We start from the raw sequence: 56,970 nt of genomic DNA on the forward strand, positions 1-56,970 counted from the left end.
CAGTGCGAACAGTGCGTTAGCGTCCTGTCGCGAGGTGGCGTATATTACGCTTTCCTCCTGCAGAGTCAACCTCTATTTCAGAAGTTTTTCTCCGGCGGCGCAGTCTCCTGTGCCTCTCAGCCCGTCATCCCGTTGCCGGTGTGCCGTGTCGATGGAGGCGCATTATAGGGAGTTCGCGCGGGCTGACAAGTGTTTATTGCGAAAAGATTATCGTTCGCAGTAATTTTCATCAAATCGCGCTATTTCGCAACGATTTGCCTGGTAACTGTGCAAAATCATTGGCAAAATTGCGTACCTGCTGCCAGTCCGTGTATTCCACTTCTTTCGTTGAATCTGTCTCACCACCGGTCATACGCATAATCAGCTGAATCATGACGCGATCGAACCAGCGATAGCGGGGATAATAAAGTGCGCCTGCGAACACGGCACAGCAATCGGGCTGCCACGGAGAGTTAGCCAGGAACTTCTGCGTATAGGCGTTGGTTTCAGGCAAACGCTTTTCAGGTTTACGCGCCGTCAGGTTCACCGAAAAGAAACCGCTGGTACGCTGCTGCAACGCCTGAAGGTGAAGCTTTACGAACTTATCGACGACTGGCTGGAAATGGCCGTAGCGGATCGAGGCACCAATCAGCACGCGATCATACTGTGCCCAGTCAGGCAGAGTGGCATCCTGGATGTCCAGTACATCACATGGCTGCTGCTGACGGATCACCTCAGCAATAGAAGAGGCAATCTTCTTTGTTTGTCCGTCGCGAGTGGAATAGAGAATCAGCGCTTTCATGTCAGCATCCTTATTAATTATTCACGCCAGAAAGTAGGCGTGAACAGCACCAGCAAGGTAAATACCTCGAGACGCCCGAACAACATGGTAGAAATAAGAATCCATTTTGCCACGTCATTCATTGAAGTGAAGTTATCAGCCACTACCCCCAGGCCCGGCCCGAGGTTGTTGAGCGTCGCGGCAACGGCAGCAAAAGCCGAGAAGTCATCGACGCCGGTGGCGATGATCGCCAGCATGCTGACCAGGAACACCAGTGCATAAGCCGAGAAGAATCCCCAGACGGCTTCAAGGATACGTTCCGGTAGCGCCCGATTGCCCAGCTTGATGGTATAGACCGCATTGGGATGAACCAGACGTTTAAGCTCACGGTTACCCTGCTTGCACAACAGCAGGATGCGAATCACCTTCAGGCCACCGCCGGTTGAACCGGCACAGCCGCCAATAAAGGCGGAGCACAACAGCAGTACCGGCAGGAACAATGGCCAGCGTGCGATGCTGTCGGTCGTGAATCCCGCCGTTGTCGCCATGGAAACGACCTGGAAGAAGGCCTGATTCAGCGTCTGCCAGCCACTTTCATAGACATTGTGGAACCAGAGCACCAGTGTGCAGATCAATACCAGCGTCAGCTGAACGCCAATAAACATGCGGAATTCCGGGTCGCGCCAGTACACGCGTAAATTACGTCCGCTTAACATGGCAAAGTGCAGGCCATAGTTACAGCCTGAGATCAGCAGAAACACTGCCACGATGGTATTGATAGTGCCACTATGGAAATAGCCGATGCTGGCGTCATGGGTAGAGAAGCCGCCAATGGCGATGGTTGAGAAGCTGTGACCGATAGCATCAAACGCGGGCATGCCCGCCAGCCACAGCGCCAGTGCACAGGCCACAGTCAGCAGGACGTAGATCAGCCAGAGTGTTTTGGCCGTCTCGGCGATACGTGGCCGCATCTTGTTATCTTTTAGCGGACCCGGCATCTCAGCGCGATAGAGCTGCATACCCCCGACGCCGAGAATCGGCAGTATCGCCACCGCTAACACGATGATCCCCATACCGCCCAGCCACTGCAGCATCTGCCGATAGAAGAGGATCGCCTTGGGCAGCGAGTCCAGTCCCACTAGTGTGGTGGCACCGGTCGTTGTCAGGCCAGAGAAAGATTCAAAAAACGCATCCGTTACCGAAAGATGCGGCTGCTCGGCAAAGATAAAGGGCATCGCCCCTACGCTGCCCAGCACCGTCCAGAACAGGACGACAATCAGAAACCCTTCCCGCGGTTTGAGTTCGGTTTTCTTTTTGCGATTCGGCCACCACAGCAGCGAGCCGATCACCAGCGCCATCATAAAGGTCTGGCTAAATGCCCGCCCCGCGCCATCGCGATAAATCAATGCGACCAGGCCGGGCAAAATCATCGTCACTGAAAAGAGGATCACCAGCAGACCGACTATGCGGGTAATGGCGCGAAAGTGCATTCAGCCGTTCCTTTAAATAATAGAGATGAATATCAGGGTGTGAGCGGGATCAGCGATAACGCGCCCCGACTAAAGTCTGACAGATTTTGTTTGAATCCGTCGATCTGTCCGTAAGGGACAGCCAGCGTCAATGCAATGCGATCCTGAAACTGACTGTCGGTCACCTTACCGTCGAAACGCTGAACCAGCCGTTCTATGTCGCTGAGCTGTGAATAGTCACACTGCAGTGTGAACAGCTTCATCGGCACTTTGCGCTGCCGTGGCAGCAGCTTAAGCCCCTGCTGGACCCCACCGCCATAGGCTTTCACTAAGCCGCCGGTTCCCAGCATGATGCCGCCATAATAACGCACCACCACGGCGGTAATCTCGCCAATATCTGCGCCCATCAGCTGCGCCAGCATCGGTTTGCCGGCCGTGCCCGAAGGTTCACCATCATCAGAGAAGCCAAGCTGCTGAGAATCATTCGGCGCACCCGCGACCCACGCCCAGCAGTGATGCCGGGCAGTGGGATGCTCGCTTTTAACCTGCTGGACAAACGCGCGCGCCGCTTCTGCACCCTCGGTGTGCGCCAGTAGTGTAATGAAGCGGCTCTTTTTGATCGTCTCCTCACTGCTGCTCAGGGGCACAGCGGGAATATCAAAGGCCTCCATCAGGCCAGGTGCAGATCGCGGGTCATGTTCTCAACGCGATGCGCATGGATCACCACGTTGTCTTCGATACGAATCCCGCCATAAGGCCGAAGCGCATCAATGGCCTGCCAGTTAAAGTACTGACTAAAACGGCCTGCACGCAGCGGCGCCAGTAATGAGTCAATAATATAGAAGCCCGGCTCGATGGTTAAGACCATGCCCGGTTGCAGCACGCGGGTGCAGCGAAGATAAGGATATTGCGCAGGCGCGGCCAGATGCGTGCCCTGATCATCCTGCATAAAGCCAGCCACGTCATGCACCTGCAGACCCAGCGGATGCCCCAGGCCATGAGGCATAAACGGACCGGTCAGATCTTCAGCCACCAGCGCTTCTTCGCTGATCCCCTGCACCAGCTCAAACTTCAGCAACATCTTCGCAATACGCTGGTGCATCTGAAGATGATAATCGGTGTAGCGCACGCCCGCTTTCAGCGTAGCGATCAGCGCCAGCTCTTCCGCGTTCATTGCCTCAATCATTCTGGCATAGAGCGAACCACTCTGCGCCGCATAGCTGCGGGTCAAATCGGCGGCATAGCCAAGATACTCAGCACCGGCATCAATCAAAAAGCTGTGGCGTTTCGCCGGTGGCTGATGATCCAGCCGGGTATAGTGCAACACGGCAGCGTGTTCATTCAGCGCGATGATATTGCCGTAAGGCACATCGGTGTCGCGATGACCGGTTGCGGTCAGATACGCCTGATTGATATCGAACTCGCTTAAGCCCGCTGCGAACGCCTCTTTCGCTGCGCGATGGCCAGCCACTGCCAGCTTCTGTGCCTGACGCAGACAGGCGAGTTCATAATCGGTTTTGATGCTGCGATGGAAATGCAGAAAGTCGATCACCGCTTTGGGATTGATATTGCCAGAGGCGATACCGAGCTGAGCCGCGCGCGCGTTGACCGGGCCGATATAAGCGACGTTATCGCGCTGTGCGGGCAGCAGTTGCGCAATCTCATCAGCATTTTTCAGGCCAATGACCTCAACATCCGCGGTCCAGAAACTATCCGGCAGCGGTTCGACGTTATGCCAGTAATCCACCGGAGAGTAGAACCACAGTTTCGGCTTGTTCACCCCGTCAATCCACAGCCAGCAGTTAGGCACCTGCGTCACCGGCACCCAGGCCTTGAACTGTGGATTCACCTTGAACGGATAGGTGTGATCATCCAGAAACACCGTCAATAACTCACCGGAATGGATCAGCATCGCATCCAGTTTGTTGCGTGCCAGCACCTGCTGCGCCCGTTGTTGCAACGTGGCGATATGCGCGTGATACAAGGTCTTCAGTGAATCCATTGACGTCTCTCCAGTGTCGCGAAATGGCCGCAAGTTTAGCATACCCCTTGCGCAGATGCCGATGTCAGCACTGCTGTGATCTTGTTAGCAAATAAGCAAAGAGCCGTTTGCAATTAATTAACATCGCTCCCACACTCACGATCATCTGGTATGACCAGATCACCTTTCGCGGTTTCAGGAGACGCACATGCTCTACCAAGGCGCTAACCTTACTCTTCACTGGCTGGACGATGGCATCGCCGAGCTGGTTTTTGACGCTACAGGCTCGGTCAATAAGCTCGATACGCAAACGGTCGCCAGTCTGGGCGAGGCGATTGCGGTACTGGAACAGCAGCCAGAACTGCGCGGCCTGCTGCTGAGCTCCGCTAAACCTGCTTTTATTGTGGGCGCGGATATCACCGAGTTTCTTTCTCTGTTTGATGCACCCACCGAAAAGCTGAGTCAGTGGTTGAGCTACGCCAACAGCATCTTCAACCGTTTGGAAGATTTACCGGTGCCGACTCTGGCCGCCATTGACGGCTATGCGCTGGGCGGTGGATGTGAATGCGTACTGGCAACCGATCTGCGTATTGCCACTGCGAACGCCCGTATTGGCCTGCCGGAAACAAAACTTGGCATCATGCCCGGCTTTGGGGGCAGCGTGCGACTACCGCGCCTGCTGGGCGCCGACAGTGCGCTGGAAATTATTGCGGCGGGTAAAGATGTTGATAGCAACGCCGCCCTGAAACTCGGCCTGGTCGATGCGGTGGTGTCGCGCGAGAAAATGCGCGAGGCGGGGATCGCGATGCTCAAAGCCGCCGCTACTGATGGCAGCTGGCGGGCGCGCCGGGCACCGAAACTGGCACCGCTGAAACTCAGTCCGATTGAAGCGGCGATGAGCTTCACGATTGCGAAAGCAATGGTGCTGCAGACGGCAGGTAAACACTATCCCGCCCCGCTGATGGCCGTAAAAACGATTGAAGCGGCGGCCAGTCTTGGCCGTGATGATGCGCTGAAACTTGAAACCGCGGCGTTTGTGCCGCTGGCGCAGTCTGATGAAGCCCGCGCCCTGGTCGGCATCTTCCTCAACGACCAGTACGTCAAGAGTCTGGCGAAAAAGCGCGGCAGCGAAAGCGGCGCACCGGCTCAGGCAGCCGTACTGGGCGCGGGCATCATGGGTGGCGGTATCAGCTACCAGTCTGCCTGGAAAGGCGTGCCGGTAAGAATGAAAGACATTAACCCCCAGGCGTTAACCCTGGGGATGAACGAAGCCAGCAAGCTGCTCAATAAGCTGCTGGACCGCGGCAAAATCGACGGCAGTAAACTCGCCAGTGTGATCGCCACTATTCAGCCCACCCTGGATTACGCCGGTTTTGACCAGGCCGATGTGGTGGTGGAAGCCGTAGTAGAGAACCCGCAGATCAAGGCCAAAGTGCTGGCGGAAACCGAACAGCATCTGCGTCAGGATGCGATTCTGGCCTCCAATACCTCAACCATTCCTATCACCCAGCTGGCACAGGCGCTGCAACGCCCGGAAAATTTCTGTGGCATGCACTTCTTCAATCCGGTGCCGCGTATGCCGCTGGTTGAAGTGATTCGTGGCGAGAAAACCAGTGAAGCAACACTGAGTAAAGTCGTGGCATGGGCCAGCAAAATGGGCAAAACACCCATCGTGGTGAATGACTGCCCCGGCTTCTTTGTCAATCGTGTGCTGTTCCCCTACTTCGCGGCTTTCAGCCTGCTGCTGCGCGACGGCGCTGATTTCCGTCAGATTGATAAAGTGATGGAAAAACAGTTCGGCTGGCCGATGGGGCCGTCATGGCTGCTGGATGTGGTGGGCATCGATACCGCACACCACGCGCAAAGCGTCATGGCTGATGGTTTCCCGGATCGTATGAAGCATGACTATCGCGATGCGATCGATCTGCTGTTTGATGCCGGTCGTTTTGGTCAGAAAAATGGCAAAGGCTTCTGGCGCTGGGAAGAGGATAAAAAGGGCAAGCTGAAGAAGGTGCCGGATGCGGAGGTAGATACGCTGCTGCAACAGGTTTGTCAGCCCGCGCGAGCCTTCAGCGATGAAGAGATTCTGAACCGCATGATGCTGCCGATGCTGAATGAGGTGGTGCGCTGCCTGGAAGAGAAGATTATCGCCTCGCCCGCTGAAGCGGACATGGCACTGGTCTATGGCCTCGGTTTCCCACCGTTCCGTGGTGGTGCTTTCCGCTACCTCGATACCCTGGGCAACAGCAATGTGGTCGATCAGGCCCGGCGCTACAGCGCGCTTGGTGGCCTGTATGCCCTGCCTGAGCTGCTGGTGCAGAAAGCCCATCAGCATGAAAGCTGGTATCCCGCCGCCAAACCGATTGATGAAGCCGCGCTGAAAAGCGCCTGAGGGCAAGAAGATGGAAAATGTGGTGATTGTTGATGCGGTGCGCACGCCAATGGGACGTTCAAAAGGCGGCGCCTTTCGGAACGTGCGCGCTGAAGATCTCTCTGCGCACCTGATGCGCGAAATTCTGAGCCGTAACCCGGCGGTGAACCCGACATCCCTCGACGACATTGTCTGGGGCTGCGTACAGCAGACGCTGGAACAGGGATTTAATATCGCACGTAACGCTGCGCTGCTGGCCGAAATCCCGCACTCTGTGCCGGCCACCACCGTTAACCGGCTGTGTGGTTCGTCAATGCAGGCGCTGCACGATGCGGCCCGCGCTATTATGGTCGGCGATGCGCAGTGCTGCCTGATTGGTGGCGTGGAGCATATGGGACACGTGCCGATGAATCACGGCGTGGACTTTCATCCTGGCCTGGGCCGCACCGTTGCCAAAGCCGCAGGCATAATGGGCTTAACTGCCGAGATGCTGGCGCGTATGCATCATATCAGCCGTGAGCAGCAGGATGCGTTTGCCCTGCGTTCGCACCAGCGCGCATGGCAGGCCACCCGACGTGGGGACTTCGCAACGGAGATTGTCGCCACCTGGGGTCACGACAGCGATGGCATTCTTAAGCGCTATGATTGCGATGAGGTGATCCGCGAGGAGACCAGCGCCGAAGGTCTGGCGGCGCTCAAACCCGCCTTCGATCCTGTGAATGGCACCGTCACAGCGGGTACGTCGTCGGCCCTGTCAGATGGCGCGGCCGCCATGCTGATTATGAGTGAATCACGCGCCCGTGAACTGGGGCTGACGCCACGCGCACGTATCCGCAGCATGGCAGTGGTCGGCTGTGATCCTTCGATTATGGGCTATGGACCGGTACCGGCCAGCAAACTGGCATTAAAACGGGCGGGACTGAGCGTCAGTGATATCGATGTGTTTGAGCTGAACGAAGCCTTTGCCGCGCAGACGCTGCCCTGCATCAAAGACTTAGGTTTGCTGGAACGGATGGATGAGAAGGTTAATCTGAATGGCGGCGCGATTGCGTTGGGCCATCCGCTGGGCTGTTCCGGCGCACGCATCAGCACCACATTACTGAACATCATGGAACGCCGCGATGCCCGTTTTGGCCTTGCCACCATGTGCATCGGACTGGGCCAGGGGATCGCAACCGTATTCGAGCGTCTGTAATACGTTGAGTCTTACTTTGTCAGATTTACCCGCCGTTGATCGGCGGGTTTTTTCTGTCTGCTACCAGCTATCAGATAAAGGCAAACGCATCGCCATACATCTGTGATTCCACTGCACCACGCTCGGCACAGAAACGATCGCGGGCAATCTTCGCCATCTCAAAACGTCCGGCGATATAAATCTCATGCTCGCTCAGCGTGCTGAAGTCCTGCATCACTGCGGTCAGTACCGTACCAGAACGACCCTGCCAGCCCGCTTCGGGCTGCTCGACCACCGGGATCACCTTCAGGTTCGGATGCTTGACGGCCAGCGCATCCAGCTCATCCATATCGTACAGGTGCTTAAGCTCACGTCCGCCCCAGTAAATGGCGATGTCGCGCTCTGGCTGTTCCGCCAGCGCGGTGAGCAGAATGGAACGGGCATAGGAGAAACCGGTACCGCCTGCAATCAGGATCAGCGGTTTAGTGCTCTCTTCGCGCAGCCAGGCATCGCCGTGCGGCATATCAACGGTGATCTGGCGATCGTTACGGATGCGATCCATAACGGCCATGGCATAGAGGTTCAGATCGGACGCGCCGATATGCAGCTCGATGATATCTTTTTCCATCGGCGTTGAGGCCAGTGAGAACGGACGCTTGTCGCGCTCATCCATCACTACCATCAGATACTGTCCCGCGCGAAAACTGAATTCCGCTTCAGGGATCAGGCGAACGCGATAGACCGTGTCGGTAATCGCCTCAACTGAAGTTACTTTACAGCTTAACGTTGTCATGCGTTCCCTCTGTCGGGTCGTCTTTATGGTTGTGCTCGCCATCAACGCTGTGGCGGCTGATCAAAAATACCTAGCTCATCCCAGATAGCATCAATGCGCGCGGTGACCGCCGGATCTTTAACGATGGGGGTACCCCATTCGCGCTGCGTTTCACCTGGCCACTTATTGGTCGCATCCATCCCCATTTTCGACCCCAGCCCGGAAACGGGCGAGGCGAAATCGAGATAATCGATCGGGGTATTTTCCACTAATACCGTATCACGGGCCGGATCCATACGCGTGGTAATGGCCCAGATCACGTCGTTCCAGTCACGCGCATTAACATCATCGTCACACACAATAACAAATTTGGTGTACATGAACTGCCGTAAAAACGACCACACGCCAAACATGACACGTTTGGCGTGCCCGGCGTACTGCTTTTTAATCGTTACGACCGCCAGCCGGTATGAGCAACCTTCCGGTGGCAGATAGAAGTCCACGATCTCCGGAAACTGCTTCACCAGGATTGGCACCAGCACTTCATTCAGCGCCACACCCAACACCGCAGGCTCATCCGGCGGACGGCCGGTGTAGGTGGAGTGATAGATAGGCTTATGACGCTGCGTAATATGTGTCACGGTAAACACCGGGAAGCTATCTACTTCATTGTAGTAGCCGGTGTGATCGCCGTAAGGTCCTTCTGGTGCCATATCGCCCGCTTCGATATACCCTTCCAGCACGATTTCAGCACTGGCCGGCACTTCGAGATCGTTCGACAGGCACTTCACCACTTCGGTTTTATTGCCGCGCAGCAACCCGGCAAACGCATATTCTGACAGCGTGTCAGGCACCGGCGTGACGGCACCGAGAATAGTGGCGGGATCGGCACCCAGCGCCACCGAGACCGGAAAACGCTCACCCGGGTGCGCTTTCTTCCACTCCAGATAGTCGAGCGCGCCACCACGGTGCGATAGCCAGCGCATAATCAGACGGTTTTTGCCGATCACCTGCTGTCGATAAATGCCCAGATTCTGCCGCTCTTTATGCGGGCCGCGCGTCACGGTCAGTCCCCAGGTAATCAGCGGTGCCGCATCGCCAGGCCAGCACTTCATCACCGGAATGCGGGTCAGATCGACTTCATCGCCGCTGAACACCTCTTCCTGACAGGGTGCATTGCGCAGACGTTTGGTCGGCATGTTCAGGACCTGCTTAAACTGCGGCATCTTATCGAACAGATCGCGGAAGCCTTTTGGCGGCTCCGGCTCTTTCAGGAAGGCCAGCAGTTTACCCACTTCGCGCAGTGCGCTGACCTCCTCCTGGCCCATGCCCATGGCCACGCGCTTTGGTGTGCCGAACAGATTGCACAGCACCGGCATGTCGTACCCTTTCGGGTTTTCAAACAGCAGAGCGGGGCCACCGGCACGCAGGGTGCGGTCGGCAATTTCGGTCATTTCCAGTTCAGGATCGATCGACTGGGTAATGCGCTTTAGCTCACCGCGCTGTTCGAGCAGCGCGAGAAAGTCTCTTAAATCGTGATATTTCATGCGGCTTTAGCTTTCCGGCCAGAGTGAGTCGGCCATTATAGGTCTGATTACATGGATATGCTGAGGTTTATATGGCGGCCTCATACGCACTGAAAGGGAACCAGCGGTTGTAACGCACGGGCATCGTGATACCCCTGAATCGGCTCGCCGTGGCGAAACAGTTTAAAATCTTCGTTACGCACGCTGTGATAACGCAGCTGGTTGTCATGCAGGTGCAGAAAACTGCCTTCACGCAGTGCAATGACCGACTCGGCAGGGTTAACTGCACAGAACTCCGCCAGGCGTTCATCGCGGGTTTCGCCCATATGGCCGCTGACGCTGGCATCCAGATAGTGGGGATTGATCTGCACCGGAAAGAGACCCAGGGCAGGCAACACCACGCTGCTGCGCACCGGCATATCGTTAGTGGTACGGATTGAGGGCGTTGCCACGTTGCAGCCTGCGCTCCAGCCGACATAGGGTACCTGCCGCTCCCGCACCGCGCGCTGAATCACTCCGATCAGACCCTGTTCATGCAGCATCTGATTCAGAAACCAGGTGTTGCCACCGCTGACCAAAATCAGATCTGCCTGGGCAATCGCGTCAGCTGGCGAAGCGAATGCCTGAACTCGCTCCACCTGAATTCCAAGAGAAGCACTGAGCTCGGCAGCACGCTGCTGCTGGTCGCCACGAATAATTGCGTAGGGGATCAGTACCGCCGATCGGATAGCGCGTCGGGCGATCATGGCGTGCAGCTGTGGCTGCGCATAGCCCAGCAGCGCCGCATCATCCGCCAGCTTGCCATTGCTCAACAGAAAGAGTTCCATCAGAGGATCCTTATGCAGATGTGATGGTCATCGAGTCTGATACAGAGCAATAGCAGACGTCAATTACCCATCAATGCTTTTACTGCTATCCGGCATGTTAAGAAAAGTCTCAGTTTATTTTCGCTGCGGGGCGCTTTACCCTGCCCCTGCGCTATAACTCTGGCAGCAGGTTTGCTATTCTTAGCGTCCATTCAATGGGAGCAGTTATGGAATCCTGGTACTTACTCTATTGCAAACGTGGTCAGCTATTGCGCGCGAAGGAGCATCTGGAGCGGCAGGAAGTGCATTGCCTCAGTCCAATGATCGCTCTGGAAAAGATCGTGCGCGGCAAACGCACCACGGTGAGTGAGCCACTGTTTCCAAATTATCTGTTTATCGAATTCGATCCGGAAGCGATTCACACCACGACGATTAGCAGCACACGCGGTGTCAGTCACTTTGTACGCTTCGGCACCACCCCCGCAACCGTGCCGTCAGCGGTGATCGAAGCGCTGGAAACCGACGTTCCGCAAATCCTGCTTGACCCTGAGACACCGCAAAGCGGCGATGAAGTTGTCATCACCGAAGGGACGTTTGAAGGGCTGCGCGCCATTTTTGCCGAGCCGGATGGTGAAACGCGCTCGATTCTGTTACTCAATCTGCTGAACAAGCAGGTAATGCGCAGCGTCGACAATAAGCAGTTCCGTAAGATTTAAGCCAGTCTGAATAACGCCCGCGCATTCTGATCGATGCGGGTCGCCAGCTCTTCGGTTTTCTCGCCGCGCCATGTCGCCACCTGATGCACAATATGCGGTAAAAAGCAGGGTTCGTTCCGGCGTGAGGTCGGACGCGGGCGCATGTCGCGCGGCAGCAGATAAGGCGCATCGGTTTCCAGCAGCAGGCGGTCAGCCGGGATCAGTGGCAGCAGCTCGCGCAGTTCCAGACCACGACGTTCATCGCAAACCCAGCCCGTAATCCCCACCGATAATCCCATTGCCAGACAGGCTTCCAGCTCGTCACGCGTGCCGGTAAAGCAGTGGATGACTGCACCCGGCAGTTTTGGCAACCAGGGTTCAAGTACCGCCGTGAAACGCGCATGGGCTTCACGGCAGTGCAAAAACACCGGCATATTGAGTTCTGCCGCCAGCGCCAGCTGCGCGTCAAACGCATACTCCTGCTGCCCATGAGCCGACAGGTTGCGGTTGAAATCAAGTCCGCACTCACCAATAGCCACCACTTCCGGTTTTTCAGCCAGGCGACGCAGGGTGCTGGCGATTTCCGAGGACCATTCGCTGGCATGGTGAGGGTGAACGCCTGCAGTAGACCAGCAGAAGCCGGGTTGAGCTTCAGCCAGTCGCTGAGCCTGCTGGCTCTCCAGCGCGTTAGTGCCGGTAATAAGCATGCCGGTGACGCCCGCATCACGCGCGCGTTTAACCACCTTTTGCCGGTCGGAGGCGAATTGCGTGCTGGTCAGGTTTACACCGATATCAAACATAATATTTCCCACTGTTTATAAACAAAAACCGCCCATCAGGGCGGTTTGGAGTGAACGCTTCCCGCCAGTGCGGGTAAGGCTGTCAGCATCAGGCGTCAGTGTTCTCTTCCTCATCCTGTAAGCGTCGGCCTTTACCCACGTAGTACCGGGAAAAGAATACGCCGACTTCAAACAGGCAGTACATCGGAATAGCGAGCAAAGTTTGGGAAAAAACATCCGGCGGTGTGAGCAACATCCCGACCACGAAGGCGCCCACCAGAATATAGGGGCGTTTCTTCTTCAACTCTTCCGGACTGGTGATCCCGGTCCAGCACAGCAACACAATCGCTACCGGCACTTCAAACGCCACGCCAAATGCCATAAACAGCGTCATGACAAAATCGAGGTACTTAGAGATATCCGTTGCGACGGTGACGCCAATCGGTGCGGTCTTGGTGAAAAAACCAAATGCCAGCGGGAAGACCACGAAATAGGCAAAGGCTACGCCGAAGTAGAACAGGAAGGTGCTGGAAAAGAGCAGCGGCATTACCAGCCTGCGCTCATGCCGGTAGAGCGCAGGGGCGACAAAGGCCCAGACCTGATAAAGGATCACCGGCACCGCGAGAAACACCGATACAATAATGGTCAGCTTAATCGGGGTGAAAAACGGTGAGGCCACATCGGTCGCGATCATGCTGGACCCGACCGGCATCTGACTGATCAGCGGTGCGGCGACCAGCTGGTAGATGTCGTTGGCGAAGTAAACCAGCATCAGGAAGATCGCCAGTACGGCGATGATGCAATTCAGCAGGCGCTTACGCAGCTCAATCAGATGGCTGATGAGCGGTTGGGTATCTTCAACGGCCATTATCGTTCATCACTTGCAGAAGAGGAGGGTACGGAATGACGCGCAGCATCAGTCGGTTTGGCGGCATCACCTGCGGGTGCCTGTGCCGGTGCACTCGCCGCGGTGGCGGGCGCGGCAGAGGATTGCACAGCCGGAGCTGATGAAACTGCTGACGAAACCTGTGCCGGAGACGTGGCGACTGCAGCAGGTGCAGCGGAAGGTTGCACCGCCGGGCCTGATGCTGATGACGGACTCTGTGCCGCGGCACTGGCCTGATGCGCTGCTGATGCAGGCGTCACCGAAGACTCAGCGACAGCAGGCTCAGATGCCGGCACTGCAGCAGAAGCCGCATGAGGCGCGGGCCTGTGCTGAGCCGAATGGATGGTGTTCGCTTCGTCTTCCTCTTTTTCAATGTCGATGCTCTGGCTGACCGAGCGCTTCATTGAATCCGCCGTTTTACGCAGCTCTTCCATCGACTCTTTCAGCTCAGGGGAGAGCGTGCCGCGGCCCGCTTCTTCCACCTTTTTCAGGCTCTCCTGCAATTCCTGCAGCTTGAGCTCCTGCGCCAGTTCATGTTGTACATTGGCTGCCAGCGAGCGAATCGCCCTGATCCAGCCGACCACGGTTTTCACCGCGACCGGTAAACGTTGCGGGCCGAGAACAATCAGCCCGATAACGAACACCAATACCAGTTCACTAAAACCAATATCGAACACGGTTTACACCTGCTTGTCGTTCTTGGCGTCTTCTTTGTTAGCCGAAGTTTGCTGTTTGTCCGCCAGTGTTTTGGCCGCGAAGTCAGCGTCCTGCTCTTTCGGTTGATCCTTTTTGTCATCCTCATCACTCATGGCTTTTTTGAAGCCACGAATCGAAGAACCTAAATCTGAACCCAGATTACGTAATTTGTTGGTACCGAACAGAAGAACAACAATCACGGCAATGATTAACAATTGCCAGATACTGATACCGCCCATGAGATAGCCTCTAATATTCTGTGAAAACGATAAGGTAATGCAGGACAGAGTGCCCTTTTTAACCGGGCTTTAGCCAGCGACATTACCTTTTTTTAAACAGACGTGACAATCAGTTTGTCTTACGCCAGCCGATTAACCAGGAGACGATTCCCGCTGCCATCAGTACCGCCGGGAAGAAGTCCCAGTCCGGTCGGGTGAGCAGCACCGCCGTTCCACTTAACAGCAACGTTGCACCGACACCAAACAGGTATCGCGCCTGATGGTGACGGACGCGTTGCGCATTCATGTCGCCCACTAACTTATCGACGCTGTGCCGTAAGAGTTTGTGCTGGCGCATGCTGTCGTAAAAGAGTTCTGGCAACTCAGGTAACTTTTCAGCCCAGAATGGCGCTTTCTCTTTGACCGCACGAATAATAGCGGGCAAACCGACCTGATCCTTAATCCACTCTTCCAGGAACGGCTTAGCTGTCTTCCACAGGTCGAGCTGCGGATAGAGCTGACGACCAATACCTTCCACATAGAGCAGAGTTTTTTGCAGTAATACCAGTTGCGGCTGCACTTCCATATTAAAGCGACGTGCGGTGTTAAACAGGTTCAGCAGCACATGGCCGAAGGAGATCTCAGCAAGCGGTTTTTCAAAAATCGGTTCACAAACCGTACGGATCGCAAACTCGAAATCTTCAACATTGGTATCGGGCGGCACCCAGCCTGAGTCAACGTGCAACTCTGCGACCTTACGGTAGTCACGGTTGAAGAAAGCGATGAAGTTTTCCGCCAGATAACGCTTATCTTCTTTGTTCAGCGACCCCACGATACCGCAGTCGATACCGATATATTGCGGGTCTTCAGGATGCTCATAGCTGACAAAAATGTTGCCCGGATGCATATCCGCATGGAAGAAGCTGTCGCGGAAGACCTGGGTGAAGAAGACCTGCACACCACGCTCTGCCAGCAGCTTCATGTTCACGCCATGACGCTCCAGTGTGGCAACGTCTGAAATCGGAATGCCGTAGATGCGCTCCATCACCATCATGGTTTCGCTACAGTAATCTGAATAGACTTCCGGCACATAGAGCATGCGGCTATCTTCAAAGTTCCGGCGCAGCTGAATAGCGTTAGCGGCTTCGCGTAACAGATTCAGTTCATCAAGCAGGGTTTTCTCATAATCGCGCACCACCTCGACCGGACGCAGACGACGGCCATCCGGCAGCAGACGCGGAACCCAGCGTGCCAGCCGATAGATCAGCTTCATGTCCGCTCGGATCACCGGCAAAATATCGGGGCGAATCACCTTGATGACCACTTTCTTACCGGTCGATTTCAGCGTGGCGGTGTGTACCTGCGCAATGGATGCCGATGCCAGTGGCTTGATATCAAAATCATCAAACCAGGTTTCAATCGGCGCGCCCATTGAGGCTTCAATCTGCGCTTTGGCTTTGACGCCATCGAACGGCGCAACGCGGTCCTGCAGGATCGCCAGTTGATCGGCGATCAGCGGCGGGAAAAGATCACGACGCGTCGACAGCATCTGGCCAAACTTGATCCAGACCGGCCCAAGTTGCTCCATCGCCATGCGCATACGTGCACCGATCAGTTCCTGCTGATGCAGATTCGGGATCCAGAAAACCGAACGACGCCACAGGCGAAACAGGAAAGTGAGGCGTGTCTGAGGAATCAGTTCATCAAGGCCATAGGTCAGAAAGACCTTCATGATCAGATATAAACGGCGGATCTCTCCAAAACTCATTTTGCCTCCAGCTGCGCCAGACGCGCATCAAGCGCCTCAAGCGAACGTTCCATCGCGTCGACCTCCTCAGAAAACCAGGCTAACTCCAGCGAGCCAGGCGCAACACGCCACTCTTCGGTAATGGCCTGTCCGAGATAATCCTGGCGACGCTGCACTTCACCTTTGAAAAAGCGAAATGCCTGTTGTGAGCGCTGACTGATACCCTGAGCGGCGATATCACCGACCCAGGGAGCCAGATATTCTGCCGGATCCAGCTCAGCCAGATCCATTAGCGCAGAGAACTGCTGCACCACCTGCAGGTCACCTTCAACCTGCAGCTCACCGCTGCGGATGAGCGGCGTCAGCTGCTGACGATCGCGCAGCTTTGGCAGCGTTTTCAGCGAAGTAATCACCGTGCAGTCACTGCGATCCTGCCAGTCCGCGAGTACGTCCAGTCGCTGCTCACTGAAAACAAGCACCAGCGGATGCGAAAACTCACTCAGGCGCAGCGTCAGCACTTTGCCATTCAGGCGTTGCCGCGCCGCTTTCAGGCCACGATCGCGATAGAGAATACGGTTCAGCGCCGTTTCCAGTCCTGCGGTAATCAAGGGCGTCAGGTTCATTACCATCTCACTCAGAACTTAAATCCACGATGCAACGCAACAATGCCGCCGGTCATATTGGAGTAAGTGGTATTTTCAAAACCGACATCGTTCATCATCGCTTTCAGGGTCTCCTGATCGGGATGCATGCGGATTGATTCGGCCAGATAGCGATAGCTCTCTGCATCCTGCGCCACCAGCTGTCCGATGCGCGGCAGAATGTGGAACGAGTAGGCGTCATACGCTTTGCTCAGCGGATCCAGAACAGGCTTAGAGAACTCCAGCACCAGCAGGCGTCCGCCCGGCTTAAGGACACGGAACATGGAGGCCAGCGCCTTCTCTTTTTCCGTAACGTTGCGCAGACCAAAGGAGATAGTGATGCAGTCGAAATAGTTATCAGGGAAAGGCAGAGCTTCTGCGTTGGCCTGGACGTAACTTACGTTGCCCACCACGCCCTGATTGCGCAGTTTCTCGCGGCCCATCTTCAGCATGGAGCTGTTGATATCCGCCAGGACAACCTGACCGGTTTCGCCCACCAGGCGAGAGAATTTGGCGGTGAGATCGCCGGTACCCCCCGCCAGATCTAACACGCGCTGACCGCGACGTACGCCGCTGCTGTCAATGGTAAAACGCTTCCAGATACGATGGACGCCAAACGACATCAAATCGTTCATCAGGTCATATTTTGCTGCTACGGAGTGAAATACATCCGCGACTTTGTCAGCTTTTTCGCTTTTGGCGACCGTCTGAAAGCCAAAATGGGTAGTTTCCTGCTGTGATTCATCTGCCATCGGTTTTACCTGCTCCACAAACAATACTTCCCGAAGTGTATCAGAGTCACGGAAGTCAGGCACGCTGCGCCCATACTATTCGTGGAGGCGCCTCACACGCCTCTCACTCTCATCCGCATCCCTGTCGTCATCTGCATCGTCAGCGGCCCGGTTTTCCGGCATGGCCCGTTCGGCCAGCTGAGGATTAATGGGTCGTTTGATCTCAACGCCCAGCGCACGAAATCCTTCCGTCTGCGCAATCAGGTTGCCGCGCCCTTCTGCCAGCTTTTTCATCGCCTCGCGATAGCTGTTCTGCGCCTTATCCAGGCTGTGACCAATGCCGCTCATGTCATCGACAAACAGTCGCATCTTGTCATAGAGGCGCGTAGCCCGGTCAGCAATACGCTGCGCATTACGGCTCTGATGCTCATAGCGCCAGAGATTGTTAATGGTACGCAGCGCCACCAGCAGCGTGGTGGGACTGACCAGCATAATGTTCTGCTGCAGCGCCTCGCCAATCAGCTCAGGCTGGCGGTCAATCGCCAGCAAAAAGGCCGGCTCGACCGGAATGAACATCAACACATAATCCAGCGACCGTAAACCGGGCAATTGTTGATAATCTTTTCGTCCCAGCAGGCGAATGTGCGCCCGCATGGCGCTGACATGCTCCTGGATCGCCTGCTCACGTTCGATCTCATCATCCGCATTGAAGTAGCGTTCATAGGCCACCAGCGTCATTTTGGCGTCCACCACGACATCTTTGCCCTGCGGCAGACGCACAATGACATCCGGTTGCATCCGGCCCTGCTGTTCTGACTGGATGCTGACCTGAGTTTCATATTCGTAGCCTTCACGCAGCCCGGAGGCCTCCAGTACACGGCTCAGCACCACTTCACCCCAGTTACCCTGGATTTTATTGTCGCCCTTGAGCGCTTTGGTCAGGTTAAGCGCCTCCTGTGCCATCTGCGCATTCAGCTGCTGTAACTGCCGGATTTCATGAGTCAGGGTGTGCCGTTCACGCGCTTCTGCCCCAAAGCTTTCATGCACCTGACGGCGAAAGCCATCCAGCTGTTCACGCAGCGGGCCAATCAGCCCGTCCAGACTCTGACGGTTCTGTTCATCGACACGACGGCCGCTGTTTTCGAAAATACGGTTGGCGAGGTTTTCAAACTGGGCGCTGAGGCGTTGTTCGCTGTTGGTCAGCAGGCGCTGTTTCTCTTCAGCCGCGAAACGTGTCTCTTCAAGGCGGATGGTCACTTCGCGCAGCTCCGCTTCCTGTGCGCTGTTAACCTCCAGCTGATTGCGCAGTTCACGATTAAGCTGTTCGCTTTCATTGCGCCAGTAATCGAGCTGTTGCAGACGCTCATTGGCCCCGCTCAGCGCGCCATGAAGCTGACGCAGTTCCTGCTCACGCTGCTGCGTCTGCTGCTGAAGCTGTTCGATCTGCTGCTGCTGGCGCTGTTGCGCCTCTTCCTGCAGACGGCGCTCGGTCTGAAAACTGGCGACCTGATGGCCGGCACGTAACTGTGCCAGCATCCAGCCAATCCCCAACCCGGCAAGCGCCAGACAGGCGCTGATAATGATGTGCTGATCCATGATTTCCCCGCGACTCAGGCTGCTGAGGAAAAAGGTAGAGTCGCACTGTATGAATGTCCAGATAAATTTACCGGCATTCAGCGCCTTACAGGGCCGCTACCGTCAGCTTTCCAGCCTGCCACTCATCAATCAGGAAGAATGGCATCGGCAAAAGCCACTCGCCGTTTTTGACCTGCGCCAGATAATGCCAGGTTGTCTCGCCAGAAGTGATCGCGACGCGCTGTCTGCTCCCTTCAGGAGCGCTGGATTTACCGGTCATACTGGCAAAGCCGGCATTGCTGCCTACGTGGAAATGCGGCGTCTGCCAGCGCACGGGCGCATGATCAGGCCACGCCTGGGCCTGATGAAAGTTGAACAGTTCATCATGGCTCAGGAGGCTTTCACGCACTGTGGGCCATAACGCCACTTTGAGGAAATATTGATCGGTGAAGCGCTGGCTGCCCTGATACTGTGCAATGAAATCACGCATCGCCTGCTCCACATTCCGGAAAACACCGTGACAGCCGCCCCACATCCCTGCCAGCAGCAGTTCGGTATGGGAGAAGTAGTCACGCATATGGTGGAACCAGTAAGGCGATGCCAGCCAGGCGTTAACCGCCGCCGCTTCGCGCTCTGAAAGCAGCGAGTCGGCATCGCGCACGATAAAACGCTTCACGTCAGGATCGTCGAGCACCAGAAAGCGCCACAGGGTCGGAAACAGCGTTTTTTCGTGAGACATATCGACCAGTTGCACATGTGGCTGGTCCAGGCGCTGCCAGACATGCTGCGGCACGCTGTCATCAAGGTAGATGCGGCAAACCCAGCCGGGATAGAACTCAGGCGCCACCTCAACATTTTTAATCAGCGTTTCGCAATAGCGTGGCTGATCGCCATACAGGCAGAAGGCGATGACATTCTGATGTGGCTGGCTGAGATCGACAGGCTCAGGTTGCGGAGCAGGAAACGCGGCACGCTGTCCCTGACTGAAACGCGCATCAGAGCGCATTAGCGATGTCAGACCAAAACGTGCCACCTCTTCCTTTTTACCCAGCCAGCCGCACACTTCGGTTAAGCCATCCAGCCAGGTTTCAGAGGCGGTAGCCTGCACAGCGGGCGGTGACTGATAAATCTTCTGGTAGATTTTGTACGATTTATTGTACTGACCCAGACGCAGCAGGCAGAGCGCGTAGTCGCTCAGCACCTGCATCTGATTGGGCATGGAGCGCAGGACTTCTTCGCAGCACTGAGCAGCCAGCGCGTGGTTACCCTGCTGCATGGCGGCGCGAAAACGTTCGGCGCTGCGTTCCAGACGGGCATTGATTGCCGCAGGATTAGCGCCAGGGACAGGACGTCGGACAGGAATCGTATTGCGCATAAACACTCTCAGGTTTCACTGATGTTACGCGCCGTTAACTACCGGCAACAGGTTTTGAGTCTGGACAAAAAACCTGTTGCCCGACGCGGTCATTATAATAAACGACGCGCCGCTTCGACCACAATCTTCACTGCGTCACTTTCTGTCTGCTTCATGGTGACCGCATCCGGAATCTCTTTCTGAGTACGGTTCACAATCACGCCCGCGACCATGCCGGCCCGCAGACCCTGGCTGGCGCACATGGTTAACAGCGTTGCAGATTCCATCTCATAGTTAAGCACGCCCATCTCCTGCCACTCTTTCATCGATCCTTTGAAACGACTGACGACACGGCCTGAAACAGTGTCGTAGCGCTCCTGGCCCGGATAGAAGGTGTCAGAAGAGGCGGTGATGCCAATGTGGGTTTTCGCGCCACAGGCTTCAGCGGCGGCAACCAGTGCGGTGGTGCAGGCGAAGTCAGCGACAGCCGGGAATTCCATCGGGGCAAAATGCAGGCTTGCTCCGTCCAGGCGAACGGACGCGGTGGTCACCAGCACATCGCCGACGTTAATGTGTGGCTGGATAGCACCTGTGGTACCGACTCGCAGGAAGGTACGCACGCCAAGCTGCGCCAGCTCTTCGACCGCAATCGATGTAGAAGGACCGCCGATGCCCGTTGAGCAGACAATGACCGGCTTGCCATCAAGTTTAGCCAGCCAGGAGGTAAATTCACGGTGTGAGGCGAGATGCGTGGCATCTTCCATCAGTCCGGCAATTTTCTTCACACGCTCCGGGTCACCCGGCACAATCGCCAGGGTCGCGCCCTGCAGATCGGCTTTTGTCAGGCCAAGATGGAAAACGTCAGACTGTGTCATTTTCAGACTCCTGTTAAGGGAAGGTAGCGCGCCACTCTACGCCAGCACGCCCGATAAATATGTGACAAAATTCACTTAAGAAAATGAAAGTTACATTTCCCGGAACATAAAATGTGATTTTAATCACATAATTACGTCTTATTCATCCGGATAGCCCTCAGCGAGGCTGTGTCAGGGTCGGCGCAATGTTAAAGAGGTGGATGATTTTATTCGCTGTTGATTGTGTTAACCGACACCTGGACGCAGACGCTTTACGGCCAGGCTATAGTTACGTGATTGCGTAAATGCTTGCACGGAGAGAATAATGAAACCCAGTGACAATATGGCACAAAAACCGGCGACGGGCGGCTTTGCCCCTGCCGTGCAGCCCACCGCCTCTACCACCATTATTACCGAAAGCCCGGCCATTCACTCAGGTGAAACCTCAGTGCCCAGCCAGGGCGAAAACATGCCGGCATTTTTTGCAAAACCGCACTCAGCGGAAGGCCCATTGCCTGTGGTGCTGGTGGTGCAGGAGATCTTTGGTGTCCATGAGCACATCCGGGACATCTGCCGCCGTCTGGCGCTGGAAGGCTATCTGGCGATTGCGCCTGAGCTCTATTTCCGCGAAGGCGACCCGACTGAGTATAACGATATCCCGACGCTGTTCAGCGAGCTGGTCAGCAAAGTGCCTGACACCCAGGTGCTGGCCGATCTCGATCATGCCGCTAACTGGGCGGCACGCAACGGCGGCGATATCCGTCGCATGGGCATCACCGGTTTTTGCTGGGGTGGCCGCATCAGTTGGCTCTACGCCGCGCATAACCCACAGCTACGCGCCGCGGTTGCCTGGTATGGGCGACTGACCGGCGAGCGCACGCTGAAGCAGCAGAAGCATCCTATTGATATTGCGATCGACCTGAATGCGCCAGTATTAGGTTTGTATGGTGGCCAGGATGAGGGTATCCCGCTGGAGAGCGTCGAGCAGATGCGTCAGGCACTCCATGCCGCCAATGCAACCGCCGAGATCATCGTCTATCCCGAAGCGGGCCATGCCTTTAATGCTGACTATCGTGCAAGCTATCATGCTGAATCAGCCAATGATGGCTGGCAGCGGATGCTGGCCTGGTTCAGGCAGTATGGCGTGGCATCAAAATAAATAAACAGGGGCGCTTCGGCGCCCCTGTTTATTGCCATCCGGTCCCATTCCTACGCCGTCTCACCACGCAATTTCTTTGCCGCCGTCACCATATTGGCCAGCGCCTGACGTGTTTCCGTCCAGCCACGCGTTTTCAGACCGCAGTCCGGGTTTACCCATAGACGCGCTTCCGGAATCCGTTTCGCCGCCTTCAGCAACAGCGCCTCTATCCACGCCACGCTGGGGACATTAGGCGAGTGAATGTCATAGACGCCGGGGCCGATTTCATTCGGGTAGTCGAAGTGTTCGAACGACTCCAGTAAGTCCATGTCAGACCGTGAGGTTTCAATCGTGATCACATCAGCATCCAGTGCAGCGATGGCGTCCATGATGTCGTTGAACTCGCAGTAACACATATGCGTATGAATCTGGGTTTCATCCCGCGCCACCGCCGCATTCAGCCGGAACGCCTCCACTGCCCAGTTCAGATAGTCTGCCCACTCAGACTGATGCAGTGGCAGACCTTCACGCAGTGCAGGCTCATCGATCTGAATAATACCAATGCCTGCTTTCTCCAGGTCTTCCACTTCGTCACGCAGCGCCAGCGCGATCTGCTTTGCGATAGTTTCCCGTGGCACATCTTCACGCGGGAATGACCAGCAGAGAATCGTCACCGGGCCGGTCAGCATTCCTTTTACCGGCTTGTCAGTCAGCGACTGAGCATATCGGGCCCACTCGACGGTAATCGCCTCTGGGCGACTGACATCGCCGATGATCACAGGCGGTTTCACACAGCGGGAACCGTAACTCTGTACCCAGCCATTCTGGGTAAAGACAAATCCCTCCAGATGCTCGCCGAAGTACTCAACCATGTCGTTACGTTCTGCTTCACCGTGAACCAGCACATCCAGTCCCAGCCGCTCCTGTTCGATGATCGCCTGTTTAATATGCTCCGCGATGCCGGTGCGGTAATGATTACTGTCGAGACGGCCCTGCTTAAAATCGAGGCGCAGGCCGCGAATTTCAGTGGTCTGTGGAAAAGAACCGATCGTCGTGGTGGGCCAGGCGGGCAGATTGAAACGCTGACGCTGCAGAAGTGCCCGCACCGGGTAGGCGCTCAGACGTTCACTGTGCTGTGGCGTAATGGCCTGAAGACGCTGGCCTACCGCGGCATTATGCACACGGCGGGAATAAGCACGGGCGCGCACCGGTGCGCTCCAGGCCTCCAGCGAGGCGGGATCATTCGTGTTGAGTGCCTGACTCAGCAGCGAGAGCTCTGTACATTTTTGCAGCGCAAAGGCGAACCAGCTTTTGACTTCATCATCCAGCCGGGTCTCGACGCCGAGATCGATCGGACTGTGCAGCAGCGAGCAGGAGGAGCCAATCCACACCTGTTCACGCGCTCTGGTCAGCGGTTGCAGGCGACTGAACCAGCGGCTCAGATCGGCACGCCAGACGTTACGTCCGTTGATCACGCCAAGCGACAGCAGCCAGCTGGCGGGCAGTTGCTGATTCAGCTGCTCAATATCATCGCGGCCATGAACCAGATCGATATGCAGGCCCTGCACCGGCAGCGCACGAATCACATCAATGTTCTGTCCGATGCTGTCAAAATAGGTGGTCAGCAGCAGCTTACTGTTACCCTGCAGCGCGTCATACGTCGGCTGGAAGGCTTCGCGCCACGTCTGCGGCAGTTCCAGTGCCAGGGCGGGTTCATCAATCTGTACCCATTCGATGCCGCGCTTCGCCAGTTCTGCCAGCACCTGCTGGTAAACCGGCAGAATCCTTTCCAGCAGCGACAGACGTTCAAAGGGCTCACCTTTAACTTTACCCAGCCACAGATACGTCACCGGTCCCAGCAGCACCGGTTTGATGTTGTGGCCCAGCGCCAGCGCCTCATCCACCTCATCCAGCAGCTGAGTCCAGGTAAGTTTAAAGGTCTGGTCCTGAGTAAATTCCGGCACCATGTAGTGATAGTTGGTGTTAAACCATTTCGTCATTTCTGCCGCCGCCGCAGGCTCGCCAGTCGGCGCACGACCGCGCCCCAGACGAAACAGCGTGTCGAGATCAACGGTCCCCTCTTTGTTCTGATGACGCGTGGGTATGTTGCCCAGCAGCAGGCTGGTAGTCAGCACATGATCATACCAGGCAAAATCGCCGACCGGCAGCAGATCGACGCCCGCCTCTTTCTGCTGTTGCCAGTGTCGCGCACGCAGCTCGCGGCCCGTCTCCAGTAAGGCCTGCTGCGTGCTGTCGCCTGCCCAGTAACGCTCCAGTGCTTTTTTCAGTTCACGGCGCAGGCCAATTCGGGGAAAGCCGAGGGTATGGTTGAGGATAGTCATGTGCTGTTCTCCAGATAATCTTTCACTTTGGCTTAAATGGGCAGCCAAAGATGTTTAGCCGTCCAGATGTTTACACTGCTATACTCTGCGGGTACTGTATGTTGCTCAAGCGCAATATGTTCATTTTCGATGTGAAGGACTCTCATGATCGAACTCAAGCACCTGCGGACGCTTCAGGCTCTGCGCAATACGGGATCGCTGGCGGCGGCGGCAGCCCAGCTTCATCAGACGCAGTCGGCGTTGTCTCACCAGTTCAGCGATCTGGAGCAGCGGCTGGGATTCCGCCTGTTCGTCCGTAAAAGTCAGCCACTGCGCTTTACGCCGCAGGGCGATATTCTGCTGCAGCTGGCAGAGCAGGTGCTGCCGCAGATTCAGCAGGCGTTGCAGGCCTGCCATGAGCCGCATCAGACCACGCTGCGGGTGGCGATTGAGTGTCACAGCTGCATTCAGTGGCTGACCCCGGCGCTGGATAAATTCCGTCAGAGCTGGCCGCAGGTGGTGATGGATTTTAAATCGGGCGTGACCTTTGATCCGCAGCCTGCTCTGCAGCAGGGTGAGCTGGATGTGGTGCTGACCTCCGACATTCTGGCGCGCTCGGGCCTGTTCTACTCACCGATGTTTGATTATGAAGTACGGCTGGTACTGGCGACGGATCACCCGCTGGCCCAGGTTGAGCAGATTTCGCCGGAAGATTTAGCCGATGAAGTGCTGATGATCTATCCGGTGCAGCGTCAGCGTCTGGATATCTGGCGTCACTTCCTGCAGCCCGCTGGCGTCAGCCCGGCCCTGAAAAGTGTGGATAATACCCTGCTGATGATTCAGATGGTGTCGGCACGGATGGGGATTGCCGCACTGCCGCACTGGGTGGTAGAGAGTTTTGAGAAGCAGGGTCTGGTCGTCACGCGCACACTAGGTGATGGACTTTGGAGCCGTCTTTATGCAGCCGTACGCGAAGGAGAACAGCGTCAGCCGGTGCTGGAAGCCTTTATCCGCTTTGCCCGACAGCACGCCTGTGAGCATCTGCCGTTTGTGCGTGACGCCGCGCGGCCTGGTGCCGTGTTACAGCGGTAATCCGACGGACACAAACCTGCGCGAACGCGGGCAAAATCCCCTATAATGCGCAGCCTGTCGACTGACCATGAGAAGATCTCACCATGACTAACAATGATATTCTGCGCAGCGTGCGCTACATGCTCAACCTGAGCGATGCCAAAATGGTGGAGATTTTTGCGCTGGCACAATGTGACGTGCCGCTGGCGGATATTCAGGCGTGGCTGAAAAAAGATGACGATGCTGCGTTCCGTCCCTGCCCCGATGTGCTGATGGGTTATTTCCTGAATGGCCTGATCTTCTACCGTCGCGGCAAAAGTGAAGATGCGCCCGCGCCGTCGATTGAGCGCAAGATGACCAATAACATCTTCATGAGAAAGCTGCGTATCGCTTTTGATCTGAAAACCACCGACATTCCTGATGTACTGAAGCGCGTGAATTTTACCGTTTCACAGGCTGAGATTGGTGCGATTTTCCGCAAACCTGATCATAAGAACTACCGCGAATGCGGCGATCAGATTCTGCGTAACTTCCTGAAAGGGCTGGCGATGATTCAGCGCCCTAAGAGTGAGAAGCCTGCTTAACGTCTGTGGCTGATCGCTTCGGGTACCTGCGTGGTCAGAAGTGGCGCATCTGATCGCAAAGAAAGCCTGCATCCATGCAGCACGGCCTCGCCATCCCTGGCTCGGACGCTTTGCTCCTCAGTTGCGCCACCTCTTCCCTCAAGCTTCTTCATGGCTTTTTAATCAGCAACACCAGGCCAGCTCTGGGGAGTGAAAGCGGGTCATCGGTGGAGCGTTCGTCGCAGGGGGAAAAAGCGCCGGGGGCATTTCTGAACCATCCTGTAAGATTCCTTCGCGATCGCATACGCCAGCTCCATCGCGAATGCTCTACGTTTCAGCGACCCATCCCCTCCTTCATATTCGCTCTGAGCCCCTGGTTCTACTGCGATGATGCTGTTAAGTCTCCAGGGCTGGCGCGTCTGAAGAGCGAAGCGTCCGGGCCAGGAATGGCCCGGCCGATCCACAGGGATGTGAGATTCCTTCGCGATCGGACGCGCCAGCCCGGGAGGCCGCACCCATGCAACAGGCCTGTTTATGACAGGTCACCGCGCCCCACCACCCAGCGCTTATGCACCCACAGCGAGGCAAGAATCACCAGCGCGCCCGCAATAAAGCTCGGCCAGTGCGGTTTTTCCTGCCAGATAGCCAGATTCACCAGCAGCCCGGCAGGCACGTGCATGTTATTCATAATGCCCAGCGTACCGGCATCAACCTGCGTCGCACCGTAGTTCCACATAAAATAGCCGAGACCGGAAGCCGCAACGCCCAGCCAGACCAGAATGCCCCACTGCAATGAGGTGGTCGGCAATTTCTGCGGATTGCCCCAGGCACACCAGGCGATCACCGCAATCAACACCGCCCCCAGGTAGAACCATGAGAAGGCCGTATGCTGTGGCATGGGACGGGTCTCCTGCAGACGTTTATAGCCCACCATGCCAGCCGCGAAGCAGATGTTTGCCAGTTGCACTAACAGCAGACCGAACCAGAAATGATCGCTGACTTTGTCATAGCGAATAATGGCCGCGCCAGCCACCGCCAGCAGCGCACTGAAGATATAGCCTATGCGCAGTGGACGACGGCTGATCAGATCGTAAATCAGCGTCACATAAAGCGGCGTCATCACCGTAAACAGCAGGAATTCTGACACGCTAAGGTAGAGATAGGCTTCGAAGCTCAGCAGATACATCACCCCCAGTTGCAGCATCCCCACCAGCATATAAAGCAGCAGCGTTGAAAGGCGATGACCACGCCAGCGCAGGAAAGGCAAAAACACCAGCGCAGCCAGCGCCAGCCGCATCAGCACAGAGAACCAGCTATCCACCTGGCCAGCGAGATATTCGCCAATCAGGCTGAACGAAAATGCCCACAGAATGGTGGTAATAATCAATAAAAACACGGCGACGACCCCGAAATTAACAGGCCGTCAGTGTAAACAATGTGCCGCCGTCAGGCTGTGAAATCTGGTTGACATCTGATTATAAACCAGGCAATTAAAAAGCCTCCCGGACAGCCTGCTTACACTTCCTGACATAAAAGTCGAAAGAATAGGTTTTCAGCCACATAAAATGCGCGAAATGATCCATCAGATGATCGCTTCCGCTCCTCATTGTAATAAAACTGTAACAAATGTGTCATTCATCACAGTAACGTTGCGCAACTAACACTATTCTTTGCGCGAAATGGAACATTATGCATCCATTTTGTTCTGCACTTTCCTGCTCCAACCTGCCGGGAATTAAAAACCATAATGTGCCCTGGAGGGCCTCACTGATGCTGAGCATTTTTAAACCTGCACCACGTCAGCCTCAGGTGGCGGAGGATCACGTTGATCCGCTCTACCGTCGTCTGCGCTGGCAAATTTTCATCGGGATCTTCTTTGGTTACGCCGCCTACTATCTGGTCAGAAAAAACTTCGCACTCGCCATGCCCTATCTGGTGGAGCAGGGTTTTTCACGTGGCGATCTCGGTTTTGCCCTGTCCGGCATCTCCATTGCCTACGGCTTTTCAAAATTCATCATGGGATCGGTCTCTGACCGCTCAAACCCGCGCGTCTTCTTACCGGCAGGCCTGATTCTGGCCGCAGCTGTGATGCTGATCATGGGATTCGTCCCCTGGGCGACCTCCAGCATCATGGTGATGTTTGTGCTGCTGTTTATCTGCGGCTGGTTCCAGGGCATGGGCTGGCCTCCGTGTGGACGAACCATGGTTCACTGGTGGTCGCAGAAGGAGCGAGGAAGGATTGTCTCGGTCTGGAACTGTGCGCATAACGTGGGCGGCGGTATTCCGCCTCTGCTGTTCCTGCTCGGTATGGCGTGGTTCAACGACTGGAAAGCGGCACTTTACATGCCCGCGTTTGGCGCGATTGCCATTGCGATTCTGGCCTTTGCGCTAATGCGCGACACGCCGCAATCCTGTGGTCTGCCACCGATTGAAGAGTACAAAAACGACTATCCGCCCGACTACGATGCCAGTCACGAAGAGGAGCTGACGGCAAAACAGATCTTCATGAAGTATGTGCTGCCGAACAAGCTGCTGTGGTACATCGCGCTGGCCAACGTGTTTGTCTATCTGCTGCGCTACGGCATCCTCGACTGGTCACCAACCTATCTGCGCGAAGTCAAACACTTCACGCTGGATAAGTCGTCGTGGGCCTACTTCCTCTATGAATATGCGGGGATTCCGGGAACGCTGCTGTGTGGCTGGATGTCGGACAAAGTGTTTCGCGGTAATCGCGGTGCGACCGGGGTGTTCTTTATGACGCTGGTGACCATCGCGACCGTGATCTACTGGCTCAACCCCGCGGGCAATCCTGGCGTCGACATGGCCTGCATGATCGTGATTGGCTTCCTGATCTACGGTCCGGTGATGCTGATTGGTCTGCATGCGCTGGAACTGGCACCGAAAAAAGCGGCGGGGACAGCGGCGGGCTTCACCGGCCTGTTCGGCTACCTCGGCGGTTCGGTCGCGGCCAGCGCCATTGTCGGTTACACCGTCGATTACTTCGGCTGGGATGGCGGCTTCATGGTGATGATTGCGGGCTGTGTGCTGGCGGTTATTCTGCTGTTACTGACTATGGTCAGCGAACACAATCACAAAAAGACCCCTGCCTGACGGCAATAAAAAAGGGCCGGATACCGGCCCTTTTTACGCTAACGGCTTAAGCCAGATAGAGCGTGCGCAACGTCTGCGGCACCGCATCATCAGCATTTGAACCGATCACATCCAGCTCCGGCAGCGTATCTTTCAACCGTTGATGGGCGTTCTGCATGATATAGCCCTTACCTGCCATGCTCAGCATCTCCACATCATTCATACCGTCGCCGAAGGCAATGCAGCTTTCCAGTGAATGGCCCAGCGTTTTCGCAACCGCTTCCAGCGCATGGCCTTTCGACACGCCGCCCGCCATGACTTCCAGACAGGTTGGCAGCGAGAAACTGACGTTAACCCGATCGCCCCAGCGCGCTTCAATTGCCTGCTCCATGGGGATCAGATGCTCAGGGTTTTCGCAGGTGAAAAAGACCTTGCTGATGTTGCTGGTTGGCAGCAGACCTGGCTCGTAGACCTGATAGTTGAACACGGACTCGCGGAAATAGTCCTGCTCAGCCGGACTTGAACGGCTGACAAACCACTCATCGTCGCGGTAAACGTGGGTCAGAATATCGCTGTGATGATATTGCAGGCCAAACAGGTCGCTGGCGATATCCTCATCCAGATTATGACTGAACACCAGCTCGCCCTCTGCATTGTGCACGCGCGCACCGTTTGAGGTAATCATATAGGCCGGAATCGCCAGGCTGTCGCGCATCTGTCCGACATCGATATGATGACGACCGGTGGCGAAGACAAAGTGAATATCCTTAGCGACCAGCTGCTGCAGCGTTTCACGTGCAAAAGGGGTCAGGCGATGTTCGGGAGAAAGCAGCGTGCCATCCAGATCGGATGCAACGATGTGATACATGAAAACCTCGGGTATCTGGTTCTGCCGGTTTTTACCGGTCGGATAAATAACGTCAGTGATGCGATGAAAAAAAGTCGACCACTGCATTGAGTGCTTCGGCACGCATCTCATCTTTTTCAAACAGGATCTCGTGACGCGCGCCGTCGATCACCCGTGGTTTATTACCTTCACACGGATAACCCGCAGCAGCCATCGCGGCACAAAACAGGTCCTGCGAACGATTGTCGACCACCCGATCATCGCTGGCCTGTAACAACAGCAGCGGCGTCGTGATCTTATCAGCCTGACTGATGATGTTGCGCCCCGCATGGATGCCTTCACGTACCCAATGGTAGGTCGGCCCACCCACACGAATCGCCGGATCGTCCGCATAAAAACGCAGGTTACGCCGGTAACGCTCGGCGCTATGGGTCAGCCGGTTAATGCCAAACGGATGCGCGCGCCAGCGTCCGGTGCCGAGCGCATAGCCATCGCGTAAGGCTGGACGTTTCTCCGCCCAGTCCAGGATCCGATGGGCCAGAAAAGAGGGCAGCGGTAAGGCGATGCCAAACATGGGTGCCACCAGCGCCACTGCATGAAATGCCTGCGGCTGACGCGCCAGAAACAGCGTTAAAATTGCGCCACCCATTGAGTGAGCCAGCGCATATCGCTGCTGGTAGTGACCGCTGACAATCTCTTTCAGATAGAGCGTTTCAAGATCGTCCACGTAATGCGTAAATTCCGCCACGTGACCACGGTGTGAATCTTCCAGCAGGCGATCGGAACGCCCCTGACCGCGATGATCGAGGATCACCACATCAAATCCGCAGTGAAACAGATCGTACGCCAGCTCAGGATATTTTATGTAACTCTCGATGCGTCCCGGCACAATCAGGATCACACGCTTATGTTGCGGCGATGTGAAGCGGACATAGCGCAGTGTCAGATTACCCACGCCGGTAAACTCTAGCTCCTCACGACTGTGCCAGAAATCGAGCAGCGGCCCGGTGGCGAAGGCAGCAAAGGCTTTTTCTCGTCGCAGCCAACTGGCTTTGTGTTGATTCATTCGCCCTCCTGATGACCGGGTACAGAGTCCTGAATGCCCTGCGCATGCCATAGCGCCGCGCTTATTTCTGGCGTATTGTGTCACAAATCCGCGACTAAAGAGAGCCTGACCCATGACCATCGAATGGTGGCTGACCTACCTGCTTACCACCACAATTCTCAGCCTGTCGCCCGGTTCCGGCGCAATCAATACCATGAGTACCGGTATCAGCCATGGCTATCGCGGCACGGTAGCCTCGATCACGGGTTTGCAGGTTGGCCTGGCGCTGCACATCGTGCTGGTCGGCATCGGACTGGGTGCGCTGTTTTCTCAGTCGCTGCTGGCGTTTGAAATCCTGAAGTGGGCCGGTGCGGCCTATCTGGTCTGGCTGGGTATTCAGCAGTGGCGCTCAGCAGGTGGCATCGATCTTGATGCGGTCGCCAAAGCGATGCCGCGTCGTCGCCTGTTCAAACGCGCCGTGCTGGTTAACCTGACCAACCCGAAAAGCATCGTCTTTCTGGCTGCCCTGTTCCCGCAGTTTATCCAGCCACATCAGCCGCTGTTTATGCAGTATCTGGTGCTGGGTGTGACCACGGTGGTGGTCGATATCATCGTAATGATTGGCTACGCAACGCTGGCCACACACATTGCTGGCTGGATTAAAGGGCCAAAGCAGATGAAGTTAATGAACCGCATTTTTGGTGGACTGTTTATGGCGGTGGGCGCACTGCTGGCCAGCGCCAGAAAAATCGCTTAACACTTTTCGCGCCGACACACTGAGGTCGGCGCGAACACTCCCTGTTTAACCCCTTCTTCCCGGGCACCATTAAGGCGCAGTCAGCGGCACCGCACGTAATACAATGATGCCCGACTTCGACTGCATATATTCCCTGAACGGCACATCGACAACTTTGCGATTAGCGGCCAGTGATGAAGCGTTCCTGAACCACCATTTCCCATCATGCCGGACGGCAATCCCGGCATGCGAGACATCCAGCCCCTGAGCGGGCGTGTAAACCCCAATGTAATCGCCAGTCTGGATCTGCTTCAGCACCTTTGGTGTGATTGCCCGGGCCGGAATATAGGTAATGCGGCGAGGAATCACACCCAGACCGGGCAGCCTTTCTTTTCCGCTGGCCTGACCATTCAGTTGCTTCACTACCGTTACCGCATTCGGACTAAGGGTGCTGGTTACGTCATCGGCATTGCGTGGGCTAACGGCAGACCAGTCGGTAAAAAAGTGGCGACGCTGCAGGTAGCTGACCTCACCGCCAGCGTAGCGGGTCCGAATCAGGCTGGCCTCAAAGCTGGCGCGGTCGTGGCTGCGGCTTAGCGCCTGGACGTAATCAAGCAGTGTAAAGCAATCCACACCGTTGAAATTGATCACCAGCGCTTCCGGCGTATCGGGCGATCCGATCAGCGTATCGGCCTGGTAGGGCGTACCGAGAAACGCGGCGGAAATCTGGCTAATCCTCTCGCCCTGCGGCTGCTCTGACGCCGGAGGTATCTGCGCCAGAATAGCCGGGACACTCTCTACTTTCGCCGGGTCAGGGGCACGGTAATGGGCAGCATCAGGCGAGGCGCAGGCGCTGATACAGGCGGTGATGAAAAACAGCAACAGGGGTTTTACTCGCATTATCATCTCCATGAAAAAATAGTCCGTTGGCACGACCATACCGGAGGTGATGGTTTCATTAATTAACGAATGGTGACTATTTATCTGCAGTTGCAACAGAGAGGCATCATCGGGTGCAGATTGAGAGGGAGCGGCAGGAGGTGAAATGACTGCCGGATGCGCAGCGCGCCCTCCGGCATAAGGGCTTAACGCGAAATAATCAGGTGGATACCAAAACCGGCGAACAGCACGCCAGCCATACCATCCACCCACTTCGCCAGCCGCTGATACTTCGCGCGGATCCATGGCAGCGCAAAGATAGCCGCCACCAGGGTAAACCAGGCAAAGGTTTCACCGACAATCAGCAGGAACAGACCCCAGCGCTCTGCTGAGCCGACATCATCACCCACAAATAGCGAGAAGACGCTGCCGAAGTAGATAATCGCTTTAGGATTCGACAGGTTGGTCAGCAGGCCCTTGAGAAAGCTCATGCCGCGTTTCGGCAGCTCTACCACCGGCTCATCCTGCTGCGGCTGCCTATGACGCTGACGCGCCGAGCGCATCAGTTGCCAGCCCATCCAGAGCAGATAGAGGCCACCGCCAACCATAATAATCTGATGCAGCCACGCCATTTTTTCCAGGATCAGATGCAGGCCCATCAGCGCCACGCCTGCCCAGACCACAATACCCAGGGTAATGCCCAGCACACCCATCATCGCCTCCTTGCGCGATCGGCTGGCGGCGGTCTGTGAGACAAAAAAGAAGTCGGGGCCGGGGCTCATCAGCGCCACCAGATGTACCAGCGTCACGGTTGCGAATAACATCAGCATGATTAGTGTCCTTTACTCTTCATCATCAAGATGCTCTTTGATCATCACCAGGAAGGGTTTGCCAAAGCGCTCCAGTTTGCGGTGACCCACGCCGTTAACGCTAAGCATCTCGGACGCGCTGACCGGCATCTGTTCTGCCATCTCTATCAGTGTGGCGTCATTGAACACCACGTAAGGCGGAATATTCTCTTCATCTGCGATTGCTTTTCGCAGCTTACGCAGTTTGGCGAACAGTTTGCGATCGTAGTTACCACCGTGAAACTTCGCCGGACCGCTGCTCTTTGTTTTCGCGGTAATTAAACGCGGCACCGCCAGCATCAGTGGCACTTCACCGCGCAGCACCGGTCGTGCTGCTTCGGTCAGTTGCAAAGCCGAATGCATAGCGATGTTCTGCGTTACCAGCCCCAGATGGATTAACTGACGTAACACGCTGACCCAGTGTTCGTGGCTCTGATCTTTGCCCAGTCCATAGACCGGCAGCTTGTCATGGCCCTGCTCACGGATACGCTGGTTGTTGGACCCGCGTAGCACCTCAACGATATAGCCCATGCCGAACCGCTGGCCCACGCGATAGATGCCGGAAAGCGCTTTTTGCGCTTCAACCAGGCCGTCATACCGTTTTGGCGGATCAAGGCAGATATCGCAGTTGTCACACGGCTGCTGGCGACCCTCGCCAAAGTAATTCAGCAGCACCAGGCGGCGGCAGGTCTGCGCTTCAGCAAACGCGCCCATCGCGTTGAGCTTGTGGCGCTCAATATCCTGCAGCGGCCCGGGCACTTTTTCTTCCAGGCATTTACGCAGCCAGGCCATATCGGCCGGGTCGTAAAGCATCATCGCTTCGGCGGGCAGACCATCACGTCCGGCTCGTCCGGTTTCCTGATAATAGGATTCGATGTTGCGCGGAATATCAAAGTGGACCACAAAACGGACGTTGGGCTTGTTGATGCCCATGCCAAAAGCCACAGTTGCCACTACGATTTGCAGATCGTCACGCTGGAACGCTTCCTGCACGCGGGCACGCTGTTCGCTGTCGATTCCGGCATGATACGCCCCGACGCTGAATCCACGGCTTTGCAGTCGCGCGGCGGTGTCTTCCACCTTCGCCCGACTGTTGCAGTAGATAATGCCGCATTTGCCGCGCTGATCCTGAACGTAGCGCAGCAGCTGATCGGTGGGTTTGAATTTTTCCACCAGCGTGTAGCGAATATTGGGGCGGTCAAAGCTGCTGATCTGAATCAGCGGATCCTGCATGTGCAGCAGATTAACGATGTCGTTGCGGGTGGTTTCGTCCGCCGTCGCCGTCAATGCCATGACCGGTAATTCCGGGAAGCGCTGACGCATCTTCCCGAGTGCACCATATTCCGGACGGAAATCGTGGCCCCACTGTGAAATACAGTGCGCCTCATCCACCGCCAGCATCGCCGGTTGCCAGTGCGCCAGACTGTCCAGGAAGTTATCCATCATCAGGCGTTCAGGGGCGATGTAGAGCAGCTTAACCCGGCCGGTACGACAGTCAGCCATCACCGTCTGCTGCTGCTCGCGCGTCATGGTGGAGTTGAGATAGGCTGCCGCCACGCCGTTCGCCAGCAACTGATCGACCTGATCTTTCATCAGCGAGATCAGCGGCGACACCACCAGTGTCAGCCCTTCGCGCACCAGCGCCGGAATCTGATAACAGAGCGATTTACCGCCGCCAGTGGGCATCACCACCAGACAGTCGCGCCCGCTCAGCGCCTGATTAATGATCGTCTGCTGACCGGGACGAAACTGCTGGTAGCCGAAGGTGTCCTGCAATACCTGCTGCGCCAGCGTTTCCTGATTAAGAACTGCCGAGGTTGCCACGCGATTCCTGTCTTACGTTAGGGATTAGAACAAGTCGTTAAGCGTTACACCCACACCCAGACGTGTCTGGCGATGGTTGTAATCGATCAGTGATTCACCGTAGCCGCTAAACACCTGAGTATAGAAGCGGACGTGTTCACTGATAGGGTAGCTCCAGCCCATTGTCGCGCCGCCATAACCGCTGTTCCAGTTATAGTTGCCCTCTACGCTGAAGATACTGTCGCCGAACTTATAGCCCAGCCGGGTGCGGTAGTAACCCATATATTTGGTGATGTCGGGATTATCATCGCTGCTCGCCCCTTCAGGGATACGATACCAGGGTTTGATTTCCGCCAGGAAGTTACCGTTCTCCGCCATCAGACGCGCATAGACACGGTTCCAGCTGCGTGAAGTCGGGTCACTTCGTCCATTAGATTGGTGATTCAGACCCAGTTCGACATCACGCAGCGTCCAGCCACCCAGCGAGTAGTCGGTCGCCCAGCCCAGAAAAATCTGCGGCTCATAGTTGGTCTCACGGAAAGGTGATGACTCAGCACTATTTGACAGCTGCCACCAGGAACGCTGGGTGTAAGAGGCTGCCAGCACCGAGTTGTCGCCCAGAATACCGCGCCACAGCGGAAACGCCAGGCTGAGCTGGAATTTCACTTCATCTTTGCGAGCGTTTTCACCCCAGTTATAGGAGGAGATCGCCTCTTTATTGAGGTCGCTGGTATAGGTGTAGAGCAGATAGTTGTTCTCGTAAGGATAGAGAACAAACGGGTTATCATGCTTCTCCAGCAGGTTAGCAATAATGCTGCCCTGAACCTGTGGCGCGTCATGAACCTCTTTAATCCGGGCTTCATCCGCCTGCGCCAGCGCAGGAAATATCAACATTGCCGCCAGCAAGGCGCGATGCTTACGCATAAAATTCTCCGGTGAACAGCTGCGTATCAGAATAACTGAAAGGGTGTTGTAAAAAGCAGGCCATTCTACACGCAAATGGCAGCGAGCATGAGTGCTGTTTTCTTAAACTGGAAACACCCTCGCAGGCGGCATAGAATACACAACTCATTCATGTTCCGCGCCCCTCTGGCCCGATTTTTTCAGGACACATCATCATGTCATCACCCGTGCTGACACCGCAGGACGCTCGCCAGCTGGTCGGCGAAATTTTTGTTTATCACATGCCATTTAATCAGGCGTTAGGCCTGGAGCTGATGCGCCTTGACGCAGACTACGCAGAGATCAGCTTCAATAACAAAACCATGCTGGTGGGCAACCAGGCCCAGCAGATTCTGCATGGTGGTGTTATTGCGTCGGTACTCGATGTGGCAGCGGGGATGGTCTGCGTCAGCAATGCGTTAACCCGTCAGGAGAGCATCAGCGAAGCGGATCTGCGCCAGCGTTTGTCACGTATGGGCACCATCGATATGCGCGTTGACTATCTGCGTCCCGGACGCGGCGAACGCTTCACCGCCACCAGCAGCCTGCTGCGTGCCGGTAACAAAGTCGCCGTGGCACGCGTGGAACTGCATAATCAACAGGGCGATTACATCGCCACGGCTACCGCCACCTATCTTATCGGCTAACTATGCCACTGAATGGATCGCATATGGATACGCAACAAACCCGCCAGGGCATTGGCTTTGCACTGGGCGCCTACTTTATCTGGGGCATTGCGCCCGCCTATTTCAAGCTGGTCAAACAGGTTCCCGCCACAGAAATCATGACGCACCGGGTAATCTGGTCGGCACTTTTTATGGTGTTGCTGATTACCCTGAGCCGAAGCTGGCCCGGCGTGCGCGGCGTGCTGCGTCAGCCTAAAAAAGTGTTGCTGCTGGCGCTGACGGCCGTGACTATCGGCGGCAACTGGCTGCTGTTTATCTGGGCAGTCAACAATCAGCATATGCTGGAAGCCAGCCTGGGCTACTTTATTAACCCGCTGATCAACGTGGTCTTCGGCATGCTGTTTTTGCGCGAACGGTTTCGCCGCCTGCAATGGCTCGCCGTGCTGCTGGCCACCGTCGGCGTGCTGGTGCAGCTGTGGCAGTTTGGATCGTTGCCAGTTATCGCGCTGGGGCTGGCCCTGAGCTTTGCCGTTTATGGTCTGATGCGCAAAAAGATCCAGGTCGATGCACAGAGCGGCATGCTGATTGAGACCCTGTGGCTGTTTCCGCTGGCAGCCATTTATCTGTTTGGCTTTGCCGACAGCGCCACCAGTCATTTATCGGCGAACCCGCTGAGTCTCAACCTGAAGCTGATCGCAGCGGGCATTGTGACCACCATTCCACTGATGCTGTTTGCGGCGGCCTGCAGCCGGCTGCGCCTCTCTACGGTCGGTTTCTTTCAGTATCTCGGCCCGACGCTGATGTTTGTGCTGGCGGTGGTGTTTTACGGTGAAACCATCACGCCAGACAAGATGGTAACCTTCGGCTTTATCTGGCTGGCGCTGCTGGTGTTTGTCTGCGATGCGGTAGCGTTTTCATTCCGTTCGCGCGCGCGCATAGCGTGAAATAAAGCGCGCTAAAGCCGGGCCGGTCAACAGGATGGTAAAGAGACGCAACGTCTGCATCGCCATCACAAATGCCATGTTGACCTGGGTTCCCGCAGCAATAATCGCCACTGTGTCCAGCCCGCCTGGACTGGTGGCGAGATAGGCCGTCATCAGATCGATATCCAGCATGCGCGTCAATATCCACGCCAGCCCGCCACACAACAGCATCAGCCCGAAGATTGAGGCCAGCATCTGCGGCAGCGTGCGCAGTGCCAGCAGAAAGATCGGGCGAGTGAAACGCAATCCCACGCTCCAGCCAATCAGCGCATAGGCCACGGCCAGTAGCCACTCCGGCACCTGTAACACTGCGATATGGCTGCTGTTCAGTACCGCCCCCGCCAGCGCGGGCAGCAGCAGCGCGCCAGAAGGAATGCGCAGTCGTGTCCCCAGCCACGCGCCGGCCAGCATCACCATCAGCGTAATCGCAAAGCCATAATTCAGCACGGGAAACCAGAGCAGCGAAACGCTGTGCGCTTCATCGCCCAGCCCGATGCGCGCGACCAGCGCGGCCGCCGAGGCGACAAACAGTACCCGCAGATACTGCATAAACGCCACCAGTCTCACGTCAGCGCCAAAGTCCCCCGCCATTGCTACCATTGCCGAAGCACCGCCCGGTGACGAGCCCCATGCGCCGGTCGGGCCAGGCAGATGACTGAAGCGAACCAGCAGAAAACCCGACAGGCCGCTGGCGGCCAGCGTCAGCAGCAGCACCGCCAGCACGATTGGCCACTCCTGAACCAGCGGTGTCAGAATCGAAGGCGACAGGCTCTGCGCAATCATGCAACCCAGCACCGCCTGAGCAAGCAGGAAGAATCGTTTATCAATTCGCAGTGTGGCTCCTGACAGGCCCATCACCACACCTACAATCATCGGTCCCAGTAGCAGCGCGGCGGGTACATGAAAATAATGCAGCACCGCGCCCAGTAGTACCGAGATCAGCAGCAGTAGCGTCCACTGCGCGCGCAACGAAAAAGCGTCCATAAAAAGTTAATAATTTGTAAAAACAGGAGGGTAAGATTACGCAGAAATGGGGACAGGAGCCAGCAGAACGGGCCATCTCAGATGGCCCGTTCTTATTTTAAAGCCAGTTTTTACGTTTGAAATAGAGATAAGGCGCCAGTCCGGCCAGAATCATCAGGCCGATCGCGGCCGGATAACCAAAGCTCCACTTCAGTTCCGGCATAAACTCAAAGTTCATCCCATAGCTGGAGGCCACCAGCGTCGGCGGCAGAAACACCACGGAAACCACTGAGAAGATCTTGATGATGCGGTTCTGCTCAATGTTGATAAAGCCCATGGCCGCCTGCATCAGGAAGTTGACCTTCTGGAACAGCGATTCGTTATGCGGCAGCAGCGATTCGATATCGCGCAGAATTTCCCGCGCCTGCTCCAGCTGATTACCCGGAAGACGCGCTTTACGCACCAGGAAATTCAGGGCGCGCTGGGTATCCATCAGACAGAGACGCACCTTCCAGCCGATATCTTCCAGTTCGGCGAGCCGCGACAGCGCCTGATCGTACTCTTCGCCCTGCTGACCTTCCATGATCACCCGGCTCAGTTTCTCCAGTGCGCTATAGATGTTCTCGATTTCATCCGCCAGCTGTTCGATTTTGGTTTCAAACAGGTCGAGCAGCAGCTCAAAGGCATTGCCATCGATCAGGGTCTGGTTACGGGCGCGCATACGATAGAGGCGGAAAGCGGGCAGTTCACGTTCGCGCAGCGTGTAGAGTCGGCCTTCACGAATGGTGAACGCCACGGTAGAGTTACCGGCATGATCGTCAGCATCTTCATAGAAGAAGAAGGAGTGGATATGCAGACCATCTTCATCTTCGAAGAAGCGTGCCGAGGCCTCGATATCTTCCAGCTCTGGCCGTGTTGCCAGGCTCTGGCCCAGCTCCGTTTGCACCCGGTCACGCTCGCCCTCTTCCGGCTCGATCAGATCGACCCAGACAGAGTTGGTCAGTTTGTCGGTTTCGTCTTCCAGCTCCAGTCGCGTCAGGCGGCTGTGATCCAGTTTAAATGCGCTCAGCATAGCAATACTCCCCATTGCAGACTAAATGGGACAAAGCGGTCCGCCGTTCCTTTAAAGGGAACAGGCAGCCTGAACACGGAAACAGAGTTTCAAAGATAAATCAGTGCTGACTCGCGCGACGGAATCAAAAAGGGAGGTCGCTGATAACCGCTAAGGCTACCCGCGTAAAGAGGTAGCCTTAGATGTTATGCCTGATATCCAGGTCATTGAGCCAGCATCGACTGGGCGTGTCCAAGGCATTGTCCTCTCATGATAATAGTGGGCGCATGTTACGCTGAGACGAAAAAGCCGTCAACCGCGTGCTAAAGCGTTTCCAGCTTCGCGTAAGCCGCCACCAGCCACTTGATTCCCTGACCCTGAAACGCCACCTGCAGGCGACTGTGCTCACCGCTGCCTTCCAGATTAATGATGGTGCCTTCGCCAAATTTTGCGTGATGAACACGCTGGCCCAGCGCGAATCCACTGTCATTTTTGGTCACCGGGGCACCCATACGCTGATGGTTGACCGGACGGCTGACGCTGGCGCGCAGACGCACTTCTTCGATGCAGGTCTCGGGCAGTTCGCCGATAAAACGGGAAGGCCGGTGATACACTTCCTTACCATAGAGTCGGCGGGTTTCAGCGTAGGTCAGCGTCAGCTTGAGCATCGCGCGGGTCACACCGACATACGCCAGACGACGCTCCTCTTCCAGCCGCCCGCCTTCATCCAGCGACATCTGGCTTGGGAACATGCCCTCTTCCATGCCGACGATAAAGACCTGGCTGAACTCCAGCCCTTTTGCTGAGTGCAACGTCATCAGCTGAACCGCATCCTGCCATTTATCTGCCTGACCTTCGCCCGCTTCCAGCGCCGCGTGGGATAAGAAGGCCTGCAGCGGCATCAGATCTTCATCTTCATCCTGATAGCTGAACTGACGGGTTGCCGTCACCAGCTCCTCAAGGTTTTCGATACGCGCCTGACCCTTTTCGCCTTTTTCCTGCTCATACATCAGCCACAGGCCAGAGTCTTTGATAACCCGGTCGGTCTGAACATGCAGCGGTAATTCGGCAGTTTCGGTAGCCAGTGAATCGACCAGCTCACAGAAGCGTTGCAGTGCAGACGCGGCGCGGCCAGCCAGTGCGCGACTTTGTAGCAGTTCGCGCGTAGCCTGCCACAGCGTCATCTGACGTTCACGCGCCGTCTGACGCACCACGTCGAGCGTGCGATCGCCCACGCCGCGCGTCGGGGTATTCACCACGCGCTCAAAGGCGGCGTCGTCATTGCGGTTCGCCATCAGACGCAGATAGGAGAGCGCATCTTTGATCTCCTGGCGTTCAAAGAAGCGCATGCCGCCATAAATACGGTACGGCATGCTGCTCTGCAGCAGCGCCTCTTCCAGCACACGCGACTGGGCGTTGCTGCGATAGAGAATGGCGCAGTCGTTGAGCGCACCGCCGTTCTCCATCCAGACCTTGATGCGGTTGACCACGAAGCGTGCTTCATCCAGCTCATTAAAAGCGCAGTAGATAGAGATCGGTTCGCCATCGCTGCCTTCGGTCCAGAGCTCTTTACCCAGACGGCCATTGTTGTTGGCGATCAGGGCGTTGGCCGCTTTCAGGATATTATTGGTTGAGCGATAGTTCTGCTCCAGACGGATCGTTTCCGCGCCAGGAAAATCCTGCAGAAAGCGCTGAATATTCTCAACCTGCGCACCGCGCCAGCCGTAGATCGACTGATCATCATCCCCCACGATGATCACACGGCCGCTGTCACCCGCCAGCATCCGAATCCAGGCATACTGAATGTTGTTGGTATCCTGAAACTCATCCACCAGCACGTTGGTAAAGCGTTCGCGGTAGTGATTCAGGATATGCGGCTTGTTGAGCCAGAGCTCATGAGCGCGCAGCAGCAGCTCGGCGAAGTCGACCAAACCGGCGCGGTCACAGGCTTCCTGATAAGCCTGATAAATGCGCAGCCAGGTCTGCTCAATCGGATTGCCATAACTTTCAATGTGCTTTGGCCGCAGGCCTTCATCTTTTTTGCCGTTGATGTACCACATGCCCTGGCGCGCAGGCCACTGCTTGTCATCAAGGTTCATCGATTTGATCAGGCGCTTGAGCAGACGCAGCTGGTCTTCACTGTCGAGGATCTGAAAATCCTGCGGCAGACCGGCGTCAAGATGGTGGGCACGCAGTAAGCGATGCGCCAGACCGTGGAAAGTCCCGATCCACATCCCGCCCTGACTGGTGCCGATCAGATGTTCGATACGGTGACGCATCTCTGCTGCCGCTTTGTTGGTAAAGGTCACCGCCATGATCGAATAAGGTGAGCAGTTCTCGACTGACATCAGCCAGGCAATGCGATGCACCAGCACCCGCGTTTTACCACTGCCCGCGCCTGCCAGCACCAGCAGGTTACTGCGCGGAGCCGCAACGGCCGCGCGCTGATTGTCATTCAAACCGTCGAGCAGTTCAGAAACGTCCATAAGCACCGTTTACCAGAGAAAAACGCCGTCGCCGCGCTGTTTACTGCGCCTGCCGTAAGGCATTGTCGCGGCCAGTCAGGCTGCGCCACGGACGCCGGATAAAGCACAGCGGCCTGGCAGAAAAAAGGGAGACGACTGGATAAATTTACAGCCATTATAGCAGTGAGGTGAGTGATGCCAACCGCGAAATTTCGACATGCGGCAACAGGCGCGCATCCGGGATATGCATCAGGTTGCCCTGCCGCAGGTTAACCCAGCAGGCCTGCATGCCGCAGCGCAGTGAGCCGGCGACATCGGTAGTCAGGTCGTCGCCCACATGCAGAATGTGTTGTGGCGCAATATCAAGGCGTTGCGCGGCAAGCTGATACATATCCTGCCACGGCTTAGCGCGCCCGTCAGGTCCGGCCCGCAACGTGAAGCGGAAATATTCAGCGATGCCCATTTTTTCCGGGCTGGCGTTGCCATTGGTTACCGCCACCAGCGGGATTTTTTCCGCCAGCGCCTTCAGCGTTTGATGCGTCTCGTCCGGCATCTCGACCTGACTCCGCCACTGATGGAACACCGCCATGACCTCTGCCGCGCCCGCGGTCGCTTCCGCAGCAGAGAGGCCGATATTCAGCATCGCCAGCTCTACCGAACGGCGTCGCCACTCTGAAACGTCATGATAGATCTCAGGCTCGCGCTGCAGCAGTTGATCGCGCAACTGCTGATAATCCTGCGGCGTGAAGTCACGCAGCGCCGGATGAAAAGCCTGCAAAGCAGCGTGAGACTCCAGCGTGGTGCGACGGATTACTGGATAGTTATCGTAGAGCGTGTCATCAAGATCGAAGGTCATGGCTTTTATGGCCGACAGCGGACGATAAAACTTCATTCGTTCTTTCCTCGTTTGGCGCGGGGATGCGCAGCGTCATACACCGAAGCCAGATGCTGGAAGTCGAGATGGGTGTAGATCTGGGTAGTCGAGAGGTTCGCATGACCCAGTAACTCCTGCACGGCACGCAGGTCGCCGCTGGACTCCAGCAGATGCGTGGCAAAAGAGTGTCGCAGCTTATGCGGATGGATATGGCTCGCCACACCCTGTCTGATGCCCCATTCGGCAAAGCGTTTCTGCACGTTGCGGGGCGAGATGCGGTTGCCTCGCGTCGACAGAAACAGTGCATCATCCTGGCCGCCAAAGGTTTCACGCAGCGGCAGCCAGTGCTGGATCCAGGTGACCGCCGTGCGGCCAATCGGCACCCGGCGCTCTTTACTGCCCTTACCCACGACCCACACTTCGCCGGAATCGAGGTCGACGTGGCGGCAATCCATATTCACCAGCTCGGAGAGACGCAGCCCGCCGCCATACATCACTTCCAGCATTGCGCGGTCGCGCACCGCCAGCGGATCGTTAAGGTCGATCTCCAGCAGCTGGTTCACTTCATCCACATCAATATTCTTAGGCAGATGGCGCGCTTTACGTGGCGTCATCACCCCTTTGGCCGGATTAGCGGAGAGCAACCCCTGGCTCACCTGCCAGTCGAGAAAACTGCGCAGGGCGGAGAGACGCAACGCGAGGCTGCTGGCAGAGAGTCCGGCGCGACGACTGCGCGCCGCCATGCTGCGCACCTGCGCAGGTTCCAGTTGCGCCCAGCTGCCGAGCTTCATCTCATCAGCAATTGCAACCAGCGCGGTCAGCTGGCGCGCATAGCTGCTCTGGGTTAACGGACTCAGCTGGCGCTCCACTTTCAGGTAGCGCAGAAATCCGTCGACCGCCTCCTGCAGCGCGCTGCTCATGCGCGCTCTACCCAACGGGAAAGCAGGCCAGGCATCATCTGTGAAAGATGCTGTAACAGCAGCGTTCCCATGCCCGACTGATAGTGCTGGCTGTCACGGCTGCTGAATACCAGCACGCCGAGATCGCCCTCTTCGCCCATCAGCGACATCGCAACCGAGCCAATTGCTTTGGCCTGCGGCAGCAGCAGCAGGAGTTCCGGCCCATTGATATTACCGAGATAATGATGCTGGTTGCCGAAGCGCTGAATACGCAGCGGTTCAAACGCCTGACGCGACAGGCTCAGTTGGAAGAAATCGGAGGGCGCGCCCAGCAGCCATTTATCACTGAACAGCCGCACATTGGCGCCCGCCAGGCCTAACTCTCGCGCCCAGCGATGCAGACGGTTGAGCATATCCTGCAGCGAATCTGCCGCGGCCAGATGACTTTCCAGCGACAGCAGACGATCAAACAGCTCATGGTTAGCGCTGGCCTGCTCCATCAGCAGGGTGATCTCTTCTTCCAGCCGCTGGATGTGGTTGCGTTGCCGCGCCATGTGCCACTCGACCAGTGACACGCTGCCGCGCACCGGATGCGGCACCGCCATCTGTTCAACTTCGCGGGCATTACGGATAAAGAAATCGGGATTCTGCCGCAGATAATCACTGACGGCCTGATCGTCCAGCAGAACCGAACTGTCAGCCTGCTCTTCGATATTTTTCATAGATGAATAAACCCATCGTAGACGTGTGTCGCAGGCCCGGTCATGTAGAGCGGCTGACCGGCACCTTTCCAGGAGATATGCAGCGTCCCGCCAGGCAGATCGACACGCACTTTCGGTGCCAGAATGCCCTGCTGAATGCCGCATGCAACGGCAGCACAGGCGCCGCTGCCGCACGCCTGCGTTTCACCCGCTCCACGTTCGTAGACGCGCAGCCGGATATGTTCGGGATTAATGATCTCCATAAAACCGACATTGACGCGATCCGGGAAACGCTCGTGGCTCTCGAGAATCGGGCCCAGCAGTTCAACCTGCGCGGTTTTAACGCTTTCCACCTGAATGACGCAGTGGGGATTCCCCATCGACACTGCACCCAGCATCACCGTCTGTTCGGCCACGCGCAGCAGATAGAGATTCTCGGCTTTATTGGCGCGGAACGGCACCTGCTGAGGCTCAAAGTTGGGCTCACCCATGTTCACGCGCACGTGATCGTCAGGCGTCACGGTTAACACCATGCGGCCATTCTGGGTACTGACCCGGATGTCGCTTTTGTTGGTCAGCCCTTTCAGCTGAACAAAGCGGGCAAAACAGCGTGCACCGTTGCCGCACTGCGCCACTTCACTGCCGTCAGCGTTGAAAATTCGATAATGAAAATCGAGATCGGGATCGTAAGGCGGTTCAACAATCAGCAGCTGATCAAAACCGATCCCCAGATGACGATCGGCCAGCCGGCGGATCAATTCCGGCGAGAAGAAGACGTTTTGTGTCACTGCATCCACAACCATAAAATCGTTGCCGAGACCGTGCATTTTGGAGAACTGCATTTTTTGCTCCGCCGGATAAGCCATCAGATTAGTTCGCTTTTACGCCTGAATTGCCGGTCACCAGCCCGCCGACATCGGCTTTAGAGGCATCCGCTTTCTGGCGGTCGGTTGGGGCTTGTTGTTTCTTCGGCTGGTCCTTCGGCGGGAAGTAGAGCGGTCCTTTCAGACCACAACCTGCAAGGCTGATTACTGCCAGTGTCATGGCCAACAGGCTTATTACTTTCTTCATTCTTTATGCTCTTTATGTCCTTTACCTGGATGCTTATCATCGCAGTTGAAGGTGGAAAAGCAACAGGAAATCCCCGCAAATAGCGTGAACCGGGTGACAGGCCAGGAAGATAGCGGCCACCTGCAGAGCGCAGGCAGCCCGTCAGCATCAATGCACCTGATAGCGCGGTTGATAGTCGCTGTTGTCGTTGTCAGGCTGCGTCGTACAGAGCTGCGTCAGCGTCTGACTCCGGAATGGAATCACCTGGAATCGATCACCGGTGTTCACAATCTGGTAGAACTGCGGCAGGTTGAAGTTGATAAAGCTCGACCCATAGGTGAAGCGATCGTGCGATGAGGAGTAGAAGCGGCTGACGTCGCGCACCAGCTCCTCTTTGCTGCCTTCACAGTGATGATAGACCTCAACCCGATTGGTCTCATCAAGGATATAGATGTTGAAGCCGCGCTCATCCGTGGTGTTTTCAAAGAAGAACTGAATGATGCCTTCGCTGGCATAGCCGTTCACTACCGGTGGCAGCGGCGTCTGATTCGTTTCGACTTTGATCGACAACCCATGCAGCTTGTTGTTGGAGATCGCGCCATAAAATTCCACGGCGTTTTCAAGCTTCTGCACCGAGACACTCATGCGTTCAAAGAACAGTCCCCAGGTCTCGCCTGCCATGCGCAGCGCTTTGAAGCGGCCCGGCTCCTGACGTGTGCTGGAGAGGCGCAGCTCAATGCATTCAGAGACCAACTGTTGCACGCGCGTGCGAATCAGACCGCGCAGATGCTGGCTGTAGCAGAACACTTCCACCGTATCCGGGGGTGCGGCATCCTGATGCATCTTGCCGAGAATGGTTTTCAGCCCTTCGATCATCGCCTGTTCACCGCTAAAGTGCAGCGTGCGCACTTCATTCCAGGAGTTGCGATAGAGCAGATCGATGCTGCCAATCAGGCACTGCTGCTGCTGACCAAAGCTAAAGACATCCAGCTTGCGGAAGTCGAAGTGCACCACCTGATTGCGGAAGGCCGCCGTCGGATCGTGCTCAAGGTTAACAATAATCGCGAGGTGCCGGATTTCGCACGGGCTGTAGAGCGCTTTTGGCGTCGGCGAAGGCAGACGCAGCGGGAAGTGGCTGGAAACATCGTTAACCAGCTCCTGCAGGCGCGCCAGGTCGCAAATCTCATTGCCTTTAATATGCAGCCGGGTTTTACGGGTCAGCAGACCATTGAACCACGCCCAGGCCACCAGCTTGTTCAGGTAGCGGTTATATTCCAGCGGCTGATGGCTGATGATCGAATCCATGTCCGGTGCCTGGTTATAAAGATACCAGCCGGAACGGTTGGCGCGGCCAGGCGGCACATGAATAAAGGTCAGATTCGGTTCAGAGAGATCGGGCGAAATCTGTGGATTCACCAGCGTCACTTTGCCCGGCAGCGCTTCAAACGCGGCATACAGTTTACGGGTCAATACACCGATATCCTGCGGACTGGCGCTGACGCTTAAGTTGTTGCGACGGGCAAAGCGGATCAGGTTGCGATAACTCTGCATCATCGCATCCAGTAATTCGTTATGGGCTTCGCGCACCCGCTCGATTTTCCACCCGGCACGGTTGTCCAGAATGGCGATCTTCTCTTCGTTCCAGCCCCACTCTTTAACCAGCTGCGATAAAATCTCGCGACGCCAGCCAGTGCGTTGCTGATGATCTTCGGTGCTGAGCTTTTCACATACTTTGAGATAGAAGCAGCGACGCACCAGATCAAGGCGCGGCTGATCGTCCACGCTGGTCAGGTAGTGCGTCACGCGCTCAAGCATCATGCAGTAAGGATCGAGGCCAAAGCAGATGATTTCGCCGTCGTGCAGGCGCTGTTTGATATCCATTGCCAGCAGTTGTGTGTTCGGGTATTCCCAGCTGTAGGCTTCCAGCAGCAGCGTTTTCAGTACAGCTTTATAAGGCGAGTCGATACTTTTATAGAGCTGCCACAGGCTGGCACCGAAATACTCTTCCGCCGACAGCGTGCCGAGGCCGCCCAGATCGAGCCACTCATTGGGGGTCAGCACGCCTTTGGCGTACAGCGACATCACGTAGTCATCGTAATGGTGCTCTTCTTCGCCCGGCACCATATTCCACAGGAGGCGTTTGCCCGCCATACGAACCGCGGTACGGTAAAACTCATCCAGCAGTAAAATGTGTTGTGTGGAGCCGCAGTCTTCACCGCCCAGGCTGCCGCTTTCGTTATGACGGAAGCGGTTCTCGTCAATCAGGAAGAAACTCACTTCCACGCCCATCGAGACACACCACTTCTGCAGCAGCGTACATTTACGCTGCAGATTCAGCCGCTCTTCATTATCAAGCCAGGATTGATGGCACACCCAGATATCGAGATCCGAGACGCTGTTCTGGCCGACCGAGGAGGTACTGCCCATAGAGTAGATCGCGGTGATCGGCATTTCGCCTTTCGGCGCATCGGCATGGCGCAGGTCGCTGTCGCCGGTGAGATCGGCCAGCAGCTGTCGCTGATTTTCATCAGGCGTGTAGAAGCTGATGCCATGTGGAACGCTACCTTCAAGGTAACCCGGCATCTGCGGATGTTGATAATGTAATAAGGTTGGCAGCAGACTGTAGACGCGCTGGAAAGCGGGTCCCATGGCAGCCAGCGCACGATCAACGCGCAGCTGGTTAATTGCATCCAGTCTCTGTTTCAGTGTCTCAATGTAGAGGTACAAGACGTTTCGCCTGATTGTCCCAGTGTTTAAGCACCCTGTTTCCACGCTCTGCCGCTTATAAAAGTAAAAAAGTGGGCAGATAATTGCTGGAAACGTGATCAATCTATCACTCGGCAGATTGACCGTAAAGAAAGTTGCGCTACTTAACAGTTTAGCACGTTCTTACCAGCTTCCCGCCTTTTCGGCACTGGTTGCCACGCTATGGCTTGATAAACCGGGCCTGAAACCGCGCACAGGCCGTTTTCAATCCGTTGAAACTGACAGTATTCACCCAGAGATGATAGGATATTCAGTGAACGATAAAAATGGTTAACAGCATGTTAGACAAAATTTTCAGAATTGCTACAAGACAAAGCCCGCTCGCATTATGGCAGGCACATTATGTACAGCAACGACTCATGAGTGCCCATCCAGGACTGCGCGTTGAGCTGGTGCCTATGGTCACCAAAGGTGACATTATCCTTGATACGCCGCTGGCAAAAGTCGGTGGTAAAGGGCTGTTTGTCAAAGAGCTTGAGCTGGCAATGCAGGATGGCCGTGCCGACATGGCAGTGCACTCTATGAAGGATGTGCCGGTCAGTTTCCCTGAAGGTCTGGGCCTGGTAACCATCTGCGAGCGCGACGATCCGCGTGATGCGTTCGTTTCTCATCACTATGACTCCATTGATGCGCTGCCACAGGGTGCCGTTGTAGGTACCTCCAGCCTGCGTCGTCAGTGCCAGATTAGCGCGCGCCGTCCGGATCTGGTGATCCGCTCGCTGCGCGGCAATGTGGGTACCCGACTCGGCAAGCTCGATGCCGGCGAGTATGACGCGATTATTCTTGCCGTCGCCGGACTGAAGCGTCTGGGGCTGGAAGATCGCATTCGCCAGGCAATGCCTGCCGAAGTCTCCCTGCCCGCCGTGGGTCAGGGTGCAGTCGGCATTGAATGCCGTCTGGATGATAGCGTCCTGATTGACCTGTTACGGGCACTGAACCACGCTGACACCGAAGTCTGTGTCAGAGCGGAACGCGCCATGAATACCCGCTTAGAGGGTGGCTGCCAGGTCCCCATTGGCAGTTTCGCGGTGCTGGAAGGCGATAAGCTCTGGCTGCGCGGCATGGTCGGTGCACCGGATGGCCGGGTGATGGTCAGCGGCGAACGCCGTGGTCCCCGCGCTCAGGCTGAAGAGATGGGCATCTCACTTGCCGATGAACTGCTGAACGGCGGCGCGCGTGAAATCCTGAAAGAGGTCTATCAGGGGCAGCCGCCGGCATGACCATCCTGGTGACGCGCCCGGAACCCGCAGCGGCAGAGCTGGTGTCACGCCTGCATGCCCTTGGCAAACAGGCGTGGAGCCTGCCGTTGATCGAGTTTGCGCCAGGCGCTGATCTCGATTCCCTGCCTCACAGGCTCGCCGGACTTCGTGCCGGTGATCTCGTCTTTATTCTTTCTCAGCAGGTGATTCACTACGCACAGCACGCGATCAAAGCATGGCCCACGGAGCTGGACTATTATGCAATTGGTCGCAGCACCGCGCTGGCGTTTCACACCGTCAGCGGACAGCAGGTGACCTGGCCTCATGCGCATGAAACCAGTGAGGAATTGATCCAGATAAACACGCTTCAGCAGGTTGCCGGTAAACGTGCGCTGATCCTGCGTGGCGATCCCGGACGCGAATTGCTGGCAGAAACATTAACCCGGCGAGGTGCTGAGGTAACGTTTGCTGCCTGCTACCAGCGCTGCCAGAAGCATTATGACGGACCGGTTGAAGGCCGCCGCTGGCGCGATCGCGGCGTCTCTGTGCTGGTGGTGACCAGTGGTGAAATGTTACAACAGCTTTTTTCGCTGTTCCCCGCGGTTGATCGCGAGGAATGGCTGCTCAACTGCCGACTGATAGTCGTCAGTGAACGTTTGGCTACCCTGGCCGCAGGATTGGGTTGGCAGGATATTCAGGTAGCCGATGGTGCCGATAACGATGCGCTGCTGCGCGCGTTACGCTGAACTTTAACAATGGGATGTGCCACATATGACGGAACAAAAAGACTCCTCCGCCATGGTTGAAGAAACCACCCCAGCGGTTGACCGCTCTCCTTCCAGCAACAGCACACCACCGCGTAATGCGAAAAAGGGTGGCATGGTGTTGGGTGCAGTTGCGATTGTCATCGCGCTGGCGATGGGTGCAGGTTTATACCTTAACGGGAAACATCAGGCTGATTTACAGGCACAAACCAATCAGAAGCTGAGCGACCAGTTAAGCGCATTGCAGCAGCAGGCCAGCAGCGATAAACAGCAGCTGACACAGCAACTGAGTGGCGCTGAAACTGCCCTGCAGAGGGCACAGCAACAGCAGGCTGCGTCAGCAAAAGCGCTGGAAACGCTGCGTGAAAAAGTGGCCGTGATTTCTGGCAACGACGTGCGTAGCTGGCTGCTGGCACAGGCGGACTATCTGGTGAAACTGGCTGGCCGCAAACTCTGGAGCGATCAGGATGTCACTACCGCAGCTGCATTGCTGAAAAGCGCCGATGCCAGTCTGGCTGACATGAACGATCCCAGCGTCATGAATGTGCGTCGCGCCCTGACTCAGGATATCAGTAACCTCTCTTCTGTTACGCAGGTCGACTACGACGGCGTGATCCTCAAGCTGAATCAACTGTCGAATAACGTTGATAATCTGCGTCTGGCCGATAATGACAGCGATGATACGCCGATGGACAGTGACGGCGGCGAACTCTCAGGTTCGGTACGTGAATGGCGTCAGAATCTGGTGAAAAGCTGGCATAACTTTATGGATGACTTTATTACTATCCGCCGCCGCGATAATACCGCACAGCCGCTGCTGGCCCCGAATCAGGATGTTTACCTGCGTGAGAATATCCGCTCGCGTCTGCTGATTGCTGCGCAGGCCGTACCACGTCATCAGGATGAGATTTATAAACAATCTATCGATACCGTGTCCGCCTGGGTTCGCGCCTGGTATGACACTAATGATGCTGCCACCAAAGCCTTCCTTGCCCAACTGGATGAGCTGAGCCAGCAGAACATCAATATGGATCTGCCGGATAACCTGGAAAGTCAGCCGTTGCTGGAACAGCTTATGCAGACCCGCGTGCGGAACCTGTTGGCGCAACCGTCTGCTGCTGCTAATCAGCAGGGAGGCTAAGCATGCTTAAGGTATTTATCCTCTTTATCCTGCTGATAGCGGGCGTGGTGCTGGGACCGATGATTGCCGGTCATCAGGGCTACGTGCTGATTCAGACCGATAACTGGAATATCGAAACCAGCGTTACCGGCCTGGTGATTATCCTTATCATCAGCCTGCTGGTGATTCTGGCGGTGGAATGGCTGCTGCGCCGTGTGCTGCACACCGGGGCGCGTACCCGCGGCTGGTTTACCGGACGCAAACGCCGTCGCGCGCAGCGTCATACCCAGTCTGCGCTGATGAAGCTGGCAGAAGGCGATCACCGCCAGGTAGAAAAATTACTGTCTAAAGATGCCGATCACGCCGACGTACCGGTAGCGAACTACCTGCTGGCCGCGGAAGCCGCCCAGCAGCGTGGCGATGAAATTCGTGCCAATCAGCATCTTGAACGTGCTGCTGAGCTGTCTGAAAGCAATACCATTCCGGTGGAAATTGCCCGTGCTCGTATTCAGCTGGCCCGTAACGAAGATCATGCGGCTCGTCACAGCATTGATCGCCTGCTGGAAGTGGCACCGCGTCACCCTGAAGTGCTGCGCCTGGCCGAACAGGCGTACGTCCGTACGGGCGCCTGGAGTGCATTGCTGGATATTCTGCCTGCTATGCAGAAAGCGCAGGTCGGTGATGACCTGCATCGTGATGCGTTACAGCAGCAGGCCTGGCTGGGTCTGATGAATCAGGCAATGGCCGACCAGGGCAGCGATGGCCTGAAGCGCTGGTGGGGCACGCTGAGCCGCAAAACCCGTCAGGATACGACCCTGCAGGTGGCAATGGCGGATCATCTGATTGAGTGCAACGATCACGACACCGCACAGTCGATCGTGCTGGAGGGCCTCAAGCGTCATTATGACGATCGGCTGGTGCTATTGATGCCTCGCATCAAAAGCGGTAATCCGGAAGCGCTGGAAAAGGCATTACGCCAGCAGATTAAACAGCATGGCGCAACGCCGTTGCTGCACAGTACGCTGGGACAGTTGCTGATGCGTCATGGCGAATGGCAGCAGGCAGCAGACGCGCTGCAGCAGGCGCTGGCGCAGCGTCCGGATGCGTTTGATTATGCATGGCTGGCAGATGTCTATGATCGTCTGCATCGTCCGGAAGAGGCCGCAAAGATGCGTCGTGAAGGATTGTTGCTGACGCTGAAGAATAATCCCAACGTCTGATGCGGTTGTCAGACAGGTTAAAGCCGGGCTCGCCCGGCTTTTTTGTGCCTGCAATCTGCCAGTCGCATTGCGCAGGCAAAAAAAAACACCTGCCAGGGGCAGGTGCAAGATCAGGTCGGTAAGACAACCGGGAGGTACCTGACTCAACGTGGTGTCTGTTAACCCTGTAAGGCTTACGCGATACAGGCAGGCAGACAACAGGTACCTAAAATTGGCTCTGCATCATTCCCAGGTTTATGTAGCATCAGCAGACATAAGAGGTGGAATGAGCATCTACAGCAAAAGTGTTGCACAAGCCGTGCCAGGTTAAGATTTATTTTTAAATTTTATATCAATCAATATCTTAAGAAGTTGGCTAAGCCTTTCCTGAGCGAGGTACGGCAGGATGTGTCGGGATGAAGCGACAGCCATAAATTTCTCTGTCTCTGAATAGAGACAACCAGGTCATTCTCTCTTAGAAATTAACAATAACAATGACTTATCTGTCGGCAATTCACGACGCTATTGTTCCTGCTTATATTGCTAGTGGAATCAAAGCAGAGTAACTCTGACAGCAATGAATATGCTCAACGCGCAGGGAACACGGCCAGAGGAGGGAAGCGTCCCACCGCCCGGCTAAAACGCCGGGAGCGTTTCTGAACAACGCAAAGCGTTGGCCCGGATACGGGCGCACCTCATGAATGAGGTGCGTAATCGCGTGGGTCGGGCGGCCATGGATGGCATTAGCGACTTTCCGATCTGACCGTGTTCCCTTCGCAGGCTCGCGCTCACCGCTGTGCGGGCTTCAGGGAGCATACGCCTTTCGCAAAGACGCAAAAGACGCCATCCATGGCAGGCTCAGCGCGGCCCATCCCTGGCCCGCGATGCTTTGCTACAGGCATATGCTCCCTTCGCTTCACGTATGGCAGACGTATTAAGTACTTCATAAGCTTCAGAGGGTTTACAGCAATGAAGAAGCCCAACGCGCAGGGAACACGGTCAGAGGAGGAAAGCGTCCCACCGCCCGGCTAAAACGCCGGGAGCGTTTCTGAACAACGCAAAGCGTTGGCCCGTTTGCGGGCGCACCTCAGGGATGAGGTGCGTAGCAGAAATTCAAATCCACTTTTTTACAGACGAAAAAAAACCTGTCTTTTCAGACAGGTTTCTAAATATGGTCGGCGAGAGAGGATTACTCTGCTCTGCGAGCAGCGCCCTGCGGGCCGTTGCTGAAGCAACGTTGTCTCGCTACGCTCGGCTCAAACCTCCTCTGTCGGTCCTCATCCTCTTTCCTACAGACGAAAAAAAACCTGTCTTTTCAGACAGGTTTCTAAAAATGGTCGGCGAGAGAGGATTCGAACCTCCGACCCACTGGTCCCAAACCAGTTGCGCTACCAAGCTGCGCTACTCGCCGATTTTTTTAACTGTTTTGCCTGGTGCGAAGAGAGGGACTTGAACCCTCACGTCCGTTAGGACACTAACACCTGAAGCTAGCGCGTCTACCAATTCCGCCACCTTCGCGTTTCCCAGCAAAATCTGGGGTGGCTAATGGGACTCGAACCCACGACAACTGGAATCACAATCCAGGGCTCTACCAACTGAGCTATAGCCACCACTATTCTTAATGTTACAGGTTTAAAGCCTGCAGCATTTAAATCTCTACTGCCAACCGCGGTAAATCAACCACCGAAGCTCATGCGCACAAACGATATGGCGCGCCCGACAGGATTCGAACCTGAGACCTCTGCCTCCGGAGGGCAGCGCTCTATCCAGCTGAGCTACGGGCGCGTAGCGCCGTTGCGGATGTGCATACTAGAGATAAGCGCCCATCGTGTCTAGTGCTTTTTAAATAAAAAGACGCGTTTGATTACGCTTTGTGCATTTCGTCGACAAATAGTACATTTCCACTCTCGTGATGCCTGAAAATGCGGCATTTATCAGCAATATCAGAGATCGCCGCGCCAGTGATAGCGCAAATATTTAAGCAGTTTTAATTGCCTGCGCAGGCGGCTCGGCTGCCGAATCAGACGATAGAGCCACTCCAGCCCCAGTCGCTGCCAGATCTCAGGGGCGCGCTTCACATGACCGGTGAAAACATCGTACGTTCCACCCACGCCCATATAAAGGGCATCAGGCCAGTACGCACGGCACGCCAGCATCAGCAACTCCTGACGTGGCGATCCCAGCGCGACGGTCACCAGCTTCGCGCCGCTGGCCGCAATCCGGGCAAACAGCGCATCCTGATCGGCTGGCGCAAAATAGCCATCCTGCGCGCCAACAATATTCACATTCCACTGACGACGTAGCTTATCGCAGGTTTCATCCAGCACCTGCTGACGACCGCCGATAAGAAATACAGGCGTCCCTTCCCGCCCGGCGCGTTCCATCAGCGCTTCCCATAAATCTGCCCCCGCAATGCGCTGCACCGACGCCTGCGGATATTTTTTACGAATCGAACGCACAATGCTGATGCCATCGGCATACGCATATTCCGCTTGCGCTAACAGCGTGCGTAATCCCTCATCCCGCTCAGCGGTCAGGATCTTCTCTGCATTAATCGCCACTAAAATACCGCTGCGAACGCTCTGCGGCGGCATCAGAAAATTCACCGCCGACGGCATGTTTTCGAAGCCATACAAATCAACGCCGCGAATACGGTACTGCGGCGTCTCATTTAACGTTGTCATATCTTCCGTTAATCCCAGAGGTTAATCAGAGCGGGCTGTGCAACACCCGCCTGCTGCGGTCGCGAATTAAACCTGCGCGATCCAGTAACCAGAAAAGTAATTTAGCCATGCCCAGACAGGCAGCAAAAATGAGGCAGAAAAACACCACACGTGAGCCGAACGCATCGAGGCCCTCGCGTGCCAGTACGATCATGTTAAACACCGCGCCAAAACAGAAGCTTTGCAGGATGGCACCGGTGTACCGGTTGGCCTCAAGGCAGCCACGCTGATAGATCGCATCAAAGGCTTTAATAATCATCCCTACCACTACCGCACCGATCGGAATCGCCCAGACGCCGCCCATCACGACCAGAGAGCCAATCAGTGTGGGTGAAATCGCCAGGCCAGAATGGTTGTTCAGCACTTCCCAGGTGAAGTAGTTGGCACTGTTCAACACCGCCAGCGGGCGATCGGGCCAGAGCCAGGTCGGAATAAACACGTAGAAATCACGCCACAGTGGTGCCAGCCCCTGAAACTCAATTTTGTCGTAGTTATCCAGCAGCCGGGCAAGATTCTCCCACGGCGAGAAGGTATCACGCGTCAGATACAGGAAGGTATAGAACGCTTCATCGCCCATCACGTCGAGGTTATAGCGGCGCAGCGCCAGCCAGAACATCCCCCCAATTGCCATCACACCCGCCGTTGCCAGCATCCACAGAGTGATCCAGCCACGGGTAATGCCGATAAACAGGAACAGGGCAAACGCAATAATGATATTGGCGCGTGTTCCGCCCACCAGTGCATACGTCAGTAAACCAAAGGCCACCGTCACGACCAAAAACAGCAGCCAGTTGCGGCGGGTCGGCCGTAAAAAGTAGGGGATCAGCATCGCCGGAATAAAGAAATAGAAGAAGCGCTTAAGCGCCACGCCCGATACTTCGCTGGAGAAAATCTGGTTATAAGCGGTCAGGCGGAACAGCAGAAAACCGTTGTGAATGAAGAACACCGTCACGGTACCCAGCGCGACCAGCGCCAGAATCACACAGGTCAGGTGGGTTTCAACCCGATTCATCTGCAGCCAGGGCTTAGCCGGAGGCGCGCTGGCCGGTTTCAGCCGCACTTTATAGCTGACGTAATAAATGGCGTAAAACGCTGTGGCCGACAGCAGCGCCTCCAGCAGATTCTCAACCGGCATCACGTCCACGTTAAAGCGAAACACCAGCACGGAGGTCAGCGGGAAGCCGAAGTAAAAGGTCAGCAGAAACAGCAGCGTAAAGAACAGATGGAAGTTAAAACGGACGCGCTTAAACTCCCGCCAGGTCAGCGTCA

At 56.1% G+C, this 56,970-nt stretch carries 51 protein-coding genes, 4 tRNA genes and 1 other RNA gene (1 of these 56 only partly in view); 14 read left to right on the forward strand and 42 right to left on the reverse strand.

The features are described 5' to 3' along the window. Positions 1-229 precede the first annotated feature (229 nt). The 4 genes from hemG to pepQ are packed head-to-tail and all read right to left on the reverse strand — an operon-like array spanning position 230 to position 4,231. Entirely contained in the window at positions 230-781 is a 552-nt protein-coding gene (hemG, locus tag ACTJKZ_RS20270; protein WP_440829991.1) for a menaquinone-dependent protoporphyrinogen IX dehydrogenase, read from the reverse strand. Positions 782-798: 17 nt separating this feature from the next. Beyond that, positions 799-2,250 (reverse strand): Trk system potassium transporter TrkH, encoded by a 1,452-nt coding sequence (gene trkH, locus ACTJKZ_RS20275; protein WP_161733953.1) that lies wholly within the window; start codon positions 2,248-2,250, stop codon positions 799-801. Between the two features lie 32 nt (positions 2,251-2,282). Continuing rightward, entirely contained in the window at positions 2,283-2,900 is a 618-nt protein-coding gene (locus tag ACTJKZ_RS20280) for an IMPACT family protein (RefSeq protein ID WP_161733951.1), read from the reverse strand. Next, positions 2,900-4,231 carry a Xaa-Pro dipeptidase gene (gene pepQ / locus ACTJKZ_RS20285; protein ID WP_161733949.1) on the reverse strand — a complete coding sequence of 444 codons (1,332 nt, stop codon included), beginning with the start codon at positions 4,229-4,231 and terminating at the stop codon, positions 2,900-2,902. The genes ACTJKZ_RS20280 and pepQ overlap by 1 nt, the downstream gene beginning before the upstream one ends. Positions 4,232-4,418: 187 nt before the next feature. Between pepQ and fadB the strand changes: the two genes are divergently transcribed. Beyond that, positions 4,419-6,602 carry a fatty acid oxidation complex subunit alpha FadB gene (gene fadB, locus ACTJKZ_RS20290; protein ID WP_440829992.1) on the forward strand — a complete coding sequence of 728 codons (2,184 nt, stop codon included), beginning with the start codon at positions 4,419-4,421 and terminating at the stop codon, positions 6,600-6,602. A gap of 10 nt (positions 6,603-6,612) precedes the next feature. After that, entirely contained in the window at positions 6,613-7,776 is a 1,164-nt protein-coding gene (gene fadA / locus ACTJKZ_RS20295) for an acetyl-CoA C-acyltransferase FadA (RefSeq protein ID WP_253420701.1), read from the forward strand. 70 nt (positions 7,777-7,846) lie between these two features. On the opposite strand, the gene fre is transcribed toward fadA, so the two are convergent. From fre to pepE, 3 genes are all read right to left on the reverse strand, one after another. Continuing rightward, positions 7,847-8,548 (reverse strand): NAD(P)H-flavin reductase, encoded by a 702-nt coding sequence (gene fre / locus ACTJKZ_RS20300; RefSeq protein WP_008926461.1) that lies wholly within the window; start codon positions 8,546-8,548, stop codon positions 7,847-7,849. A 41-nt stretch (positions 8,549-8,589) separates the two neighbouring features. After that, positions 8,590-10,074 carry a 4-hydroxy-3-polyprenylbenzoate decarboxylase gene (gene ubiD / locus ACTJKZ_RS20305; protein ID WP_161733943.1) on the reverse strand — a complete coding sequence of 495 codons (1,485 nt, stop codon included), beginning with the start codon at positions 10,072-10,074 and terminating at the stop codon, positions 8,590-8,592. An 80-nt stretch (positions 10,075-10,154) separates the two neighbouring features. Then, a complete protein-coding gene (gene pepE / locus ACTJKZ_RS20310; protein WP_222924741.1) occupies positions 10,155-10,880 on the reverse strand; it encodes a dipeptidase PepE in 726 nt (241 codons plus the stop codon). 206 nt (positions 10,881-11,086) lie between these two features. Here pepE and rfaH point away from each other — a divergent pair, with 206 nt between their 5' ends. After that, entirely contained in the window at positions 11,087-11,575 is a 489-nt protein-coding gene (gene rfaH, locus ACTJKZ_RS20315) for a transcription/translation regulatory transformer protein RfaH (protein WP_033734838.1), read from the forward strand. On the opposite strand, the gene tatD is transcribed toward rfaH, so the two are convergent. From tatD to udp, 10 genes are all read right to left on the reverse strand, one after another. After that, entirely contained in the window at positions 11,572-12,354 is a 783-nt protein-coding gene (tatD, locus tag ACTJKZ_RS20320; protein WP_161733939.1) for a 3'-5' ssDNA/RNA exonuclease TatD, read from the reverse strand. The genes rfaH and tatD overlap by 4 nt on opposite strands. Positions 12,355-12,442: 88 nt before the next feature. Then, positions 12,443-13,201, reverse strand: a complete 759-nt coding sequence (gene tatC / locus ACTJKZ_RS20325; protein ID WP_161733937.1) for a Sec-independent protein translocase subunit TatC — start codon at positions 13,199-13,201, stop codon at positions 12,443-12,445. After that, positions 13,201-13,896, reverse strand: a complete 696-nt coding sequence (gene tatB, locus ACTJKZ_RS20330; RefSeq protein ID WP_285086757.1) for a Sec-independent protein translocase protein TatB — start codon at positions 13,894-13,896, stop codon at positions 13,201-13,203. The genes tatC and tatB overlap by 1 nt, the downstream gene beginning before the upstream one ends. Positions 13,897-13,899: 3 nt before the next feature. Next, positions 13,900-14,154 (reverse strand): Sec-independent protein translocase subunit TatA, encoded by a 255-nt coding sequence (gene tatA, locus ACTJKZ_RS20335; RefSeq protein ID WP_150013208.1) that lies wholly within the window; start codon positions 14,152-14,154, stop codon positions 13,900-13,902. 109 nt (positions 14,155-14,263) lie between these two features. Further along, positions 14,264-15,901, reverse strand: coding sequence for a ubiquinone biosynthesis regulatory protein kinase UbiB (gene ubiB, locus ACTJKZ_RS20340; protein WP_150013210.1), 1,638 nt, complete (start codon positions 15,899-15,901; stop codon positions 14,264-14,266). Beyond that, positions 15,898-16,503 (reverse strand): ubiquinone biosynthesis protein UbiJ, encoded by a 606-nt coding sequence (ubiJ, locus tag ACTJKZ_RS20345; RefSeq protein WP_253420692.1) that lies wholly within the window; start codon positions 16,501-16,503, stop codon positions 15,898-15,900. Before ubiJ ends, ubiB begins: the two co-directional genes overlap by 4 nt. A gap of 11 nt (positions 16,504-16,514) precedes the next feature. Continuing rightward, entirely contained in the window at positions 16,515-17,273 is a 759-nt protein-coding gene (ubiE, locus tag ACTJKZ_RS20350) for a bifunctional demethylmenaquinone methyltransferase/2-methoxy-6-polyprenyl-1,4-benzoquinol methylase UbiE (protein WP_008926452.1), read from the reverse strand. 75 nt (positions 17,274-17,348) lie between these two features. Continuing rightward, the gene (gene rmuC, locus ACTJKZ_RS20355; protein WP_222924745.1) at positions 17,349-18,848 is read right to left on the reverse strand and encodes a DNA recombination protein RmuC; all 1,500 of its coding nucleotides are present in this window, start codon (positions 18,846-18,848) and stop codon (positions 17,349-17,351) included. 85 nt (positions 18,849-18,933) lie between these two features. Continuing rightward, a complete protein-coding gene (locus ACTJKZ_RS20360; RefSeq protein ID WP_222924746.1) occupies positions 18,934-20,202 on the reverse strand; it encodes a tetratricopeptide repeat protein in 1,269 nt (422 codons plus the stop codon). Between the two features lie 92 nt (positions 20,203-20,294). Continuing rightward, positions 20,295-21,056, reverse strand: a complete 762-nt coding sequence (gene udp / locus ACTJKZ_RS20365) for a uridine phosphorylase (RefSeq protein ID WP_161733927.1) — start codon at positions 21,054-21,056, stop codon at positions 20,295-20,297. Between the two features lie 304 nt (positions 21,057-21,360). Between udp and ACTJKZ_RS20370 the strand changes: the two genes are divergently transcribed. After that, positions 21,361-22,194, forward strand: a complete 834-nt coding sequence (locus tag ACTJKZ_RS20370; protein WP_161733925.1) for a dienelactone hydrolase family protein — start codon at positions 21,361-21,363, stop codon at positions 22,192-22,194. Between the two features lie 50 nt (positions 22,195-22,244). Here ACTJKZ_RS20370 and metE read toward each other — a convergent pair whose 3' ends face one another. Further along, the gene (gene metE, locus ACTJKZ_RS20375) at positions 22,245-24,515 is read right to left on the reverse strand and encodes a 5-methyltetrahydropteroyltriglutamate--homocysteine S-methyltransferase (protein WP_161733923.1); all 2,271 of its coding nucleotides are present in this window, start codon (positions 24,513-24,515) and stop codon (positions 22,245-22,247) included. 144 nt (positions 24,516-24,659) lie between these two features. Between metE and metR the strand changes: the two genes are divergently transcribed. Both metR and ACTJKZ_RS20385 read left to right on the forward strand, forming a co-directional pair. Beyond that, positions 24,660-25,586, forward strand: a complete 927-nt coding sequence (gene metR / locus ACTJKZ_RS20380; RefSeq protein WP_161733921.1) for an HTH-type transcriptional regulator MetR — start codon at positions 24,660-24,662, stop codon at positions 25,584-25,586. Positions 25,587-25,669: 83 nt separating this feature from the next. Beyond that, on the forward strand, positions 25,670-26,149 hold the full coding sequence (locus ACTJKZ_RS20385; RefSeq protein ID WP_010257278.1) for a DUF1456 family protein: 480 nt from the start codon (positions 25,670-25,672) through the stop codon (positions 26,147-26,149). A 511-nt stretch (positions 26,150-26,660) separates the two neighbouring features. Here ACTJKZ_RS20385 and ACTJKZ_RS20390 read toward each other — a convergent pair. After that, the gene (locus tag ACTJKZ_RS20390; RefSeq protein ID WP_222924749.1) at positions 26,661-27,524 is read right to left on the reverse strand and encodes a carboxylate/amino acid/amine transporter; all 864 of its coding nucleotides are present in this window, start codon (positions 27,522-27,524) and stop codon (positions 26,661-26,663) included. Between the two features lie 374 nt (positions 27,525-27,898). On the opposite strand from ACTJKZ_RS20390, the gene glpT reads away from it, so the two are divergent. Next, positions 27,899-29,239: a glycerol-3-phosphate transporter gene (glpT, locus tag ACTJKZ_RS20395; RefSeq protein WP_161733917.1), complete on the forward strand. Its 1,341-nt coding sequence runs from the start codon at positions 27,899-27,901 to the stop codon at positions 29,237-29,239. 46 nt (positions 29,240-29,285) lie between these two features. On the opposite strand, the gene yigL is transcribed toward glpT, so the two are convergent. Continuing rightward, positions 29,286-30,086: a sugar/pyridoxal phosphate phosphatase YigL gene (yigL, locus tag ACTJKZ_RS20400; protein WP_033784698.1), complete on the reverse strand. Its 801-nt coding sequence runs from the start codon at positions 30,084-30,086 to the stop codon at positions 29,286-29,288. A 52-nt stretch (positions 30,087-30,138) separates the two neighbouring features. Beyond that, entirely contained in the window at positions 30,139-31,131 is a 993-nt protein-coding gene (pldB, locus tag ACTJKZ_RS20405; RefSeq protein WP_440829993.1) for a lysophospholipase L2, read from the reverse strand. A gap of 112 nt (positions 31,132-31,243) precedes the next feature. On the opposite strand from pldB, the gene rhtB reads away from it, so the two are divergent. Beyond that, positions 31,244-31,867, forward strand: a complete 624-nt coding sequence (rhtB, locus tag ACTJKZ_RS20410) for a homoserine/homoserine lactone efflux protein (protein ID WP_161733913.1) — start codon at positions 31,244-31,246, stop codon at positions 31,865-31,867. Between the two features lie 69 nt (positions 31,868-31,936). Here the strand turns inward: rhtB and ACTJKZ_RS20415 are convergent, their stop codons facing one another. From ACTJKZ_RS20415 to pldA, 4 genes are all read right to left on the reverse strand, one after another. Beyond that, positions 31,937-32,746: a DUF1460 domain-containing protein gene (locus ACTJKZ_RS20415; RefSeq protein ID WP_440829994.1), complete on the reverse strand. Its 810-nt coding sequence runs from the start codon at positions 32,744-32,746 to the stop codon at positions 31,937-31,939. A 185-nt stretch (positions 32,747-32,931) separates the two neighbouring features. Continuing rightward, complete coding sequence (gene rhtC / locus ACTJKZ_RS20420; RefSeq protein WP_440829995.1) at positions 32,932-33,555, reverse strand: threonine export protein RhtC; 624 nt, start codon at positions 33,553-33,555, stop codon at positions 32,932-32,934. 12 nt (positions 33,556-33,567) lie between these two features. Then, entirely contained in the window at positions 33,568-35,397 is a 1,830-nt protein-coding gene (gene recQ / locus ACTJKZ_RS20425) for an ATP-dependent DNA helicase RecQ (RefSeq protein WP_161733911.1), read from the reverse strand. Positions 35,398-35,421: 24 nt separating this feature from the next. Further along, positions 35,422-36,300 carry a phospholipase A gene (gene pldA / locus ACTJKZ_RS20430; protein WP_061061281.1) on the reverse strand — a complete coding sequence of 293 codons (879 nt, stop codon included), beginning with the start codon at positions 36,298-36,300 and terminating at the stop codon, positions 35,422-35,424. A gap of 194 nt (positions 36,301-36,494) precedes the next feature. Here pldA and ACTJKZ_RS20435 point away from each other — a divergent pair, with 194 nt between their 5' ends. Both ACTJKZ_RS20435 and rarD read left to right on the forward strand, forming a co-directional pair. Next, entirely contained in the window at positions 36,495-36,965 is a 471-nt protein-coding gene (locus ACTJKZ_RS20435) for a thioesterase family protein (protein WP_013359695.1), read from the forward strand. Positions 36,966-36,988: 23 nt separating this feature from the next. Next, a complete protein-coding gene (gene rarD / locus ACTJKZ_RS20440) occupies positions 36,989-37,888 on the forward strand; it encodes an EamA family transporter RarD (RefSeq protein ID WP_222924753.1) in 900 nt (299 codons plus the stop codon). Here rarD and ACTJKZ_RS20445 read toward each other — a convergent pair. The 10 genes from ACTJKZ_RS20445 to ACTJKZ_RS20490 form a co-directional block, all read right to left on the reverse strand. Continuing rightward, positions 37,859-38,911, reverse strand: coding sequence for an AbrB family transcriptional regulator (locus ACTJKZ_RS20445; RefSeq protein WP_260060168.1), 1,053 nt, complete (start codon positions 38,909-38,911; stop codon positions 37,859-37,861). The two genes, rarD and ACTJKZ_RS20445, sit on opposite strands and share 30 nt — an antisense overlap. 97 nt (positions 38,912-39,008) lie before the next feature. Beyond that, positions 39,009-39,962 (reverse strand): magnesium/cobalt transporter CorA, encoded by a 954-nt coding sequence (gene corA, locus ACTJKZ_RS20450; protein WP_161733905.1) that lies wholly within the window; start codon positions 39,960-39,962, stop codon positions 39,009-39,011. Positions 39,963-40,140: 178 nt separating this feature from the next. Beyond that, positions 40,141-40,197: a YsgD/CorL family protein gene (gene ysgD / locus ACTJKZ_RS20455; RefSeq protein WP_352230973.1), complete on the reverse strand. Its 57-nt coding sequence runs from the start codon at positions 40,195-40,197 to the stop codon at positions 40,141-40,143. Positions 40,198-40,264: 67 nt separating this feature from the next. Next, positions 40,265-42,427, reverse strand: coding sequence for a DNA helicase II (uvrD, locus tag ACTJKZ_RS20460; RefSeq protein WP_033734817.1), 2,163 nt, complete (start codon positions 42,425-42,427; stop codon positions 40,265-40,267). A gap of 154 nt (positions 42,428-42,581) precedes the next feature. After that, positions 42,582-43,298 carry a 5-amino-6-(5-phospho-D-ribitylamino)uracil phosphatase YigB gene (yigB, locus tag ACTJKZ_RS20465; RefSeq protein ID WP_161733903.1) on the reverse strand — a complete coding sequence of 239 codons (717 nt, stop codon included), beginning with the start codon at positions 43,296-43,298 and terminating at the stop codon, positions 42,582-42,584. Beyond that, positions 43,295-44,200 (reverse strand): tyrosine recombinase XerC, encoded by a 906-nt coding sequence (gene xerC / locus ACTJKZ_RS20470; RefSeq protein ID WP_161733901.1) that lies wholly within the window; start codon positions 44,198-44,200, stop codon positions 43,295-43,297. The genes yigB and xerC overlap by 4 nt, the downstream gene beginning before the upstream one ends. Further along, a complete protein-coding gene (locus ACTJKZ_RS20475; RefSeq protein ID WP_013359688.1) occupies positions 44,197-44,901 on the reverse strand; it encodes a DUF484 domain-containing protein in 705 nt (234 codons plus the stop codon). Before ACTJKZ_RS20475 ends, xerC begins: the two co-directional genes overlap by 4 nt. After that, entirely contained in the window at positions 44,898-45,722 is an 825-nt protein-coding gene (gene dapF / locus ACTJKZ_RS20480; RefSeq protein WP_033734938.1) for a diaminopimelate epimerase, read from the reverse strand. The genes ACTJKZ_RS20475 and dapF overlap by 4 nt, the downstream gene beginning before the upstream one ends. A gap of 28 nt (positions 45,723-45,750) precedes the next feature. Then, positions 45,751-45,951: an LPS translocon maturation chaperone LptM gene (lptM, locus tag ACTJKZ_RS20485; protein ID WP_010257328.1), complete on the reverse strand. Its 201-nt coding sequence runs from the start codon at positions 45,949-45,951 to the stop codon at positions 45,751-45,753. Positions 45,952-46,098: 147 nt separating this feature from the next. Continuing rightward, complete coding sequence (locus tag ACTJKZ_RS20490) at positions 46,099-48,657, reverse strand: class I adenylate cyclase (RefSeq protein ID WP_161733899.1); 2,559 nt, start codon at positions 48,655-48,657, stop codon at positions 46,099-46,101. A gap of 317 nt (positions 48,658-48,974) precedes the next feature. Here ACTJKZ_RS20490 and hemC point away from each other — a divergent pair, with 317 nt between their 5' ends. Genes hemC through hemY form a run of 4 tightly spaced genes read left to right on the forward strand, consistent with a single transcriptional unit; the run spans position 48,975 to position 52,999 of the window. Further along, entirely contained in the window at positions 48,975-49,916 is a 942-nt protein-coding gene (gene hemC / locus ACTJKZ_RS20495) for a hydroxymethylbilane synthase (RefSeq protein WP_222924755.1), read from the forward strand. Further along, positions 49,913-50,641: a uroporphyrinogen-III synthase gene (gene hemD, locus ACTJKZ_RS20500; RefSeq protein ID WP_150013259.1), complete on the forward strand. Its 729-nt coding sequence runs from the start codon at positions 49,913-49,915 to the stop codon at positions 50,639-50,641. The genes hemC and hemD overlap by 4 nt, the downstream gene beginning before the upstream one ends. 25 nt (positions 50,642-50,666) lie before the next feature. Continuing rightward, positions 50,667-51,800, forward strand: coding sequence for a uroporphyrinogen-III C-methyltransferase (gene hemX, locus ACTJKZ_RS20505; protein ID WP_161733894.1), 1,134 nt, complete (start codon positions 50,667-50,669; stop codon positions 51,798-51,800). 2 nt (positions 51,801-51,802) lie between these two features. Continuing rightward, positions 51,803-52,999 (forward strand): protoheme IX biogenesis protein HemY, encoded by a 1,197-nt coding sequence (gene hemY, locus ACTJKZ_RS20510; RefSeq protein ID WP_161733892.1) that lies wholly within the window; start codon positions 51,803-51,805, stop codon positions 52,997-52,999. A 1,151-nt stretch (positions 53,000-54,150) separates the two neighbouring features. Here hemY and ACTJKZ_RS20515 read toward each other — a convergent pair. From ACTJKZ_RS20515 to wzyE, 7 genes are all read right to left on the reverse strand, one after another. Next, a non-coding RNA gene (locus ACTJKZ_RS20515) (RtT sRNA) lies at positions 54,151-54,280 on the reverse strand. 32 nt (positions 54,281-54,312) lie between these two features. Then, positions 54,313-54,389 (reverse strand) — tRNA-Pro (locus ACTJKZ_RS20520). 20 nt (positions 54,390-54,409) lie between these two features. Next, positions 54,410-54,496, reverse strand: a tRNA-Leu gene (locus ACTJKZ_RS20525). Between the two features lie 16 nt (positions 54,497-54,512). Continuing rightward, positions 54,513-54,588, reverse strand: a tRNA-His gene (locus ACTJKZ_RS20530). Positions 54,589-54,686: 98 nt separating this feature from the next. Further along, positions 54,687-54,763: transfer RNA gene (locus ACTJKZ_RS20535), tRNA-Arg, on the reverse strand. A 158-nt stretch (positions 54,764-54,921) separates the two neighbouring features. Beyond that, on the reverse strand, positions 54,922-55,662 hold the full coding sequence (gene wecG / locus ACTJKZ_RS20540; RefSeq protein ID WP_440829996.1) for a lipopolysaccharide N-acetylmannosaminouronosyltransferase: 741 nt from the start codon (positions 55,660-55,662) through the stop codon (positions 54,922-54,924). A gap of 25 nt (positions 55,663-55,687) precedes the next feature. Beyond that, positions 55,688-56,970, reverse strand: the 3' portion of a protein-coding gene (gene wzyE / locus ACTJKZ_RS20545) for an ECA oligosaccharide polymerase (RefSeq protein ID WP_161733888.1). 61 nt of this gene lie beyond the right edge of the window; only the last 1,283 of its 1,344 coding nucleotides appear in the window; its start codon lies beyond the right edge, outside the window; its stop codon occupies positions 55,688-55,690.

It is taken from the genome of Pantoea sp. 22096 (genome assembly GCF_052045955.1).
In the GTDB taxonomy this organism is placed as follows: Bacteria; Pseudomonadota; Gammaproteobacteria; order Enterobacterales; family Enterobacteriaceae; genus Pantoea; species Pantoea alfalfae.

Excerpts from the sequence above, each read along its gene's own strand:
- hemG (WP_440829991.1), bottom strand. The coding sequence starts at position 781 with ATGAAAGCGCTGATTCTCTATTCCACTCGCGACGGACAAACAAAGAAG.
- trkH (WP_161733953.1), bottom strand. The coding sequence starts at position 2,250 with ATGCACTTTCGCGCCATTACCCGCATAGTCGGTCTGCTGGTGATCCTC.
- ACTJKZ_RS20280 (WP_161733951.1), bottom strand. The coding sequence starts at position 2,900 with ATGGAGGCCTTTGATATTCCCGCTGTGCCCCTGAGCAGCAGTGAGGAG.
- pepQ (WP_161733949.1), bottom strand. The coding sequence starts at position 4,231 with ATGGATTCACTGAAGACCTTGTATCACGCGCATATCGCCACGTTGCAA.
- fadB (WP_440829992.1), top strand. The coding sequence starts at position 4,419 with ATGCTCTACCAAGGCGCTAACCTTACTCTTCACTGGCTGGACGATGGC.
- fadA (WP_253420701.1), top strand. The coding sequence starts at position 6,613 with ATGGAAAATGTGGTGATTGTTGATGCGGTGCGCACGCCAATGGGACGT.
- fre (WP_008926461.1), bottom strand. The coding sequence starts at position 8,548 with ATGACAACGTTAAGCTGTAAAGTAACTTCAGTTGAGGCGATTACCGAC.
- ubiD (WP_161733943.1), bottom strand. The coding sequence starts at position 10,074 with ATGAAATATCACGATTTAAGAGACTTTCTCGCGCTGCTCGAACAGCGC.
- pepE (WP_222924741.1), bottom strand. The coding sequence starts at position 10,880 with ATGGAACTCTTTCTGTTGAGCAATGGCAAGCTGGCGGATGATGCGGCG.
- rfaH (WP_033734838.1), top strand. The coding sequence starts at position 11,087 with ATGGAATCCTGGTACTTACTCTATTGCAAACGTGGTCAGCTATTGCGC.
- tatD (WP_161733939.1), bottom strand. The coding sequence starts at position 12,354 with ATGTTTGATATCGGTGTAAACCTGACCAGCACGCAATTCGCCTCCGAC.
- tatC (WP_161733937.1), bottom strand. The coding sequence starts at position 13,201 with ATGGCCGTTGAAGATACCCAACCGCTCATCAGCCATCTGATTGAGCTG.
- tatA (WP_150013208.1), bottom strand. The coding sequence starts at position 14,154 with ATGGGCGGTATCAGTATCTGGCAATTGTTAATCATTGCCGTGATTGTT.
- ubiB (WP_150013210.1), bottom strand. The coding sequence starts at position 15,901 with ATGAGTTTTGGAGAGATCCGCCGTTTATATCTGATCATGAAGGTCTTT.
- ubiJ (WP_253420692.1), bottom strand. The coding sequence starts at position 16,503 with ATGAACCTGACGCCCTTGATTACCGCAGGACTGGAAACGGCGCTGAAC.
- ubiE (WP_008926452.1), bottom strand. The coding sequence starts at position 17,273 with ATGGCAGATGAATCACAGCAGGAAACTACCCATTTTGGCTTTCAGACG.
- rmuC (WP_222924745.1), bottom strand. The coding sequence starts at position 18,848 with ATGGATCAGCACATCATTATCAGCGCCTGTCTGGCGCTTGCCGGGTTG.
- ACTJKZ_RS20360 (WP_222924746.1), bottom strand. The coding sequence starts at position 20,202 with ATGCGCAATACGATTCCTGTCCGACGTCCTGTCCCTGGCGCTAATCCT.
- udp (WP_161733927.1), bottom strand. The coding sequence starts at position 21,056 with ATGACACAGTCTGACGTTTTCCATCTTGGCCTGACAAAAGCCGATCTG.
- ACTJKZ_RS20370 (WP_161733925.1), top strand. The coding sequence starts at position 21,361 with ATGAAACCCAGTGACAATATGGCACAAAAACCGGCGACGGGCGGCTTT.
- metE (WP_161733923.1), bottom strand. The coding sequence starts at position 24,515 with ATGACTATCCTCAACCATACCCTCGGCTTTCCCCGAATTGGCCTGCGC.
- metR (WP_161733921.1), top strand. The coding sequence starts at position 24,660 with ATGATCGAACTCAAGCACCTGCGGACGCTTCAGGCTCTGCGCAATACG.
- ACTJKZ_RS20385 (WP_010257278.1), top strand. The coding sequence starts at position 25,670 with ATGACTAACAATGATATTCTGCGCAGCGTGCGCTACATGCTCAACCTG.
- glpT (WP_161733917.1), top strand. The coding sequence starts at position 27,899 with ATGCTGAGCATTTTTAAACCTGCACCACGTCAGCCTCAGGTGGCGGAG.
- yigL (WP_033784698.1), bottom strand. The coding sequence starts at position 30,086 with ATGTATCACATCGTTGCATCCGATCTGGATGGCACGCTGCTTTCTCCC.
- pldB (WP_440829993.1), bottom strand. The coding sequence starts at position 31,131 with ATGAATCAACACAAAGCCAGTTGGCTGCGACGAGAAAAAGCCTTTGCT.
- rhtB (WP_161733913.1), top strand. The coding sequence starts at position 31,244 with ATGACCATCGAATGGTGGCTGACCTACCTGCTTACCACCACAATTCTC.
- ACTJKZ_RS20415 (WP_440829994.1), bottom strand. The coding sequence starts at position 32,746 with ATGCGAGTAAAACCCCTGTTGCTGTTTTTCATCACCGCCTGTATCAGC.
- rhtC (WP_440829995.1), bottom strand. The coding sequence starts at position 33,555 with ATGCTGATGTTATTCGCAACCGTGACGCTGGTACATCTGGTGGCGCTG.
- pldA (WP_061061281.1), bottom strand. The coding sequence starts at position 36,300 with ATGCGTAAGCATCGCGCCTTGCTGGCGGCAATGTTGATATTTCCTGCG.
- ACTJKZ_RS20435 (WP_013359695.1), top strand. The coding sequence starts at position 36,495 with ATGTCATCACCCGTGCTGACACCGCAGGACGCTCGCCAGCTGGTCGGC.
- rarD (WP_222924753.1), top strand. The coding sequence starts at position 36,989 with ATGGATACGCAACAAACCCGCCAGGGCATTGGCTTTGCACTGGGCGCC.
- ACTJKZ_RS20445 (WP_260060168.1), bottom strand. The coding sequence starts at position 38,911 with ATGGACGCTTTTTCGTTGCGCGCGCAGTGGACGCTACTGCTGCTGATC.
- corA (WP_161733905.1), bottom strand. The coding sequence starts at position 39,962 with ATGCTGAGCGCATTTAAACTGGATCACAGCCGCCTGACGCGACTGGAG.
- uvrD (WP_033734817.1), bottom strand. The coding sequence starts at position 42,427 with ATGGACGTTTCTGAACTGCTCGACGGTTTGAATGACAATCAGCGCGCG.
- yigB (WP_161733903.1), bottom strand. The coding sequence starts at position 43,298 with ATGAAGTTTTATCGTCCGCTGTCGGCCATAAAAGCCATGACCTTCGAT.
- xerC (WP_161733901.1), bottom strand. The coding sequence starts at position 44,200 with ATGAGCAGCGCGCTGCAGGAGGCGGTCGACGGATTTCTGCGCTACCTG.
- ACTJKZ_RS20475 (WP_013359688.1), bottom strand. The coding sequence starts at position 44,901 with ATGAAAAATATCGAAGAGCAGGCTGACAGTTCGGTTCTGCTGGACGAT.
- dapF (WP_033734938.1), bottom strand. The coding sequence starts at position 45,722 with ATGCAGTTCTCCAAAATGCACGGTCTCGGCAACGATTTTATGGTTGTG.
- lptM (WP_010257328.1), bottom strand. The coding sequence starts at position 45,951 with ATGAAGAAAGTAATAAGCCTGTTGGCCATGACACTGGCAGTAATCAGC.
- hemC (WP_222924755.1), top strand. The coding sequence starts at position 48,975 with ATGTTAGACAAAATTTTCAGAATTGCTACAAGACAAAGCCCGCTCGCA.
- hemD (WP_150013259.1), top strand. The coding sequence starts at position 49,913 with ATGACCATCCTGGTGACGCGCCCGGAACCCGCAGCGGCAGAGCTGGTG.
- hemX (WP_161733894.1), top strand. The coding sequence starts at position 50,667 with ATGACGGAACAAAAAGACTCCTCCGCCATGGTTGAAGAAACCACCCCA.
- hemY (WP_161733892.1), top strand. The coding sequence starts at position 51,803 with ATGCTTAAGGTATTTATCCTCTTTATCCTGCTGATAGCGGGCGTGGTG.
- wecG (WP_440829996.1), bottom strand. The coding sequence starts at position 55,662 with ATGACAACGTTAAATGAGACGCCGCAGTACCGTATTCGCGGCGTTGAT.